The organism is Acidocella sp., from assembly GCF_036489515.1.
Lineage (GTDB): Bacteria > Pseudomonadota > Alphaproteobacteria > Acetobacterales > Acetobacteraceae > Acidocella.
Window position 1 is genome coordinate 1 of the sequence record NZ_DASXFO010000101.1, and the last position, 41,296, is coordinate 41,296.

Consider the following 41,296-nt stretch of genomic DNA (forward strand, 5'->3'; position numbering starts at 1 on the left):
CTGGCTGTCCGGAAGCGCGCCCGCGAAGCCGCTGCCGATCTGGCCGAGAGAGGCGAGACCGCCAGCCATTAGACTGCGGGCCGATAGATCGCCGCGATATGGCGGCTGAGCGGCAGGGGAATCTTGGCGATCAGCGCGCTCCACTGCCGTCGCTCTTTGCTATGAGAACTAAACCGCCGCGCCGAGTTTTCGTAGTTGTCATAAAACCACGAAGGATCGCCTTCCTGTTTCCGGTGATGCCCAGACGCCATCAATGCCGGAACGTCGCCCCACAAATGATAGCTTCCGAAATTCCAGCGCGAGCGGCCCACCCAAGGGATGGCGCCGCGCACATTTTCGATGATCATCGGAATGTGATGGCCGGCCGCCTCGCATGCCTCCCGCTGGATGCGAAAGCACGCATTGAACAGCCGATTGAGGCGCTCCAACTCCGCGCCGCTCGCGTCGGCGCGGATTGCGGCCGCTTTCGCCTTCGCGCGCTTCCACGGCATCGCCATGTAGGAATATTCTTGGCATGGCGGCGACGCGACGATCAGCGCCGCGTTCTTGAATTGCGAGCCGTGCAGCGTGAGAACATCTTGGACGACGAGCATGGCCGGATAGCGATGTTTGCCGTAGACATGGTTCTCGATGTCAAAACCCACGACATCGTAACCCTGGGCAAGCAGGCCATCGGTCCAACCACCTAGGCCGCAGCACAGATCAATCGCGAGAGGTCGCACCATCAATAAGCCGCGTAGGAGCCACCGCCCGAGTAGCCGTAGCCGCCGGCATCGGCGCCGGAATATCCGCCGGTCTGGCTATAGGGACTTTGGCTACTGAACAGGCTGTTGAGCGACGACGAGAGCGACGGATTGGAGAGGCCGGTCGCGAGGTTCGAGCCGAGGATTTGGTTCTGGTTGAACGCCTGGTTCTGGCCGGCAAGTGCATTAACCGAGGCCGATTGCCCGAGATTCAAATACGATTGCAAGTCCTGCAACGTCTGCTGCGGCAGGCCAAACACGCCGGTTCCGGCGTTGGTTAGCGAATTGAGGCCCGACAGGCCCGTGTTCGCCTGGCCGGTCGAGGTCGCGTAGGGCGCGCCAAAGCCGGTCGTGTCAGTGCTGAGGCCGCCGGTGCCGAGCGTCGAAGCGCCCGCGAAGTCGAGCCCGGCCGCCTGATTGATCCCGCTCGCGGTCTGGCTCGCCGTCTGCTGCCGGTTGAGTAGGTTGTTCTGCCAGTTGGTATTGAAACTGTCGAGCGCGTCGCTCGCGGCCGAGGCGCCGAAGGGCGTGTTGCCAAGGCCGGACTGCGCATTGATCGCGTTGGCCTGGTCGAGCGCGCCCTGACGCTGCTGATTGTAGAGCGCATTCTGCGGATCGAAGCCCTGGGCCAGCGCCTGATTTGCGTAGGGCAGCATGCTCTGGCCCTGGTTGTAGAGCGCGGTCGCCCCGCCAAGCTGCTGCCCGGCGACCTGCGGCGTCGCGCCCGCCGTGTTGGTGGCGCCCATCAGCGCCAGTTGGCCGTAGGGATTGTTGGTGAGGGTCTGCGCCTCGGCCTGATATTGCGGATAGAGCTGCTGCGGCAGCCCTTGGCCGAAATTGTACATCTCGCCGAGGATGTTCTGGTAGTTCTGCGCCTCGCCTGCCTGGTTAGGCGGCACGAAAGTCTGGCCGGTCTGCGGCGATGAGGCCGCGCCACCGCCGAAGATCGAGTTGGCCGCGCCTGCGACTGAGCCGATGGCGCCGACGCCGCCCAGGATTGCCGCGATACCCATCAGCCGACGAACCTTCCGTAACTGGTCTCGAACGGCTTATACCCCAACCACGCGAGCAAGTCACCGAGCGTCCCGCTGGCTGGCGGCGGATAGTCCGGCAACCTCACGCCAAACTCCTCCTCGGCCTCCATCAGCGCCGACGCTGCTTCGAGGCTATCCACCGCGCCCTCCGGCGCCCATAGCGGCAGACCCTGCTTGACCTGATAGATGATCCGCACGGCGCGCGGCGCCAGCATCTCGCGCAGCGCCTTCTCGGCCCACAGGATCAGCCGCAGGCCGGTCACGCCGCGCTCCTCCGGCATGACATAGATGGCGTCGTTCATGGCGTGCGGCGTCGAGCGATAGTGCGCATGGCCCTTCACGGTGACGAAGGAGTTGAAACCGACCAGCTTCTTGCCGCGCCAGGCCACGCAGCAGCGAAAGAGGCCCGAGTTCTCCATGTCCTGATACTGGTCCCAGTCGAGGTCGAGCGGCATCTTCTCGCGCTCGACCGCGACCTCCTGCCACTCCTGGCGGACCAGTTCCTCGATTCCGCTGTCCAGCAGCCGGCCGAGAGATTCCCAGGCTAGCCGGGCGCGGTCAGCCGTCCGCGTCGCCATTGGCCCGCCGCATCTCGAAGATCAGGTGGATGCGCGGCCACGCGCCCCAATTGGCGGCGCTGTGCGGCACCCGGTTGTTGAACCACCACAGGTCGCCGACATTCATATGCACCTGCTCGTTGGCACTGTACATCGTGCAGCCGGGGTTTGTGACGAGCGGAACATGAAACCGCAGGTGCCGGTCGTGGTACGGCCCGTCATCGCAATGCCACGCGACCACGCCTTCCTTCTCCAGGACGGTCAGCATGGCTCGCGACACCGGCGCGGCATTGTCCAGTGCCTTCGACAATAGCGGATCGGCCAGGATCATGCGCCTGGCGCGCTGCAACAGCTTCTGCATCGATCCCCACTTTTCCAGATGGGGCGTGTCATGCACCGGCAGATCGTCGAGCCAATTCTCCAGCGTCGGCTTGGCGTGGGAGCGTAGCGGGATCGAGCGCGATGGCAGGCGCTTGTCGCCGACCTCGCCGCGATATTGCAGGCCGGACCAGGTATGGGGTTGGAGCTTGTAGAGATGGGCCAATACCGCGAAAGTGTCGAGCGGCCCGACGAACTTGAAATTCATGGACGGTATGCCGTCTCTTGCCTATCCCACTCGGCCCGCCGCGTCCGCACCGCCGCCGTGACCCAGGGCATGTCCTCGCGCTCGACTACGATCAGCTTGAGGCAGTCGCCGCAGAGGGCATTACGCGCAGGCAGGCCGCAGCGCAGGCAGCGTTTCACAACTCCATGCCCTCGACGCGCTTGCGGTAGCCCTTCTTGGCCTGACCCGATTCGCTCATGGCGATGGCCTTGGCCTGCTTGGGGTTCTTGACCTTCGGCCCCTTCGTGCTGCCGCTCCGAAGTTTGCCGCGCTTGAACTCGCCCATCACTTCCTTGACGGCGGATTTCTTACCGGATTTGGACCGGGGCTTGCGCATAGGCATCAATGTTCCCCTCGCTCGAACTTGTCAGCACAATCGCGCATGGCGGCCGCCATAGCGGCGGGACCGGAACCCGGCGCCTCGCCCTTAAGCCCATGCTGACGATCTTCTTCCATCCATTTCATGGCGAAGATCGTTTTCCTCTCGTCGCGGAGGAAAATAAACGCGCACTCGTACATGCTCACGCTTCTCTCGGCCCAAGCGTCTTGGGATTACGCGCCACGCTGTCCCGCGTCGATTCGCTGTTGACGCTCGGCGACTTCGGCAAGCCCATCGACTTGTCCACCGCCTTCGGACTTTTCGTCGTCAGGCCCGCATGCAGATCGGCTTTCATCGCACTCTCCTATTCGTTGTCCGGGGACCAGATGCTATGCAGCCACTTATCGGGCGGCACAATCACAGCCGGCGGCACGACAGCCGGGCGTGTCAGCGGCGTGAGATAACGTGTCAGCGGCGTGAGATAAGGCAGCTTTTTCGCCAGCGCCTTCCGCTTCCTCTTGACCGCTTTCTTCTTCGCCATGCCACACCCTCAGTTGAACAATTTGGTGAAGATCGCGCCCAACTTACCACCCAAAGCGCCGCCTGCCAACGAGATGCCGGCGACGATGCCGAGACCGAGGTTCTTGGCCCTGGTCAGGTCGGCGACCTTGCCTTGAAGATCATTCAGCGCCTCTCGGTTCTCGCTGTGCTGCTGCGCGTTTTGTGAGCGCAGCGCATCGAAACTGCCCTCAAGATTGCCGAGCGCGCGGGCAATTTCGTGATCGGTCATTGGCAGTCAAATGCCGTCGCAGGAATAATCGGCGCTCCCACTGAGTGCAGTTGCTGTAATGGTCAAAACCGTCTTGGTATAGGAGTACGCTTCAGCGGCAAGCGAGCTCTGGAATGTGACCCGACAGTGATTAGACGTGGCGAATCCGGAATTGACGAACGTGATCGTACAACTTGACGGCGCCGCGCTTCCGAACGTCACGGTGCCCGCCATGTTGGTGGCGGCGGCGTCGATCGCTGGCGACGTGCCACACGCCGAAACGACTGGCGCCGTGCCGAGATAGCCAACATTCCCGGTCGCCCCGATCTCCATGCGCGCGTTCGCCACCGCGCCGCCGCCCGTTGCGAACAGGATATTGTTGCTGTTGAGCGTCTGAATGACAACGTCGGTGGCGTTACCACCATAGAATGCCCTGCCGGTGTCGATAGGGTTGGCGCTGTAAGTGGTTCCTCCGATGCCCCACGCGGCGGCGGTTCCCGCGTTGTTGAGCATTCGGTCATTGGTGAGCGCCGCAGCATTAGTGTTGGATATCTGAAAGCCGGCATTAGAGGTAGCCGCCGTCAGAACATCAATGATGTAGGCGCAAGACGTGTGCCCGATACAAATCGGGCCGCCGCTGAATACCGCCGCCGCTGTCGCGTTCGAGAAGGTTTGGGTCGCGGTGAAGGTCTGCGCGGTTCCGAGCAGCGCGCCCGTGCCGCCAGCCGAGAATACGACCGCGCCGCCAAGGGTTAGCGTGTTGGCATTATTGTTCGCAACGCCGGTACCACCCTCGGACGGCGTGCAGGGCGCGCTCGGACATGCGCCGCCTCCGCCCCCGCCGCCACCAGGGCCTCCACCCGGCGTCTGGGCCCAGACGGGTCCGATCAGCGCGAGGAGAAGAAGGGCGGCGCTAAGGCTGCGACGCATACTCGAACGTGTCACCGCTTGTCCCCGTGATCCAGACCGGCCCATTGGTCAAGCCTCCGCCCATATTGCCGCAGGTGATCCAGCCGCCGCCGACATTGAAGCTACCCGAGGTCGTTGCCGCCGCCAGCGGGAAGCCGACCGTGGCATTCGTAGCCGGAGCGGCGGGGCCGAAGAATATCGACATGGCATGCGTTCCTGTATCCTGGATGATGCAGTTGGATCGCGCCGTCGCGCTCCCCGCCGCCGGCAAGACCCGCTGCCATACCCCGGTCGATGCAATCGTGCCCTGCGACTCGCTTGCCGTCCGGCCAAAGGCGGGCTCCTGCGCCCCGGCGGCGCGCGCCAGGGAGCAAACGACCCCCAGCGCGGCGAGGAGCCGCAAGATAGTGGTCGAGCGCCGCACGGGCTAGAAGTCCGCGCTGACGGTGATGGTGTTGCCGACGCCGGTGTTGCCGCCGATCATCTGGTGCATGGTGCCGACCGCCGCCGTCTCCGAGACCGAGCATAAGAGGCTGAACGCGGTCTGGGTTGCCGAGGTCGAGGTCAGTGCCAGGGTCGCGCAGGCTTCCGCCGTGCCGTCCGCCACCTTGGTCATGCCGAAGGAGGTGGAGGTCGTCACCACTACGGTCGGCGTGGTGCGCATCACGGTCGAGAGTATCCAGGTGCATAGCGCCGAGGTGCCGGACACGTTCTCGGCACAGGTTGCCGGATACCGTAGCGTGGTCGCGCCATCGGCCCATTGCGTGTAGTAGCCGAGTGCCATGTCGAGTTCGTCGCGATAGGCGCGATACTCGAACGCCGAGGCCGTCGAGCCCTGCTCCAATTGCACGCCGGCGAACTCGAAGCCATCGGTCGCGCCCGCCGTGCCGCCCACGGTCGGCGTCCAGCACAGTGCCACCGCTGCTTCCGTCGCCGTCGCCGGCATCTGGTAGGTCGCGGTGAAGCGCTGATAGGCCGAGGTCAGGGTGAAGGCGGTCGTCTGCGTCGAGGCGATGCCGGTCCAGGCCGGCGTGATCGCGGGCGAGGCGGTGAAGGATTGGAGGCCCTGATCGGCGCCGGTGCCGGTGAACAAATAGGCGTTGAGCGTCGTCGTCTCGGCCAGCATGTTCGCGAGGCCGTAGGCATAGAACGACAGAGTGACGGCGCTCCCTTGGAGCGGCACCACACGGTTCTTGGCGATCTCCTGCATGACGCATTGCGGCTGCGCCAGCGCCCCGGAGGTGCGGTAAAACAGTTCCGCCGCGTTGAACGTCGGCTGCGCCGGCAGGTTGGTCGTGACGACCTGCAAGCTGCCGGCGCCGGAGGTCACGTTGACGTTGCAGCCCCAGCGGTCGGCGGAATAGGCGGTCGAGGGGATGGTGGTGGTGCCGCAGGTCTGCGCGGCGGTCCCGCGCTGTTGGACCTGCATCCCGCCATTATCCAGGATGTTGCGCGGGTTGCTGAAATTCGCCGTGGTCTGTGCCGTGACCAGCGCATTGATCGCGTTGATCAACTGGTTGAGCGTCGCGATGCCCGGAGGTTGGTCGGCGGTTGGGTTAGACCCCGCAGGCCCCGTGAATTGCGGGATGTTGGCCGCGACGGCCAGGGCAACCCAGCCGACGAGGCTCAGCGCCAACGAGGCAACGGCAAATTTCTTCCAGATACGCTTCATGTCATCCCCCTCGGGGTTCAGTCGTTGCGCGCAAGATACCATCGTGACGCGATTTCGGCCACGTCATTGATCGCCCCAAATATGCGCCTCCCAGCTCATCAGGACGCCGGCACCCGGATTGGCCGAGGTGCCGATGGTGAACTGCGTCGAGGTGATGCTGGCGGCGGTGACGAAGAAAGTGCCCATCGTGCCCCAGCCCGAACTCGGCGAGAGCATGATGTCCTGAATGCGCGGCGTGCCGGCGAGGCCATGGGTGATGACGGTGGTGGTTCCGGCGGAGGTCAGGGTCGCTTGGGCGGCCGATTGCGTCACAACGCCGTTATTATGCGTGATCCAATAGGTTTGCCCCGGCGTGCCGGGGAGTGAGCCAACCGAGAGGGCCGCGCTGGTATTTCCGGTGAGATCGTTGTCCGAGATACGGAAAAAATCGTTCGAGTTGGTGAGGACCAATCCGTCATTGGTGTTGGCCGTGAAGCCGGCGCCGGGCCCGAGCGTTGCGCCAGCGATGTAGAAATGCGTGACCGAGGCAGCGACCGTAATGCCGTTAAGATTTTGGGCATAGGTGCCGCCGATGACCTGCACGTCCTTGGCGGTCGTGGTGTTGACCAGCAGCCCGGCGTTGCCGTTATTGGCACCAACGCAATTGACAAAAACCGCTTCGCCAATGGCCCCGGAGCCGAACAGCACAAACCCGTTGCTGCTGCCGCCAGCATTGGTGACGGCCCAGACCTGATCGAACTTGGCGACGCCAATAGAGCCTGTGCTGGTCGGGTTAAGCGCGACGCCGTTGGTGGCGCCCGTGTCGAAATAGCTCTGCGCGACATTGATGGACTGGACGAGATTGCCGCTGGGGACCGCGACATTGAGGCCGGTCGCGGTATCCACGGTACTGACATGCCGTAGCGTAATATCGCCCGCGCCCTGCACCAGGATGCCGTTGGTCGGCTGCGAGCCGGTCGAGGGGCCGGTGATGAACACGCTGTCGAGAATGATGTCGGCGCCGTAGGCTGGCGCCGACTGCGTTGGATTGATGACAATCCCGCTGCCGCCGGCAATCGAGGTCGTGAGATTGGCCGCCGTAAGACGGAATGTCGTTGCTGCGGTGCCGGTGAGGCAGACACCGTTGAACCAACCCGACAGAAAGACATTGTAGATCGTCGTGTAATTGACGGCTTGGCTGTTGATGTAGCAGCCGGCGGAGCGTGTCGCCGTGGTGCCGAAATTGATGTCGTGGATGACGACGGCCTGCACCGTGACATCGAACACGTCGGCGGTGGTGGACGAGGTCTTGATGGTCGAGAAGATGCCGTCGCCGAAGGTCGGGACCTTGATCGTGACTGCGCTGCCGACAATACAGCCCGAAGCAGAGCCGGGGATATAGACCGAGGTATGCGCCGCTGCCGCCGCCGTCTCGGCGGCATTGATCGCCGCCGCATCATTGGTCGAGCCGTCGCACAGCGCCCCGTAAGTCGGGTTCATGATGTTGATCGGCGCCGGACCCCAATCGTTCGACTGCTGGACGTTCGCGGTCGAGCCGTAGAGGTCGCGCGTGCCCATGGACGATGGCGCATTGACCGGCGACGGCACCTGCTGGTTCTGCGCCGCCGCCGTCGCCGGCAGCAACAGCGCGAGGAAGGCCGCGAGAAGGCGAGCGCGGATCATGGCTGGCTTACCCATTGCGTGCCGTTATACATGAGCTTCACCCATCCGAAGGCGATGTTGATAATGACGTTGGCCGCCGCGCCGTTGATGTTCTTGCCGTTGCGGGCAATCGTGATGTTGTGCGTCGCCGCATTTCCGGTCATGTCCTGGATCGTGATCCGGTCCCAGGTGCCGGGCGCGGCCGGCAAGGTCGCCGTGATGGCCGTGCTGGTGGTCGTCACCTCGTAAATGTTGCCCGCCAGCGCGTTGAAATTCGCGGTCTCGACAATCGGCGAGGTGCCGGAGATCGCTGTTACCAAGCCCTTGCCGTTGACCGTAATCGAGAGATTGCCGCCGAAAGTCCCGACATTGGAATTGACCGTCGCCAGCGTCGCCGGCACGACGCCCGGTCCGGTCGCCGTCACGTCGCCGGTCAGGCCCGAGATTGCGCCGCCGTTCTGATTCGACAGGCTTACCCATTCGGTGCCGTTCCAGATCGAGAAGTCGAACGTGTCGAGCGCATACCACGCGCCGGGACCGCCCTGGGCGATGTTCGGCACCGGCGGCCGGTTGGCGAGGAGGCCGATCCCGTAGGCATTGCTGCGCGGCGTCATTCACGTCGTGCCTACCCATTGCGTGCCGTTATAGACCATCTTGATCAGGGCGAACGCGATGTTGATTTTGGGGTTCGCTCCAGAGCCGTTGTATTGCTTGCCGTTGAGCGCCACGGTGATGTTGTTGGTGACGGCATCGCCGTCCGTGTCCTGCACGGTAATCGTGTCCCAGGTGCCGGGCGCGGCCGGCAGGGTCGCCGTGATGGCGCCGATGGAGGTTTTGACCTGATAGATGCCGCCGCCGACCGCGTTGAAATTCGCGGTCTCGATGGTCGGCGTCTCCGCCGTGCCGGTGATGTTGGTCAGCGCGGTCTGTACGTTGGCGCCGGCCTGCACCAGCGTCACCAGCTCGGCGCCAGTGAGCGGCAGAGCCGCCGCCGGCATCTGGGAGATTTTGACATCGCTCATGTCGAATTCTCTAGGAGAATCGCGCCGCTGCCATCCTCCAAGGCGATATGTCCGGCACCGTTCTCCAACTCGATGTAGTTCTTGACGACGACGCCGGGACTGGCGGTGCCGATCAGATAGCCCAAAATCTGGTAGCGCAGATAGAGGTTGCCGACCTCGACATCCTGCGCCGAGGTGCCTTCCGCCGTGACCGTCATCTGCTTGAACACGACGGGCTGATCCCAGGCGATTTGCTGCTGGATCAAATTGCCGCCGGGCTGAGCCAAGATGCCGATCTCGTCGAGCAGATTGCCGTTCTCGTCGGCCGCCGTGACCGTGACGTTATAGGGGCTCTTAATCATCAAGGTCGTCTCGATGATCGCGTTTTCTGACATGACCTGGTTATCGGGCAGGAGCGAGGTCTCGTAGGTCCAGCTCAGCGTCGCGCCGTTCTCGATGTAGTTGGAATCGGACAGCGCCACGGCGGGCGAGGTCCACAACTCGTTCGGCGCCGCGTACGGCACCATGACGAAGCCGCGCGACGGTTCCGGCACGTCCGGCCCCTTCCACGCCGCGATGAGCCGCGCCGGAAAGGTATGCGGCCCCGACCACGCCTTGATCGGCCCGAAGTGGAACCACCATTCCTGTACCGGCGAGCCCGTCGCGGCGGCGTTCTGCACGCTGACTCGGTAGACGCTCTGATTATAGGCCGCCGCCATTCGAGTCTGCGCCACCGCGTTGAGGAACGGATTGCAGATGCCGTCGCCGTTCGCGCCGATGGGATCGCTCAACACGCCAAGGAAATTGATGATGCGAAGCCCGTCCGTCGCGATGAAGGCGAGACCCTGCGGCGTCGCCGCGATGGTGTTGGGCGCGAGGCAGCCGACCCCGACGCCGATATTGTTTCTGGCGAAGTTCCCGGTCGATGGGTCGCCCGTGATCTGGGCGATGTTGGTTTCCTGAAAGACGATGAGCGCTTGGACCATACCGCCCAGCGCGGTCGAGGATAGCGGCAATTGCGCCAGGGCGGTGATCTCCAAGCCGTTCGGAAAGGTGATCGCCTGAAAGAAACTGTCGTCGCTGACCTGGGTGGCGTTATCGGTATCGGAAAACACCAGGGCGCTGCCGACCGCGTAATAGGCGCGGCTGTTGAACTGGTTGACGGCCTGCGGGACGCCGGTCAGCGGGTTGGCGTTGGTGTTGCCGCTCGCCCATTGCGGGGTCGCCGCGGTTCCTCCGTTGATGGTGAGGGCGACACTGTTGGTACTGCCGGTCGTGTTGGCAGAGATCGTGATGGTCGAGCCGCCGGTGAAATCCACCGCCAGCACACCGTTCGCCGTTGCGTTGTTCGATAACGTGACCGTCGAGCCGGCAACATTGGTAACGAGCGTGCCCGCCGGAATCGCCGGTCCGGTCGCCGTCATGCCGATCAGAACGCCGGCGACGCTGGCAACGCCGGTGACGGATGGCGAGCCGCTGGTAAAGGTGCCGGTGGTTTCGAGATCGAATGTCCCCTCGGTTAGCGAAATTACGGTTGCACCGGCCGGAATGTTGGTCCCGGCAATCGTCATGCCGGGCGCGACGCCCGCCGCGACCGGATCGGTGGTCACGCTTTTGAGGACGTTGGTGCCGTCCGTATTGGCTACCAGATCGGTCGAGGTGAAGGCCGATTCATCAAGCCAGCCGAAATAGCCGTTGCTGCTGCCAAGAAAGCCAGGATGAGTAAAAACGATCCGCGCGCCGATGACCGCGATGGTGGGTGGCGTCCAATCGCCGGTGGTGGCTGGGGTCTGCGGCAAATTGTTGGCGGTGATGCCGGTGATGGGCAGGAAAACGTTGGCGTCCAGATCGTAGACGTAAGGCACATCGAGGCCGGCGAGCGTGCCGCTGGTTGCGCCCATGAAACCGTAGGCCAGATTGCCGACAACGAGAAGCGCGGTGCCGGTCGCCGCTCCGCCAATACCAGGGAAGCCGGTGATCTCCGCAGAGGCGGCGCGCGGCACCCAGGCGTTGCGCGTCGTTTGCGATGGGATGAGATTCGTCAAGGCCAGCATCGCGCCCGGAAAGGCGTTGGTCGCGTCCTCCGAGTCGGTCACGCCCTTGGGGCGGAATGTGAGCGGGCGAGCGTTCCGAAGTGGCACGTCAGACCTGGAGCGCCAATTGTGGAGAGGCGGGCGCGATTATCTCCTCGGCAAAACCCTGTTCCGCAAGATCGCGATTTGCCCCCTCTCGCCGCATATAGATCAGGACAGCCTCAAATTCAGTAATCGTCCCATTGCTTTTAAGGTGATTCGCTCGATTTGAGATGATGCGAACGTTTCCCCGAACATACCCAAGTTGAGGCCTCACGCGATCAAGCGACGGCGCGGTCATGTTGCGCCATCCCATTTGACCGCGTCCCCATTCCAGCCGGATGCCAAGCACGGGACAGAATTCCGGTACTGAAATATCCCCGGGAGTAAGGTCGAAGGGCAGCCCTTTGCTGGATGCGCGGTCGCGAGCGTGACGCCATAGGTAGCCAGCCGGGTCAGCACTTTTCCGAGCAAACTCGACAGCAGCGCGCCCCGACTTGCCGAGCCGGTCGCGCTTTTTCCGAGCCCACTCTCTGTTGGTTCGGCGATGCCATTCAGGGTGGGCGAGCCTGTAGTCATTGGCCTTCTGCCGATTGATAACCGGGTTCTTGCTGCTGGGCATCGCGCACTCCTGTCATTGGAATGCCCGCATTATACCATCCAACGAGAAGCATAGGAATACCAGCCAACCAACTACCTTTGTTGACGGCAAAATACTAAATTGCGAGCCGAAGCGGCGACGATCCAGCTTCACCGTCTTGGCGCGAGTCTCAGGATTGTCGATCTGCGGGAGTATGCGTCGCAGGATGCCCTGCGCGCCTTCCGGCCCCTCGCCCAGATACGCCTGCCAGCGCGCATCGTCGGCGATCTTCATCAGTTCGCCCGCAAGCCGCGTGTAGAGGTAGGTCGAGGACGGGAACCACGGCACCCCGGCGTTGGTCTCCGGCGCGGCCACGGCCTGGCTCGACGCGCGGTAGCGGACATAAACCGGGTAGTTGCCCGAGGGCGGCGGATAGACGTACATGCCTGGGTTGGTCTGGCCCAGAACCACCGTGTACCAATAGGGATAGGATTGCAGGCCGGCCTGCTGGACCGTCATGTCGAATTCCATGGGGTCCAGCGCAATCATCGGGTAGGGCACGCCCAAGAGCGTCCAGAACACGTCGCCGAATTCGGCGCGCAGGAAGTCGGTCGGCATGGTGTAGGGGCCGCTGCCAACCTGTACCGGCGAGGTCGCGGGCGGCGTCAGCGCGGTATTGAAATTGAAGGTGGTGAATTTTTCCTGGGCGTCGAAATCGTAGGTCTGCGCCAGTTCCTCAAGGATAGCATTGAACATCTGCCCGGCTTGGGCCGTGAAGCCGGGAACCTTGGCGATCTGGGTAGCAAGCGCGACGATTTGCTGGAAGGTGAGCTGGGCGCTCATCGCTCATGCCGCGTCGCCCAGAACGGCTTTCCTCTTGTCGATCTCGCCCCGAAGCCGCGCGATCTCCTCCTCATAGCGCTTAACCCCGACCTGATCGTGGCTTTTCAGAAACTCCTCGCGCTCCGCCTTAACCTTGGCCTTCTCGTCGGCCACCTTGGCGATCTGACGCTCGACGTTTTCGAGATCGCTCTTGATGTGGCCCTGCGGCCGGAACTGACCGCGCCGCCCGCTGGTGTCGTGTTCGCTCTCGGCCTTCGAGACGATCTCGGAATAGCGCTTGCGCAACTCCTCGATCTCGACATCGCGAGCCGCCTGCTCCTTCTGGTATTTGGCCTCGACCGCCGGCATGTCCTCTTGGAACCGCGCCAACGCCTGCTCGTTCTTCCGCAACTCCTCGCTGAGATCGACGATCTCGTACCGCGCCTTCTGGCGGTCGAAGATGCGGAACACGCGATCCACGATCTCGTGCGCCTCATTCTCCGCCGTCGCCTGCACCAGCATGGTCCGCACCGCCATCTGACGGTCGCCGCCGAAATTGCCGGTCAGCGTAATGTCAATGCCCGGCGTCTCGACCTCGGCCTTGAGCTTGCCCGCCCCATCCATCTCTATCCCACCGCCCCCTCTGCCAAATCGATGCTCGGAATAATAATTTCGATCTGCGGCACCGGAGGCTCGACAATATCGACTGGGTTACGTGGTTTACGGAGAATCTGAGCAATTAGATAGGCAGCCGCCTTTTCGAGGTCCCGGTCATAGTTGCCTGAGCGGGAGACAGCCGCGCGCCATCCGCAGCGTATGCCATCGACCAGCGCTCTTGCCCCAATCGTCAGAAGCAAGTTCTCCGGGTCGCTCTTATCGGCATGATTCAGGATACTGATCTTGAAGTCGGTAATCTCCATCGATCAGGCTCCGGTCGGCGCGTTGCGGACGGCGCCGGAGCGCGCGTTGACCTCGGTGAGGCGCTGGCTTTGGTAAAACTGGATCAGCGGCTCGCCCTTGAGCGAGTGCTCGTGCTGCCAGGTCCGATACATGATGTCGCGGATCGAATCGGCGACGCGGCGTTTCACGGTGACGATCTGGCCCTGCCAGAACCGCCGCCCATCGAGCGACATGCCGGGCAAGCCCTTGCCGTTGGTGGTACCGAAGGAAGCATAGGGCGCGAGATCGATCTGGATCGTCACCATCTCGCCGCCCGGATCGTCGTCGGGCCGCAGGTTTTCCTCCTCCTGCAACCGGCGCGTCTCCTGCTCCTCGACCATCTTGGCCGCGAGCTTCCTCCGCTCGTCGTCGATCTTCTTGCGCGCCTTGGCCTGGGCCGCGCGCACCTCGTCGTTGGTGAGGATCGGATGCAGACGCTCCTCGGCCGCCGCCTCGATCTTGGTCTCCGGCTTCGGCGCGTCGGGCTTTTTCTCGGTCATGTCGTCCTCAACTATGGGTGAAATCGGACACGGTGAGCGTGTCCGCGACATTGGTGCCGGTCGCGGCTTTGGTCAAGGTCAGGCTCAGCCCGTTCGCCGCGATGGTCTCAATGAAGGTCGCCGCCGGAATGTCCGCCGCGCTCGACGCGATCAGCATGCCGGGCCGCCAGCCCAATGACAGGACGTTGATCGACAGATTGTCTATCAAGCTCGAAGTGTGGGTGTTGCCGGTCGCCGTAAGGGTCGCGGGCAACGAGGAGAACGGCACCAGGATCGGGAACCCCTCGGCATTCACCGCCACCCAATCGCCAGGTTGCATTTGCAGGACGCCCCGGTTCGGCACATAGAGCAAGCCGTTCGAGGAGAAGGCGCCGGGCCAGATTTTAGATGCCCCGCCCAGCGTGCCGGCACCGAACGTCTGGGTGCCGTTCCCGCCCGCCGCCGCGAAATCGTCGAGGATCGAGTTGGCGATGGCCGCCACATCCGCCGCCGCCATCCCGCCGCGCTGAAATTGCAGCGCCGTCAGGGTGGTGGTGAGGAGAGTGCCGAGGGTCTTGGTCGCCAAGGGTCAACCCCCGCCGCTCGCGAAGCCCTGGATTTGGCCGATATTGGCGTTGAACGCGGCAGCCATATTGGTTGCGGCCGTGTTGCACGCCGTCACGATGTTCGCCGTCGAGGGAGCATTCCCGCCGGGCACCAGCACCGCGCCGCCCGAACCCCCAAAATCGGTGGTCACTGTCAGCGTCTGCGCATCGTTGACAGACATCGCGCCCGCGCCATCCGGCACCCAGACGACCGAGGCGCGGAACTTAAGTTTGTAGGCCATGGTCAGGTGCTCCTAGCCGAAGGTCGCCGAAAAAGCGCTGGTGCACTCGATACGGGCGGCGAACTGCGCGTTGAGGATGATTGTTCCATAATACGCCTTCCAACCAACGATGCGAAGTTGGTTGAGCGGGTCCGATTTATCGGCATCCTTCAAGTAGGTGAACTTGGCGTTGTCGAGCATGACCTGCCCGTAGGCGCCGCGCCCAAAGAGGAAGTTCGGATAGACCGTGATGCCGGTCGCAGGCGCCGCCGGTGGCGCCTGGGCAACGCCGAGGCCGGTGATGACCGCCGTGGTGCCGGGCTGCAACTGCACTGCCTGGCCTTGCAGCGGGCCGACCGTGGGGCCCGCGGCGCTGAGGCCAAGCTGGCCGGGCGAGGTGGTGGTGCCGACATAGACGTTGTAGGTGAACCCGGGATTGGCCGGCAGCACCACCGAGATCGAACCATTCGGGCCGACCACGTTCATCGAGTTCGAGACCTGATAAATCTGGCTCTCGTACTGGTTCTGCGTGTCGGACGCGGTGACGATGATGTAGTAAGCTCCGGTCGGGAGCGCGCCGGCCGTGCCGGGCGTCCCGTTGATCTGGGCGAATCCGGTGAAGGTCGGCACCATGTTGGAGGAGCACCACCGCGTCCCGCCCCACTCGCCGATCTCATAATTGTAGAGCCGGTTCAAATCGCTGTAGGTGCGCGCCAGCACGACGGTCGAATTCTGCGACCAGTCGGCGACGACGAGGGTGTGGCAGATGCCGGCATAGTGCGGCATGCCGCGCGGATTGGCGGAGGCGCGGGCGCCACCGGATTCGACGGACAGCTTCGTGTCCGTCATCTCGTCGCCCATGAAGCGCGGCGCGCCGATGGTCTGCAAGGCCCCGGAGGTGCGCAAGACGGTCGTGGTGTCGAGCACGTCGCCCGCCAATAGCGCGGCGCGGCTGCCACGGCTGTTGACGTAGTTGACCTGGGTGAGCCCCATCAGGGCATTCATGGTGTTGCGTTCGAGGGTTTCCGAGAGCTGCAATCCGACCAGCTCGATCGCCTTCTTGAACAGCGGGTGCTTCGTCGTCAGCTCGGCGACATCCGTGATCGTCACCTTGTCGCCCCATTGCTGGGCGACGGCACTGACCTGCTGGATGGTCATCGTTTCGCCGATCGGCGGCACGCCTTCCGACAAGGGCGCCTGCGGCAGCGGGATACGATTGTAGCGGGTGGCGGTATAGGTATTGCCCATGCCCTTCGGGAGGGTCAGGGGGTCGCCGAACTGATAGGCGACCAGTTGGCGGCGGGCGAGCGGCAAAGTCTCGTCCGCGATGTAGTTTTGCATGTCGGCGGAGAACTGACCCGCCGTGTTGGTGGCAAAGGCCACGTTCGGAGAGTGGTACTCGCCGTATTCGTCGTGCCGCGATGGTGCGCGGAAACCCTGGAAATCCATCGTCACCCTCCGTTCGCGACGGAGGGCGCTGGTGCGCTACTCCGTCAGATCATGCCGTCCGCGTCGTAAGAGTCGATGCGCTTCTGGAGGTCCGACCTCCCCGCACCGCGCCCTGCCGGCGCCACATCGCTACCCCGGCCACCACGGGCCGGCACCGTCTGCCGCTGGCGCTGCGCATCCGCGCGCCGTGTCTGCTTCCCCTTGGCCCGCGCAGCCCGTTCCAGCGCGCGCTCGCCAAGAATGTATTTCAGCACCACCTCGCGCTTCGGGTTGTTCCCCTGCGTTCGCCACAAGGCCAACGTGGCCTCGACGGTATCGCGCAGTTCTTCCGTAATCGCGCGGCGTTCGCACAGCCGATCAAACGCACCTTGATCGATGGCATCCGCCGTCTGGTACTGCATGCCGCCAAGCTGGCGGTTGAACTGTTCACGCTGCTCTTGCAGCAAAAAATCCGTCCGCTCGTCGGGCGACATGAGGGCGATGCGCTGGCGCCGCTCCTCCGCCTGCCGGGCTTGTTCCGCCGGGTCGGGCATCCGGGGCGCCGCGCGCCGCTGACGCTCCTCGTCGCGCTCGCGTTCCGCCCGCTGGGCCCGCGCCCGCAATTCCCGAATAGTGTCCGAGGCGCTCCGCTTCGCGGGGGCCGGAGGTGACTCGCCGTCGCCTTCCTCGCCTTCCACCGGCTCGGCACCATCCTCGGCACCTTCTCCCGGCTCGGGCGGATCGCCCTCATCGCCTGCATCGTCAGCGGAGTCGATCTCGTCTACATCGTCAACGGGATCGAGTTCGTCCGTTGCGACGCCCGGCTTCGGATCATCGGCCATATCGGTCCTCCAGCACCTTACGGGTGCGATTTCGGGGTTGTTGGCAACTACCGGCTGCCAGTCGTGGCATCACCATTGATAGAAAATTTCTATCGTGTCAAGCGTGTTGCCGCAATTGCCCTATTTCCCTTGCGAGGTGTCAGGGTTTGCCCATGCCCGCAAGCAATGAGATTCGTGGGACTTTCGGGGTAGGGATCGCGGCCTTCGAGCCGGTACGCTAGTCCGCCTTTGGTAATGACACCTCCCGCTCGAAACCTACATTTTCCTCGGCATCGCGGGCGCACCGGCCCGCACCATTTGATCTGGCGCGATACGGCCCGGCGGCTGCTTTCCCTGGCGCGGCGGCGCGACCTGGCCGCCCGGCTTCGGCGTCCCGGCCACACCCGGCCCGGCGCCGCCCGGGACGCCCGGATTTCCCTTCGGCATGTTGGCGATGGCCTTCATCTGCACGGCGCGCAAGTGCATCTGGATATGGGCGTCGCGCTGCGGTCCCTGCGGCAACTCCATATGCGTCTCGATATGCTTCTGATCGTCGTCGAGCGGATGCGTCAGCACGTCGAAGCCCTGGCTCAACAGATCGTTCTCGCGGCGCGGATCGGTCGCGAGCTGATGTTTCAGGTCGGTCAGGATGCGGCCGGCGAGGCGGGGTCCGAAGATGTTGAGCGCCGCGTGCATCAAAAGCGGCGCCATGTGGAGTTGCAGTCCTTCGAGCTTCTCCGGCGGAATGCCGTTCAGGACGTTCATGAAGCTGATCTGCTGCTGAATTTGCTGGGCGTTTCGCTGCGCCTCGATGCCGAACCAGCGCAATTGCCAGCGCCGGTTCATCTGGATCGGCGGCACCTGCTCCATAATAACGTTCATACCCATCTCGCCGAACGAGCGGATGAGAATATCGTCGTCGCGGAACTGATGATCGTACTCGGCGAAGCGTTGCACCAGCGGCGTCAGGATGCCGCCCTCGATCACCGTCACGGCATCGGACGTGTTGAGCAGGTCCACCTGCTGCTCCTGCGCCACCATGGCCTGGTTCTGCTTCGATTTCTGGCCCTGGCTCGGAATCATGGTCGAGGTCACGGCGAGCGACTGATTGATCATCTGCGTCGCCGCCGCGATCTTCTCCAGCGCCTGCTGTGTGGTATCGGGAAATTTCACAAACTCGGTGCTTCTGGGGTTGGCTTCCCATACCGCCGCCAGGTCCAGCACCATCGAGGCATAGCGCGGGTTCTGCTCCGGGTCGGTCATGACGATCGGCAGCATGGCGAAATGGCCCTGGTCCGCCGCCTCGTTGGCCGTGTCGTTGGCCCAAATCTGCATGTCCATGACGCCTGGCGAGATCAGCGACATGCCCTTGAACAGTCCGGCGACTTTCTCGACGGGCGCCGACAGGATAGGCTGACGGTCGCACCAGAACGGATTGAGCTTGCAGCCCAGCACCACATCGTCGCCGCCATAGTAGGCCCGGCACAGGCGCTGCTTGCCGTCCACCTTGAGCCGGGTCCAGACCTCGTAGCCGAGGCAATATTTGCCGCTCTCGCTGGTCTTGATCCCGGCTGTCTCGGCCTGTTTCTTCGCCGTGTTGGCGCTGCCGGGACCATCCTTCCTGGACATCGACTCCAGCACCGTCTCGCCGGCATCCTCGGTGAAATCGCCGTCGTCGATCATGCGGCGTATTTCCGCCTTGGACCAACGCCGTCGTACCGTGACCGAGCCACCGCGCGCCAGCGCGCGCTCCAGACTGTCCACCGTCACCGGCAGGACTAGGAAGTCGTTGTCGGAGATGACCTCGACGGTCGGCCCATCGTCCGGAATCGTCTCCTCGGTAATCTCCTCGACCTCGCCGAAATCGGGCTGTTCGAGGCCATCGACCTCGACCGGCTTTGTTTCACGTGAAACAACATGCCGCTCGGTCTTGCCCCAATCGACATAAATTGTGTACTGGCCCTCGACATCCCCGTTCGCCATCAGCGCCGGCATGATCTCGGTGCGCAGCTTGGTCTCGGTGACGTAGTGCTCCATCAGGGCAATGATGGCGTTGACGTTATCGGCGTCCTCGGCCACGACATCGACATAGCGCCCGATCGGCGGGAACATCTGGTTGATGAAGCGGGTGCGGCGCGCCTTGATGGCGTTACGCACGATGGGCAGGAACAGCTTGGAATTGCCGTTATAGAACTGCCGCGCGCCCAGCACGCAATTGTAGATGTCCCAAAAGTCGAGATTGTCGTCGGCGCGCTGCTGCTGATCGGTGAAGCCCTTATCCACCTCGGCGAACAGCGTGACCAGCTTTTCCCTGATTTTGGGACGGGTCGAGAGTTCGTCGTCGCGGGCGGTGATCTTAGGCATGGATGATGTAGTACGGCGCGCCGACCATCAAGGCGTTGAACATATCCCGCTCCAGCGTCGCGGCGATCTCGTTCGCGACCGGCCATTTCGATGGCGCCAGCATAGGTATCCAGTTCGTCCCGTTGCACGTTATCAGCGCCACCCTCTCCGAGAAGATCGGCATGATGTTGCCGACGCGCACTATGGCGGGGGCCGCGAGAAGCCCGACGACACGACCGATGAAACCACGACGCGAAAGCATCATCTCCTCCGGGGCAGCGAGGATCGGTAGGGCTGCCCATCTGCCACGGTAGCATAATGAAAGTTGGGGCGCTCGTCATCCGGCTCGCCGGTCTTGAGCAGGCCGGCGAAGGATTCGAGGCCCTCCATCAGCACCCGATAGACTCCTTCCTCGGCGAAATCCGCCAGTAGGCCGCCCTTCAAGATCGCTCGGGCGTAGCCTCCGGCGACGGCGTTGAGGGTCCAACGCGCTTCGCTGGACACCAATAAAGCCGGCATCCCCCGGTGTGTCCGGCGCAAATAACTCCGAATTTCGCCCCGTCCCGAACCAGGCTGCACTCCCCGTCGAACCTCCGAAACAAAGCGGCGAGCCGCCTGGGCAAGTCCGACGTTGTTGTATTGCTCGAAGTGTATGGGGCCCGCAACAAGGCTTGGATTTCTTCCTGCAACAAGTTGAGCCTCCTGGACGATGTCTTTCAAAATAGCGCCCGGGTCGCCTTCGCGCACCCAGTCGGCGAAGATGCGGAGCGAGCCGTCGAGGAGCTGGACCAGCACCGCCGTCGTCATCGCCTGCGTGGCGTTCAAGGCCAGCCAGCACGGCCGGCCGGGCGCGGGCGCCAGTTCCTCGGCGACGTTCTGCGTCGTGAAATCCTCGTAAATCGGCGCGCCGGGCCGCATGCGCAGGGCATAGGCCAAGGCGTTCATGGCGTCGATCCGGCCCGAGGGGAAGTTGGCGAACAGGGCGCGGGCTTCCTGGTTCTCGGTCGCGAAAACGATCTCCCGCGCCATGGCGAAGGGCTGGAGGGCGCGGATGAAGTCGATCTTGCCCTTGGGCGCCTTCTCGGCCCGCACCGGCAGCACGACGCCGCGCCGCACCTGCTCCTGCCGGATCGGCTGCATCAGCCACTCGTTGAGCCCGTCCGCCTCGACGCCCTGATAGACCGGGTGAAACACCTCATGCTCGGCGAACAGCGATTCGACGATCTCGTTCGGCATCAAAGGCCGCTGCCACATGTCCCAGACGGTGAGCTTGTTCGCGATCCAGGACCAGGTCGCCGAGCCGGTATGGGCGGCGTTCGGCCCGACCGTGCGCGCCGGGTCTTTCATCGAGTAGACCGCCTGCCAGGTGTGGATCGTAGGCTCGACCCGGACCATCTCCGGCTTGAAGGGTTTCGACTCGGGCGATTCCGAGTGACACATATAGTCGCTCTCGTACTCCGGCCCGCGCCCCACCGCGTACATCTGGCGCCGCTTCAACTCGATCGTTTCGAGGGGATAGCGGTCGGGCCAGGTGGCGCAGCGCTCGCCCTGCGCGCCCCGATATTCCCAAGGGTAGACCTTGACGACGAATTGCGAGTCGGGCCGTTTCAGCACGTTGGCGATGCACTCGGGATGCATGTCATTTGCCAAGACGCGCACCCGCAGGGTCGGCTCGTCGCCGGACGGCAGCAACTCGTTGAAAAACCATTTCTGGATTTTCTCGCGCGTCTCGGCGGAGCGCACGCTGTCCTGGTCCTCGATGTCGTCGGGCAGGATGAAGTCCGGCCGGAAATCCTCGTTCTTGGTGCCCCGGATCGCCTGGCCCCTTCCCATTGCCGTGATGGTGCAGCCGTTGGTCAGTTCGATCTGGTCGTCGCCCCACGGCCGCGAGCGCATGTCGCCGAAGAGTTCGATAAGGCGGGCGTTCTTCTCGAACTGGCGGCGAATCGAGTGAAGGCGTTCCTGGGCCTTGTCCAGCGAGGCACCGACGATGAGGCCGTGCTTGATCTCGCGGTAGATCGCTTTGATACAAACCCCTTCCTCGGCCAGCGTCGATTTGGCGGAGCCACGGAACGCGATCTCGCACAGATTGCGCATGCCGGGCGCTTCCGAGTGAAAATCGTCGATCATTTCGAGGTGGAAGGGCGCGGTCTTGTTGCGGTGTCGGTGGGCGAACAGAACCGCGTGAGCAAGGCGCCGGTCGCGATAGAGTCTGGCGATCGCCTCGTCGCGCAGGTCACTCGTCATCATCCTCAACGGACTCGCCGTCACCCTCGTAATCGTCCAGCTCAAAGCTATAGCAGAATGGCGTCTCGTCCATATCCTCGACCACGTCGGCGTAATCGGGCATCAGCGCCTTGGCGTTCCGGTGTGCTGCTTTTTGATGTGGCGGTGGAAATACTGGCCTTTCGAGGTCGCGGTCGTGGCGCCTAAATACTTCTCGTGCGGCACATTCTCGTAATCGTAGGACGAGCCATCGGCGAAGTGGATGGTCAGCACGCCGGTCTCGTCGTCATGCTCCCACTGGATGGTGTGGGAACTGCCGGGCGTGTCGTGGACGTGCTTGGTCATGTCGGCAGTGGGTTGCCGTACCCGTCCGTCCCCTCGACCGAGGGGAGCCATGGCTCGGCGTCGATGGCGGCCTGGTAGAGCTGTCGCTGGGTGTAGGCGATATGGCCCTGCTCCATCAGGAGGCAGGCGCAAGCGACGCGCACCAGGAAGTCCCGGCTGATCGGCCAGACCTCGTCACCAATCCGGCAACCCGCCACGTCGGCGATCTTGACGGCATAGGCCGCCGTATCGTTGCCGTCCGCCTCCGGCGCATAGTGATGGGCGAACTTGGCGGGCGAGTTGTAGCCCTCTTTCCACGCGTTCCAGATGTCGAGGAAGCCGGCGCGCAGGCCGTGCTCGATGGTGTCGAAGGTGCAGAACGGGCCGTCCTGGCCGGTCTGGCCCAGCCATTTGAACCGGGGGTTGACCTCAATATCGAACGGGTTGTTGTTGCGCTCGCCGCGCGTCGGTTCGCTCACCATGGCAACCATCATCCTTACTGCAAATCGCGGTCGAATCTCTCTGTTTAGTGGAGCAGACGACAGTGCGCATGTTGCAGCACTTTCTTTCGCTCTTGCAGGATGATCTTCCGGCTCCCGATAGCCCTCTCTGGCTTCGAGTGATTGACGGCGGTCTGTCCTAATTGCTCGGACCAGAGCGACCAGCCGCGCGTCGTCGCGTCTTTGGCGCGACGGATGCGGCTTTCTTTTTTGTGGTCTCATGCGGCCTCGGCGGCGTGCCGAGCATGCGCTTTACTGTGTGCTCTCACGTGCCGGTTCCCTGCCGAACGGCTGGTTGATACGGCTCGGCTGCTCCAGAAGACTTTAATCGCCTTTCACGCGACGACGCCTTAGCCATCGCGCGATAGACGCGGCAAAGCATTGCTCGTTCATTCCAGTCATCGCTAGAGCGCCAGCGGTAATAGACGCGCTCGCCCGCAGCCATCATGAGCGGCGAAATAGGCGGATTTCCTACAGGTATGGGGACACTCAAGGCGCGGTACCTCACCCTTCTTTCCGCAAATATATAATTGCCATCGCAAGCGACAGGAGAAGGAGCCACCGCATCAGGTGGTCGCCTGCTGGTCCTTGGGCCCGTACTTGGTCCACAAATCCTGCATCTGCTGTTGCAGTTGCGGATCGGGCGGCGGAGTTACGACACCGCCCGCCGTGGTGGCGACGGAACCCTCATGGGCCTGGTTCAGGACGTTGATTACCTGCTCGATCCCGCCGACCACGGCGGAGGCGGCCGAGATGATGGTCGGCAGGTTGGTCAGGATGAGAAGGAGGATCGCCGGCATGTCAGTTGCTCGCCGGGGCGGCGGGCGCCACGGAGGGGGGCGTGCTCGCGGATGCGCCGTCCTTCAAGAGGCCGCTAGCCGCCGGTGCCGTCGCCGGGTTGGCCGCGGTCTTGATCTGCGCCTCGATCCCGGCCAGCACCGCCAGCACGGTCGGCGCATCGGCTACCGCCGCATTGCAGGCCTTCTGCACGATGGCGAGGTCGGACTGCGCCGTGTTCGAGGCGCCGCCCTTCAAGATGCCGCTGGCCGCCGCCGAGACGGCGGGCACCGCCGCGCACGCCGCCGCGACATCGGCCGCCAGTTGTGGCCCCGCCGCCGTCACGGTCGAGGCCACGCTTTGCAGAACCGAGCAGCCGACAACGAGAAGGACGGGAGCGGCCACGGCGACGGCCACGGCGACGGCCACGGCGCCAGCCAGAACGAGTTCGCGAATCTTCATGCCGACCCCTTTGGGTTAATCGTTGCCGAACTTGCGCGGGACGAAATACACGAGGCAGGTGACGACGATGGTTTGCGCCGCCGCGCATATCTCCGGCGGCAGCGGCGTTCTGACCACCTGATCGATAATGTAGATCAGCACGATCGCCACCGCGCCACCGAGACCGGCGAAGATCGCCTTGTTGGCCCCCTCGTTCGCGCCGACCGGCGGATTGGGATTGGGCGAAGTCATGCGAGGAAACCCCCTTGGTCCGCCGCGAACCGCGCGACCGTGTTCACGCTTGATCGAGCGGAATGAGATCGGAGCCCGTTGACGGCTCCGCCTTCGGGGGAGAAAGGTTGTATTGAGTGTTTCCCATACCGACGCCGAACTCCTGTCCCGGAGGCAAGCGGACGGTTCCGACCGCGGCATTTTCGAGATGTATCGGCTCGGCATCGGCGCCATGCCCAACATCCCAGACATGCTCCAGGATCGCGTGCGCCGCCGCTACCACCTTGTGTTCCGGCTCGGTATGTCCGAACGGCAGATCGCTCTCATACCCGCGCAAGGCCGTAATCACCTTCGTCCGACCCACCGCCATGAATTCCGCCCGGTCCATTACCTGTCTCCTCACAAGGAAGCCCAAGCCTTACAGCAATTTCCATCGAGGCACAAGAGCGGATTCGGCGGCGATGCAAGGGATAGGCGGGCGCGCCGGACCTTTTCATTTCCGGCAAGGATGAGACCGGACCAGTCCTTCCCGCTTATGGACGCCCAGTAGGTTTTGTAGAATAGCTGCGGTTCGGAAGCCAGAAGAAAGTACCGAGGGCGTGTGGCCAGCTTCCAGCGAGGCACAAGAGACGATTTAATGCCGAACGCGCCGAAAAAACGCCGAAAGGCATCGGCGGAAAGCGCCCGACCTATCGGCGGACTGGCTGGCTGGATTACCAGCTTGATTCATCAAGTAGTCGGGAGAGAGTGCACTTCTCAGAAGTAAAAAGATATATCGGCGAGGTTTTGTCTGTGGCGGACCCCAATGCGCCGCCATCGGTTTAGTCCGAAGCCGCTCCTCGAACGCGGCGAGTTCGGGCGGGTATGCGCTTTTGTTTTCCAAACGGCTCCGCAGTTCTGATGAGGTGGGGAAATAGGCCACTAGAATAGTTTGGCACGGAGGTTTATGCAACGAGCCTGCATCTGACGAGGCCGCACCAGACGAAGGCGATCCTAGCCCGCAGTTTGATTTTGCGACGGCACGCCTAAAACGCCGATGGGACATCCCTAGGCTGAGGATGCCCCATCTTAAACTCGGTATGGGGCCTGCAAATCACCCCACATAGCGCTCCCGCCAGGAGCCCAAAACCCTTACGTGCGGTGCTACGGCATACAGGATATCACCGTGTCCCCGAGTCTGGCGATTATCCCCATAACTCACTGGCGGTAAAAAGTCAATTAACCCCTCGGTTTCCGGCGCCGCCCAGTGCCCTAAAGTTTGTCATCCACTCTCAAGGTCTGACCATGAATTTGTAAAGTGGCCCCAGTTCGGAAGCAAGGGGTAAATTCTCCAGCCCCACCCGTCCCTCCCCAGATTTTCCCCGAACAGCACCCCATCACTCTACCTGCCCGCTAGACTACCTCTCGCGTGCGGCTGATAGACTCTATCTATCAACGCTTAATCCGTACCGTGCTCGCCCGACGCGTCAGCGTCGGAGCAAAGCGAGCGCGGTGCTCTTCGGCACCGCTTGGCACCGAGCAGATTGATAGAAACCATCTATCAATCAACCACTTACGCTTAGTCTACTTGTTTGGTGGGTTAACTAGATTCCGGTTACGAAATTAACTGGAAAGTGGTTAATTCTCTACCCGCCTCTACGCGCACGCACGAGGCTTTGCCGGTTGTCACCTACCAAACATCTCCCCTTCTGTAGGTCTCGCAGCCGTCCCTGACGGGCCGTTGCTCGAGCGGTGCCGCTGGTCGCGGCCTTCTCTCCCCCTCCTAAGGTCCCCCCGGGCATGGCTTCGCCGGGGCGGTTCCTGGACTGTAACACCAGCGGCATTTCGGGTTGGCGTCGTGCGAGCAGCCGGGGCAAGCCCCATTAGGCCCTGGTCGCAGCTACCGATCCGGGCCGGTCGTTTCTTTGCCTGCGCTCGGAGTGCGGTCTTGTCTTCCGCCTGGCCGGCTAACTCGGGGCTGTTTGACGTAAGGCTTGGCGACACCGTGACAACCGGCGCCGCGTAACACGGCTACTGCCTCGGCCGCATGGATGCGGGAAGCAAAACCGGCATACCATCCACCGCGCCGCGTCGCGCGGAACTGGAATCGCGCCACCACTTCCTCGGATGGCCGATCGCGAAGAAAAATGATCCAAGGCTTCGGACTGTCGCGCCATGTCACCACATGGATACGCCGGCGAGGTTGGCGTGCGATCTGCTCGTGGCTCCTGTTGGCAGCCGCTTGCCGGCTGGCGCGCTCCCAGTTCAGCCTCGTCATCGGCCTTGCACCACCATGAAAGGTTTGCTATCTGACATCCACGATCTGCCGCGCGCTACGGTTGATCCAGCGGTCGGGCCGGTTGAGAGTTTGCCCTCTCCCGGCCCGATCCATTTCAGGCTAACTCCCGCAGGCCTCGCCGCGCAAGCCCCATAATGCGGCATAAGTACTGTCTCATATCTTGCCATCCTGTCACAATAATAATGCTTGACACCTCTCCGGCATTGGCTCTATCTTGCCATCGTAAGCCGCGCCTCGGGAGATCAGGGGCTGAGAGTAAGATGACCGACCTAATCGCCGAGTATCAGGCCCTCCGCCACACAGAGGAGAGCCTGTACGATCCCGATAATTTCCCCGGCTCCAAAGCGTGGCTGCGCCACGCCGACGCGCGGCGCGCATGCCGGGAATTTGAGGCAGCGCACCCAGAGGTAATCGCGGCGGTAAAGACCGCGCGGCAAGACCCGGCGTACATGGCCGACCCCTCAAGTCTCTATAATCGCATCCTGCGCGGGGAGGACTAACATCATGACCAACCACCCCAACCGCAGCCGCAAAGCCAAAATGACCGCGCCGCAAACCTACCGTGTTGCCGGCGACTGGATGGAGCGCGGCCAAATCCGCGGTCTGGTGCCGCGCCATATCGACATCGCCATCATTGATGGCCGCGCCTACGACGATGAGGGCTTGGCAATGTTGGGACGCGAGGATGCGCGCCTTGCCATCCTGTCTGATGACGAGATGGAGGGATGGGGCCCTGGCGTTACTTTCTCGCCCGATCCCGGCGAGTTGGACCGCGTGCCTGGTCTGCGCGCCGCGCTTACCAACCTTGGGAGATGACCATGCCAAAGTTCCGAGTGAACCTATACCCGGTCTATCTGACGCAGATCGAGGTTGAGGCGCCGACGCCGCGCGACGCGGAGAACTGGGCGCGCGAGCGGTTCGAGGAGCATGCCTACGGCAACCTCATCTTCGCCGACTCGTTCGAGGAGCCGATCGTTGACCTGCTGGATAACGCAGGCGATTGGCTCCCGGACTATCGTGTCCACCACGACCTCGGCGGCTGGTATATCGTTGAGCCGGGCGAAGAGGAGCCGGAAGACGGCGACAGCCTGGGCTTCGACGGCCGTGAGCATTACGCGACCGAGGCCGACGCCTGGGCAGCTATCACCCAGAGTGCTTCCCTCGCCAGCGTGGAGGCCTAACTATGTTCAAGCTGGAATTCGAGACTGACAATCCGGCGTTCGAGGCACAAGGTGCTTATGAAATCGGGACGGTTTTGACCAATGTAAGGGCAGCAATCGTGCGTAGAATCTATGGGGCCGACGGCAATCTTATTGCTGGGAGTGGCACGATCCGCGACAGTAACGGCCGCACAATCGGCGCGCGGGAGTATCGGCCATGAGCTACCGAGTCGTTTACGGCGAGACAATGCCAGCATGGGAACGAATCTTTCCGACGATGCGTGAGGCCCGATCCTTTGCCAAAAAACATAAGAGTTTCGGCGACATCATTTTTAGCGTCAGGAAAGTTGATCCCTATGAAATCTGGCCGCACTCAATAATGGGCGCAATTGAGGCGGAAGAATCGTGAGTTACGTCGCCCACCTCTCGCCCTACACGCTGGCGCTGTCCGATAGCGGCATCTGGATCGTCGCGGCGACGCATGGCGGCCGCTGGGCGCCCTTGATGCAAACGCGCGACCGTGGTGCCGCGCTGGCCGAGTACAAGCGCCTGCGGGACGCGTGGTGCGCCGAGCAGCCCGAGCCGCAACCGTATACCGCAAGGGGGATGACATGATCGCCCGCTTCTTTCTGCCGTTCCTCGCACTGTTCGGCCTGTTTGCCGTGTTCTGGGCATTCTTGGTGGTGACGCCATGGCCACCGCGCCCGATCCCAAGCTCGCCGAGGCGGCGCAAGGCGTTACGGCGGTATTCCCGAATCAGGTTGGCGCGGACGCCGCGAAGGTGATCCGCGCCCTCGCCCCATCCCAACTATCCGCCAAGACTGGCGACTAAAACGGCGTCTCGAACTCCGGCTCGGGCCAGTTCCGCGCTGGCGCAGCTTCCGCCTCCTCGAACACGCCACCACGCCACTTAAGCTCAACCTTGCCGCCCGAGGCGGCGTAGTTGTTCTTGCGCACCCGCAGCACCCGTTCGTTCGGCTTGTCGTCCGCGTTCTTGGCCGGCATGGTCAGGTACATCATAGACCGCACCTCGTTCCGCCAAGCGCGGTTGCCCGCGATGCCGGAGCCCGAGGCGACGCCCTCGTTCGAGGGGTGAAGGGTGAAGATCACCGCGCCCTGTATCTGGATCGCCAGCCGGCGCAGCATCATGCAATAGGCCGACACTTGCTGGTCGTTGATCTCGTTGCCGCCGAAGGTCTTGCGCGCCGTGTCGAGCACCACGATCTGCGCGCCGAAATCCTTCACCTCGGCGACCAGGTTGTGCCATAGCGCCGTGGGCTGCATCCGCCCATCGAAGCGGTTGCCAAAGGAGCAAAGATAGCTGCCCTGATCGACTCGGCTGGTCAGCATCATGTCGTCGCCCAAATCCGCCATCTCGCAGCCATAGTGCCGGTTGATGTCGGCCTGCCGGATTTGCAGCTCGCCGATCGCATCCTCGCAGAACATGCCGAACACGCGGACCTGGCGGGTGGGGAAGCCGAGCCACGGCTTGCCGCGCGCGATGGCGGTCATGAGCTGCTGCACCAGCAGGGACTTACCGTGCCCGCCGTCGCCCGAGAGCATGGTGACAGTGCCGGTGGCGATGAGCTCGTCCACCATCCACTGTCGGCGCGGAACGGGCTGGCCATGCCACAGCGCCGGGGTGAAGGCCCGCAGCTCGCTGGCGGTGTCCGGCGTGACGGAGCGGAGCGCGGCGCGCCCGGCACCAGGTGGGATGATGGTCATGGCCGTGTGTCCATGCCCAGCGTGACGTATCCCGCGTTCCTCTTCATGGCCTCCCAGAAGCGTAGCCGGCAGTCCGGGCAGCGGTAGCGCGCGCCTCCCTTGGGAGTGTTAACGACGAAGTTGCTTGGCTCGCCAATTACGAAGGTGATTAAACACTTACGACACTTCCAACGATCAGGCGGCGGCTCCTCCGACATCTTCGCTTCCTCCCTCGATCACGATTTTCGGAATCCGCATCGGGCGCTCCAAGAGCCGCCGCAGTTCCATCGCGTGCTCCATGTCCGCCGCCGCGATGATGTGAATGTTGAGCAAGAGCTGTTGCCGCTCGGCCGGGTTATGACTCAAGGGGCAGATGCCGACGCCACCCGAGCGCAGCCACGATAGCGGCGTGTCATGCACGCGCACCGGCTCGGGGTCGAGAAACTGCGGCGGATAGGCGCCAAGCCATGTCGCGTTGCCGATTCGGAAGTACCAGTCGGGCGATTCGGGGCGCCAGGCGAGAATGTCCAGCGGATAACCCTCAAATGGCGCGCGTTCCCATTCCGGCGTTTCGGCCTCAAAGATGAATAGACATGGCGTAACGAACAGCCTGGAATGCCCTTCCGTCGCCCACAGGGCCTCGCCAGACGACAAGTCGGCCATGACCACCCCGATCATGCCCCGCTCGATCATCGCTTCCGGGACGCTGTAATGGGCCAGGATCGCGCGGTCGGATGGGGACAGCGCCTTGCGCGCTTCCGCCATCTCGCCGGCTAGATCGAAGTGATGGCTCACAGGGAGGCGTCGGGCCAGATGTTCGCCTTGATCTTGGCCTCGCGTGCGGAGTCTTTGCGGACTACCGTTCCCGCCTCGGTCGGTCGCCCTTGCGCGGCAAGCCGATCCTCGACCCGCGCGCGTCGCAACTCGTCCGTTATTCGGAGCCGGAAGCGTTGCTGCTCGTCCTCCGGTAACTCATGGAATTGCTTGATGATTGAGCGGGCACGCGGTCCATCGTCGCCGTAGGGCGCAATGGGCTGTTGCTCTAATTGAGCGTAAGGGATTTTGCCGCTGGGGTTTGCCAAGACCATGCCGCCCGTCCTCCACGAGTCTCCCGAGAAAAGACGAGGGCGGCGCCAACAGGGAGGATTGTCGGAGCTAGGCCGCTAAACCTTGCCGCCCTCATCATCACAATGTCACGATCAAGCGCGGCAAACAAGCGCTACTGTGTGGGGATGGTAGTTTCCATCGGCTCGACCGTCACCATGCACCCCTCGACGTCGCCCCAATAGAGATGAATCTCATCGGCAAAGCTGTCGTCCACGATCACGCCCATGTGAACCAGGGCATCGGACACGGCCTTGTAAAAATTGTCGAGATCGCCCCGCGAGCGCTGCACCACCAGCTCGGCGCGGTACGGACCCGCGATTGGGGTCCGTACCTGCCCGACGCGCTGTACCATGATCATCTTGTACGCCTCGGCCCGCCAAGCCTTATAGGCCGGCGTCGGGATGCGCAGGCGGCCCTTGGTCAAAAACAGGTTATTGACGCTCGGCGGGCGCGGCAGGCGGAATGTGCTCACTCCGCCTCGGCGGTTTCCTGCTCGACTTCGAAACCATCGTCGGCGGGCGGCATGTCGTACCAATCGAGGCACTGGCGGATCGTCACCTCGCCGCCCGTGACCTCCTCGATGCGTTTCAGGGTTTTGATGTTTGGCAGCCTAGGCTTGTCGCCGTCATGCTGCTGCCGGACCAGCGGGTCGAGCATCAGGTAGAGCGTGCGGTAGTCGAATTTGTGCAGCCGCGCAAAGGAGTAGACCCGCAGGCGCTTGCCGCTCGGCAGGGCCTGGCGTTCGATCCAAGCCAGTAGAGGATGTTTGGGACGCATGCCGAACCATACCGATTAATTTTCCATCCTACAACAATAATTGTTGACAGGGAGGGGGAGGCTATGGTAATTTCCATCATATCACAGGAGCGGCCATGCTGGATCAATGGTGGAGGGCGCAAATGGTGGGTGAGATCGTGCTGGTGACGCCCGGCGGCAAGACCTTCACGGCATTCGGCGAGCCGTTCAGCGCGGGCGAGGTGGTCGGCGGTTTCATCGTCGATCATGTCGAGGGCCGCACATGCTGGCTGCGCCTGCCGCAAACCAAGTTCGAGGAGGACGCCCATGCAGCTTGGCTTAACCGCAGCCGCTCTTGAGGAGCGACGCAAGGGGATCGGGGGCAGCGATGTGCCCAAGATCGTCGCGGGGGAATGGCATGCGCTGTGGTTGGACAAGACCAAGCGCAGCGAGCCGGAGGACCTGTCCCGCGTCCTACCGGTCCAGCTTGGCAGCGCGACCGAGGCGTTCAACCTCTATTGGTTCGAGCTGATGGGCCACGGCAGCGTGTCGTGCCAGGGCGTACCTCGCATCCACGAGCAGCACAAGTTCCTGCGCTGCACGCTGGACGGCCTAGCGGATTTCCCCGGTGCCAAGGCACGCGTGATTCAGTGCAAGCACGTCAGCGGTCGGCAGCCCTTCGAGGAGGTGATTGCGCGGTATGCGCCGCAGGTCTGCCACGAAATGATCGTGTGCGGCCTCTCGCGCGGCGTCCTCTCGGTGCTGATTGGAACCGACCGGTTCGAGGTCGCGGAACTGGAGCTGGACCCGTTCTACGCCTCGGATTATGTCGAGCGCTGCGCCGAGTTCTGGGGCTACGTCGAGCGCGACGAGCCGCCGCCGCAGGGCGCGCCGCTGCCTGTCCCGCCGCCGGTGGAGAAGTTCCGCACGGTCTCGATGGAGGGCAACAACGCCTTCGCCGATGCGGCGGCGCGGTGGCTCGCCAACAAGGGGCCTGCCGCTGCGTTCGACCTCGCGGTGAGGGACATTAAGGCACTGGTCGAGCCGGACGTGGGGATGGCGACAGGGTATGGGCTGGCGGTGAAGCGCGACAAACGCGGCCTGAGCATCAAGGGGCTGGGATGACGACCGGCATTATGTTGGGGGCGCTAATCGGCGTCTTTTCCGTCATAGCTCTGGATATTGGCGCCATCGTCAGATGTCTGCGTCGCATTGCGGAAGCGTTGGAGAGAAAGAATGGCTGAGGTCAAAACCAAAACGGGCGAGACGATTGACATGACCACGGGCGAGATTCTGCCGGGGCATGCGCTGGCGACGTTCAATCCGACCGCCGAGCAGGTCAAGCTGATCAAGGAAACGATCTGCCGTGGCGCCTCGCAGCAGGAACTGGAACTATTCCTCTACCAGTGCAAGCGCACCGGCCTCGACCCGCTGGCCCGCCAAGCTTACGCGGTGAAACGGTGGGACTCGGCGCTGGGTCGCGAGGCTATGACGATCCAGACCGGCATCGACGGCTTCCGTCTCATTGCCGAGCGGTCGGGCAAGTATGCAGGGCAGGTTGGCCCGGACTGGTGTGGCGATGATGGCATGTGGGGCGATGTGTGGTTGGCGAAGGAGCCGCCGGCCGCCGCGCGCGTTGGCGTGCTGCGGGTTGATTTCCGTGAGCCGCTCTATGCCGTTGCCCGGTTCTCGACCTACGCGCAGAAGAAGAAGGACGGCGGCCTGACCTCGTTTTGGTCCAAGATGCCGGACCTGATGATCTCGAAGGTGGCGGAGGCGCTGGCGCTGCGGCGGGCATTCCCGCAGGAACTGTCTGGCCTCTACACCAGCGACGAGATGGACCAAGCCAGTAATGGTGCGGAGGACGCGTCGGCGGCCGCGCGCAATGTGGCGCCCCTCCCTTCGGCAGCGCCCACAGCTCCAGTATCGCCTCCGGCTGGCGCCGCGCCGACTTCTACTTCCGCTGGCGATAAGCACCCACGCTATGCCGAGGCGGCGAAGGCATACGAGACGATCAAAGGCATGCTCGCCATGGCGCCGACGCTGGCCGCGCTCAGCAATACCATCGCGGACCATGGTGAGGAGTTGGCGCTGATCAAGGACGTGAAGGCGGACAGATATGACAAGCTGATGGAGATGGCGACGAAGCGCGAGGCCATGCTGCAAGAGGAAGCGCCCGAGTTCGAGCGGGAGATCGTGCCGTGACTTGGGAGCGTGTCATGCTCATCGGCTGCGTCATCTGCATCATCGCGGCGATGATCAGAATTGCGACCTATCGCAAGGAAATCGACGACCTGAAGTGGCAGAACAATTTCCTGCGGAACGACCGTGGCCGCGATCGATGATTTCCTGGCCGAATACGGAGCGGCGCTCCACGAGCAAGCCAAGCTCGTCGTCGAGGCCGAGCATCAGGAGCATATGCGCAAGGTCGTGCTGGCCGAGGTCGCGGTCGAGATCGGCGGTGCCGTTGCGTCGGCTGAGAACCGCGCTAGGGCCAGCGAGCGCTACCAGCAGCAGCTTGAGGTGATGCGCGCCGCACGCGCCGCTGCCGAGACAGCGCGGGCTAAGGTTACGCACCTTGCGGCGCGGCTTGAAGTGTGGCGCACGAAGTCAGCCGATCAGCGCGAGAAGCTGAAACATCAAGGAGGATACTGATGCGCGAAATTCACGGCATTGCTGACGCAAAGAGAGTGATGATGGTTGGTCAGACAGACGATACCGCTGTGACAGTCAGCGACGGAGCCAACGTCATTTTTCTGTCCATTCCGGCGGAGAAGACGGTCGGCTTAACACCGGAACAGGCCAGATTTATTGCGAAGCAATTGATCGAGGCGGCGTGTCGGAAAGACCCGAAAAATGTCAGATGAGAAGCCGATCACTGGCTATGCCCGCGTGACGACGGCGCGCGGGCTCGTGGTGGACGTGCAGCTTATCTCCCCCTTCCTCATGTGGTGGAAGGAGATGCGCGCGGACGGTGGCATTATCCTGGTGCAAGGCGCGGTGCCGTTTCACGCCATCGACACGATCCAGTTTTCGCAGACGCCGTTTCCGCCGATTCAGCAATCTATCGGCGGCATGGCCCCACAGGGTAGCGCATGATGACCGAGGAAGAAGCGAAAACCAAATGGTGCCCGGATGTGCGCTTGCGCAGCGCCGGCGAATTTCCCGCATACAATCGCGTCCAGGATTTGGGCGCACCCTTTCCGCATGCTCTATTCCCGAATGCCGCATCCTGCATCGGCTCGGCCTGCATGGCATGGCGTGCAACCGACAATGCCAAGCAAAAATCGCTGCCAGATGGTGCATCGCCGCCGGTTTTCGTGGCTGCTGGCTATTGCGGCCGCGCAGGTAAGCCATGATTCTCACTGACCTCATCGGCAAGGACCTGCCGCCCGATCCGTGCGGCACTCAAGGCACGCTCACGGTTTGGTCAGAGCGGGCCAATATGCTCTTTGCCCTCGGCTGCGAGGCGCAAGCATTCACCCTCCTCGCCAGCTTCGCGTCGCCCCTCATGTCGCTGATCGAGACCAAGGAGGGCGGCGCGGCGCTCTCGATCCATGGCGGCAAACATGCCGGTAAGAGCGTGGCGCTGGCGGCCGCGGCGAGCGTGTGGGGTGGTGGACCTATCCAACCGCCACCGTTGTCTCTGGGTCCTGTCATCCTCAACCGCCTTGCTAACCGCGATCCGGTCGGCATCAAGGCTCTGATCGAGGCGTCGGTGACAGCGCCCGACCGACCCATCCTGATTTCCGCCAGCGGCGCGCGGCTTCCGCTCGATCCAGGCGAGTTGTTCGGCATCGATGTCGAGGTCAAGGTGCCCAAGGCGCTGATCGCGCCCAAGGATGGCGACCGCATCGAAGGGCACCTGCTGGCGAACCGGGGCCATGCGGGCAACACCTACCTGCGCTACATAACGCGGCCAGAGAATGCAGCCTGGATCAAACGCCGCCTCGCCGGCGCCATAGCGGGTATCCGGGACGATCTGACGGCCGCTCATGCGAAAGACGACACGATAACCATGGGCGAGCTTTTCCAGATTGAGCGCTGGCGCTACGGTATCCGCCTGATCGCGGCCTGCTGGGTGGCGGGCATCGTGGCCGTGGAGCTTGGGCTGATCGAGGCTGACCCGGAGCGCATCGCACGCTGGGCTATCAAGGAGGGGCTGGAATGAGACCGACAAACACCATAAGACACCACGCCATTCTCAAGATGTACCAGGACGGGGTTGGCGTTAAAGAAATAGGGCGCGTCGCGAATGCCTCAAATGACATGTCCAAAACGTATTCGGTCTTGGTGCCATAGACCAATGACACATGCTCACCTAGAGCACGCGCGACACCATCAAACGCCGCGCGCAAGGAAGCATTACCGACATAAAATCCCCGGAAATCGTTGGTGGTAAAGACATGCGTGTTCGCGCCCACAACCTTGTAGACAAGCGATACCTTGGAAGGAGGATTCTGTCGGACTTTTTCCTTCGCCATGTCCTTCTCCACTGACTTTCGAACTCCTATTGGTTTGGAACGTTCCATAGCCAATCCCCCCGAATTTCCCGTTGGGGGTCGCCCAACAGTTTATTAGTTTAGCGCCTTGAATAAGGCAAAAGAAGGCGCGTAAATACGGCATACCGCGTCGGCAGGTATGGGCTAAGTCTACGCGCCCCCTCCCATCGCCGCGAGAATCTCCCCCATCCGATCCTTCCCGCCGCCCTTGAGCATGGCCGGGTTCACTCGACCGTAGAGCGACAAGAACTGCTGCGCGGTCTGCTGCTGCAACACGATGAGGCGCAGATAGTCCTTGGTCGTGAGCGGATCGAACTTGAGGGCGAGGAACTCCAGCGTGCGCTCGGCCGCCAATTGCGCGCCTCGCCGGAACTGCTCCGGCGAGAGGTCTAGTAGGTCAAGTCCGTCGCGTAACCGTGTCTCTGAATCTCCGGCAACTGGCGGCTCAGGCGCTGACCGATATCGATCCGCCAACTCGGGTTCGCCGGCATCTCGATCCGGTCCAATGCTGCGTAGGCCGCGCGTCGGGCGCCCCTGACGGAATCGCCCAAACCCGTTGCCACCAGGACGTAATCCCCCGCCGTTACCAGGCACGGCGCCGTCACCACCTTGCCCCCCGCGTTCTGCGGCGCTTCCCCCATCATCACCTCCAGCGGCGCCACCCGCTCCAGCAAGGAGGGCGTCAAGCCGTAGATCGGTATCCCCGTCACGTCCTTCTGGAGGGCGTGGCTGTACGGGTAGGGCGGCAGGGTCGCCACCGCTCCGCAGGCGATCTTGTTCAGCAGCAAGTCTTGCGGCCTCGCGTCGCGCCCTTCTGAGAGGCATGCCAGCCATTCGACCATATCTCCTTGGTGCAGCACCCGCTGGATCGAGAGGGTTGGATACCCGAACCGCATAGTGAATTCCAGGGGCCACGGCTGGCCCTTGTCGTCGATGATGCAGTTGACATCGACATAGCCGCAATAGCCGGTCTTTTCCAGCGCGGCCGCAAGCGGCTTCAATACCTTATCGGCCAGCTTGGACTTCTTGACGTAGCGCAGCACGGTGCCCTGCTCGCCGGTCGCTACGCCGAGATCGCCCGCAAACATCTTCTTGAACTCGAAGTTTTCCGCCCAGCCGGCGCTGAACCCGCCAGGGCCGAACCAACCGCCGACCGCCATCTCGCAGCCCGCAACCTTCTCCTGCAAGATGAACGAGCCCTTGTGTCGCTGGTTTTTCTTCCACCGCTCCAGCATGAGCACGAGATCGGCCGGCGACTTCGCGACATAGGACAGCGACTTGTCCGGCTCGTCGCCGCACGGTTTCGAGACGAAGGCCCGATCCTCGCGCTTCACATAGGCGATGGCCGAATCGTAGTCGTTGAACTCGCGGTAGGCCGGGATGGCGATGTCGTGCTTCTGAAAGACCTTCATGCCGAGGGTGCGATTCAACTCCCAATCCGCCGAGTCGCGGGTGGCGCCGACGATGCGGGACTTGGGGTTATCGCGCCGCCACGCATCCGTCTCGCGCAGGAAGTTGGTATTGCTGGTCAGGACGATAAGATCGGCCCAGCGCGTCCAGTCCCGCCAATCTGCCACGCGCTTAACCATCCCCTCGCCGATGCGCTTGTTGCGCTCGGTCGGTCGGACGTACCACCGCACCTCCTGGCCCGATTGCTGCGCGCGCCAGACGAAATCGACCTCGGGGCGGTCGTCGTCAATGACCAAGACCCTCACTGGCGCGCATCCATTTTGTGTTTCAGTTTGACCTTGCGCGAGATCACTTTGCGATCATAGCCGGCGGCGCGCTCCGGCTCGCGGATCGCGTAGGGTGCCTGCCGGATGCCGAAAAACTGCTCTGGCCCGCTGACCTTGCTGTTCTGCATGCCGGTCTGCGGCTTGACCGAGATGGGCGAGAATTGGTCCATCAGGTAGCGGCCATAGTCCTTGATGCCCTGCACCGGCTGGCCCTGGCGCGTATCCGTGATCGCGGCGCCGTTCCATTGCTGATTGTTCATCATGTTGTAGACCGTTGACCACAGAGGGTGAATCTTGTTGATCGCGGTCTGCTCCGGCTGCTTCGCCCACTCGACCGCATCCTTCAAATACCCCGGCATCGAGACGCGCTCGGGTCCGCCCTGTGCATCCTTGCCGCCGGTCTGCGGAAAGAAATAATCTTTGAACTCCTGCGGGCCTTTGCCCGTCTTGATATACTGATAGAGTGCCCCCATCATCGCCGTCATGATTGGCATCGCCACCACGTAGGCCGCGCGGTCGGTCAACTGCTTGCTGCCGCCAGGACTTTCCGCCCGGCCCTTGATAGGGGTCTTAGCAAGATCGGCGGCGCCCCCACCAAGTTCGCGCAGCGTGCCGAGATTCCAGCCGAGGGATCGCACCGCGACATGCCCAATGTCCTTCATGGTGCGGTTCCAGAACATATTGTCGTAAGCCAATTGGCCGAGGCGGTTATCGACCGAATCCCAGATGCGGCCCGCGACCTGGCGCAATTGCTTTTGGCTCATCGCCGGATTGACGCGCAGCTCGTCGCTCATCAGATCGTAGAACACTCCGAGCTTCATCTTCGGAACGAAATCCTCCATCAGCGGCGCCATGATCGTGTCCATGACGCGCGGTACCAACTCGGCAGCGGCGCGCACTTGGCCCGGCGCGATCTGCATGCCGCCGACCTTGATGGGCGCGGCGTTGCGGAACATCTCGCTCAAATCTTGCCCGAGGGTCTGGCGACCGCTCGATTTCATCAGCGAGCCACGAAACGCCTGCCAGAACGATCCTGCCGGCGAGCCGCGATAGAAGCTGTCCATTTTCGCCCGTCCGCCGCCCGCAACCAACGCGTTGACGATCTTCTCCATCTCGGGGCCATAGGTGCCGCGCCCGAGATACTGGTTCAGCACCTTGCGACCTGTCAGGTAATTCTCGACCGGCGCCGAGGATTGGCGCCCGAGGAGATTACCCAGGCCGCGCACGATTTCCCCCGGCTCGCCGCGACTGATCTGCTTGACGCCCTTGGCGACGCGTGAGGTGGCGGCATCCGCCATGACAAACAGGGCGTGGAAGCCGGAAAGGCCAAGCTGGGCCGAGTTCATCATATTGCCAGCCGAGCGAATCGTGTCGTAAATCGGTTGGCCGGAAAGACCGGACGATAGGGCGCGGTTGACAATGGTGGCCGCCGGCTCAGGCGCGTAGTAGTGGGCGTTACCGCCCCGCGCGATCTTGTCGTCGAGCGGTATCCAGCCCGGCGGCGGCCGTTCGTTGTGCGGCACCTGCACGGCCAGTCCCTCGTCCTTCATTTCGTCGAACACATCGCGGGCGGTGATGAAGCGGTCCATCTGGTGAAGCTGCATCAGCGACATCTCGATAGGGTTGTCCGTCACCGGCTTGAGGCCGTGCGCGATGCCCTCGGCGACCGTCGAGAAGGTGCGCTCCTTGGTGAATTTTTTGCCGCCCTCCAGCGACCGTCCACCATAGTATTTGGCAAACTCATTGGCGGCGGCGCGCGGGTCTTGCCAGAGATGCGGCAGGTAGTCCTGCACATAGGCCGGGGCGATCCCCATCTCGTCCATCTTGTGCCAGCGGTCATCAAACAGCTTGCGAATTTCGCCAGCCAGCGAGCCGAGCTTGGTGCCCTCGAACGGTCCCATCTTGCCGGTCTCGATGGCGTCCATGTAGGCCAGCCGGGCCGGCTGGGATAGCTTACCAACCTCGGCGCCGAAGCCGCGCAGGTTCTCCGCAGCCTGCTGAAAGTTCTGCTCGCGCTTCGCCAGCCCCTCGCGCATCATGCCAGCGGTGGCTTCTCCCGCCTCGCCGCGCTTGCCGGGTGAGAAGATATGCCGGAAATCGTCCGCGACACCTGACGGCGGGATCGTGGTATCGGCTTGGCGTCGGACTTCCTCAATCTGCTCAGGCTTCATTTCGGCTGCCATGGCGCGCGACGGCACGTCCTGCGGGGCGGCGACCTTGGAGGGCGCAGAGACGACAGGCTTGGCAGGCGGCGCCTCCGGGGCCGCAGGAGGGGCGCCAGAGGGCGTCTCGGGCTTGGGGAGTACTGGCGTAGCCTCTGGCGCGGAAGGGCCTCCTGGCGGCTTCCTGGGGCCTCCCAGGGCATCCATGGCTTTGCCGGGCGCCTGTGTGCCCATGGCTAAGTTGAGGGCCTTGTCCAGCGAGGCGCGATATTCCGGGCTTTTCGGATCGAGATGGCGCGCGGCCCAGGTCCGCACCCCGGCCATGGTATTCAGTTCCTTGGGATCGGCGCCGAACTCCTTGGCCGTCTGCTCGCGGTCCTCTTTGCCGAGGCCCTTGTACCAGTCCCACATCTCGCTTGCCGTGCGAGAGACGAGGCCGGGCTTTTGCGGTGCTGTTGATGCGAATTTCTGCCATGGCCCGACAGATGGCATAGTCGTTGGCGTGACGGTATTAGGAGAAAACTTCTCCCACGGCTTCGGCGCCGTGTCCTGCTGCTGGTAATTTGTCCACGGTCCATCGGGCATTCATCACTGGACCTTTTCCCAGGAAGCTTGATTACCCGGATCACCGCCCTTGAAGCGATAGCCGTCCACCACGTCGCCCGGCTTGGGCTGACCGGAGGTAACGCCCGGCTGCTCCGGCAGCGCGTCCCGCGCCGCTCCACCGCCCTCGTCCCCATAGCCGGTGTCCGGCTTGAACGACTGCGCTGCCTGCGCGGCCGGCGGCAGGAACGGGTTCTTGGTGCGCGTCGCCGTCATGCGCGACACGATGGCGTCGCGCTGCACGCGCAATTTGCCGATTTCAGGATCGTCAGGCGCGTTCTGTTGCAAGCTGTTGAGCTGCGAGACGATGGCGGATAGCTGTCGAGCATCCAGATTGTACTGACCGAGCGCCTCCTTCTGAGTCTGACTCTTGGCCTGGCGGTCGGCCTGCGACCACAGCCGCTTGTCCTCGCGCAGGTTCTTGCCCGCCTCCCCGGCATCGAAGCGGCGGGTGCGTCCCGCCTCGACATTGGAGGCGGTATCGGCCCGCTTATCGGCGATGGTGATGTTGGTGGCGTTCCGGCTCCCGGCGACCGAGAGAGCGATGTCGCCCTTGAGCTTGGCAATATCCTCGGCCGATTTGATCCGCGCGTCACCCAGCGCCTGCTGGACGCCCAGCCGATCCGACTGCGCGGCCATTTTCATCTCGCCCAGCGTCTGCTGCATCAAGAGCCGGTCCTGCGGCGCCATCAAGGGCTGAGCCTGCGCCAGGGCGGCAAACAGCGTGCGATTGTCGATCCCCGGATTGCGCTGCCGGATGCGGTCGGCAAGCTGGTCGATGGTCATGAACCCGCCTTGGGGTGCGCCGCCCGGGGCCATGCCGCCGCCGTTCACCCCAGGAGCAGACATGGCTTGTCCGGGCGGCGCACCTGGTTGCCCCATGGGCGCGCTGCCACGAGGAGGCGGCGCTGGAGGCATTCCTTGTTGCGGCGGAGGAGGGGCTGGCTGGCTTGCCTGACCCGGCGGAGGCGGCAGCGGGCCTTGCTGCGGCATGCCCTGCGGCGGTCCAGGTTGCCCGCCAAAGGCCGAGCCGGCAGCACCCTGCGCCTGCAACTGCTGCTCGATTTGCGCGAGTTCCTGCTTGGCCCTCTGGACCTGCAACCATTTCAACTGGCTGTCCGGAAGCGCGCCCGCGAAGCCGCTGCCGATCTGGCCGAGAGAGGCGAGACCGCCAGCCATTAGACTGCGGGCCGATAGATCGCCGCGATATGGCGGCTGAGCGGCAGGGGAATCTTGGCGATCAGCGCGCTC

60 protein-coding genes are annotated in these 41,296 nt (G+C 63.2%); 16 read left to right on the top strand and 44 right to left on the bottom strand.

Going from position 1 to position 41,296, the window contains the following annotated elements; genetic code table 11:
* Positions 1-68 precede the first annotated feature (68 nt).
* The 34 genes from VGG47_RS15260 to VGG47_RS15425 form a co-directional block, all read right to left on the bottom strand.
* Positions 69-725 carry a DNA cytosine methyltransferase gene (locus tag VGG47_RS15260; protein WP_331540103.1) on the bottom strand — a complete coding sequence of 219 codons (657 nt, stop codon included), beginning with the start codon at positions 723-725 and terminating at the stop codon, positions 69-71.
* Positions 725-1,756, bottom strand: a complete 1,032-nt coding sequence (locus VGG47_RS15265) for a hypothetical protein (protein WP_331540105.1) — start codon at positions 1,754-1,756, stop codon at positions 725-727. Before VGG47_RS15265 ends, VGG47_RS15260 begins: the two co-directional genes overlap by 1 nt.
* Positions 1,756-2,355: a hypothetical protein gene (locus tag VGG47_RS15270; protein ID WP_331540107.1), complete on the bottom strand. Its 600-nt coding sequence runs from the start codon at positions 2,353-2,355 to the stop codon at positions 1,756-1,758. Before VGG47_RS15270 ends, VGG47_RS15265 begins: the two co-directional genes overlap by 1 nt.
* On the bottom strand, positions 2,336-2,920 hold the full coding sequence (locus VGG47_RS15275) for an aspartyl/asparaginyl beta-hydroxylase domain-containing protein (protein ID WP_331540109.1): 585 nt from the start codon (positions 2,918-2,920) through the stop codon (positions 2,336-2,338). Before VGG47_RS15275 ends, VGG47_RS15270 begins: the two co-directional genes overlap by 20 nt.
* Positions 2,921-3,074: 154 nt before the next feature.
* On the bottom strand, positions 3,075-3,281 hold the full coding sequence (locus VGG47_RS15280) for a DUF6496 domain-containing protein (RefSeq protein ID WP_331540111.1): 207 nt from the start codon (positions 3,279-3,281) through the stop codon (positions 3,075-3,077).
* The gene (locus VGG47_RS15285; RefSeq protein ID WP_331540113.1) at positions 3,281-3,457 is read right to left on the bottom strand and encodes a hypothetical protein; all 177 of its coding nucleotides are present in this window, start codon (positions 3,455-3,457) and stop codon (positions 3,281-3,283) included. The genes VGG47_RS15280 and VGG47_RS15285 overlap by 1 nt, the downstream gene beginning before the upstream one ends.
* Before the next feature lie 2 nt (positions 3,458-3,459).
* A complete protein-coding gene (locus VGG47_RS15290) occupies positions 3,460-3,612 on the bottom strand; it encodes a hypothetical protein (protein ID WP_331540115.1) in 153 nt (50 codons plus the stop codon).
* A gap of 9 nt (positions 3,613-3,621) precedes the next feature.
* Entirely contained in the window at positions 3,622-3,798 is a 177-nt protein-coding gene (locus VGG47_RS15295) for a hypothetical protein (protein ID WP_331540117.1), read from the bottom strand.
* Between the two features lie 9 nt (positions 3,799-3,807).
* Complete coding sequence (locus tag VGG47_RS15300) at positions 3,808-4,047, bottom strand: hypothetical protein (RefSeq protein WP_331540119.1); 240 nt, start codon at positions 4,045-4,047, stop codon at positions 3,808-3,810.
* A 6-nt stretch (positions 4,048-4,053) separates the two neighbouring features.
* Positions 4,054-4,956 carry a hypothetical protein gene (locus tag VGG47_RS15305; protein ID WP_331540121.1) on the bottom strand — a complete coding sequence of 301 codons (903 nt, stop codon included), beginning with the start codon at positions 4,954-4,956 and terminating at the stop codon, positions 4,054-4,056.
* Complete coding sequence (locus tag VGG47_RS15310; RefSeq protein ID WP_331540123.1) at positions 4,940-5,359, bottom strand: hypothetical protein; 420 nt, start codon at positions 5,357-5,359, stop codon at positions 4,940-4,942. Before VGG47_RS15310 ends, VGG47_RS15305 begins: the two co-directional genes overlap by 17 nt.
* 3 nt (positions 5,360-5,362) lie before the next feature.
* Complete coding sequence (locus VGG47_RS15315; protein ID WP_331540125.1) at positions 5,363-6,607, bottom strand: hypothetical protein; 1,245 nt, start codon at positions 6,605-6,607, stop codon at positions 5,363-5,365.
* Positions 6,608-6,670: 63 nt separating this feature from the next.
* Positions 6,671-8,269: a hypothetical protein gene (locus VGG47_RS15320; RefSeq protein WP_331540127.1), complete on the bottom strand. Its 1,599-nt coding sequence runs from the start codon at positions 8,267-8,269 to the stop codon at positions 6,671-6,673.
* Entirely contained in the window at positions 8,266-8,862 is a 597-nt protein-coding gene (locus VGG47_RS15325) for a hypothetical protein (RefSeq protein WP_331540129.1), read from the bottom strand. The genes VGG47_RS15320 and VGG47_RS15325 overlap by 4 nt, the downstream gene beginning before the upstream one ends.
* The gene (locus tag VGG47_RS15330; RefSeq protein WP_331540131.1) at positions 8,863-9,270 is read right to left on the bottom strand and encodes a VCBS domain-containing protein; all 408 of its coding nucleotides are present in this window, start codon (positions 9,268-9,270) and stop codon (positions 8,863-8,865) included.
* Entirely contained in the window at positions 9,267-11,345 is a 2,079-nt protein-coding gene (locus VGG47_RS15335; RefSeq protein WP_331540133.1) for a hypothetical protein, read from the bottom strand. Before VGG47_RS15335 ends, VGG47_RS15330 begins: the two co-directional genes overlap by 4 nt.
* A 46-nt stretch (positions 11,346-11,391) precedes the next feature.
* Complete coding sequence (locus VGG47_RS15340) at positions 11,392-11,943, bottom strand: hypothetical protein (protein ID WP_331540135.1); 552 nt, start codon at positions 11,941-11,943, stop codon at positions 11,392-11,394.
* Positions 11,944-11,955: 12 nt separating this feature from the next.
* Complete coding sequence (locus VGG47_RS15345) at positions 11,956-12,657, bottom strand: hypothetical protein (RefSeq protein ID WP_331540137.1); 702 nt, start codon at positions 12,655-12,657, stop codon at positions 11,956-11,958.
* 90 nt (positions 12,658-12,747) lie between these two features.
* Positions 12,748-13,347 carry a hypothetical protein gene (locus VGG47_RS15350; protein ID WP_331540139.1) on the bottom strand — a complete coding sequence of 200 codons (600 nt, stop codon included), beginning with the start codon at positions 13,345-13,347 and terminating at the stop codon, positions 12,748-12,750.
* Between the two features lie 2 nt (positions 13,348-13,349).
* Positions 13,350-13,643, bottom strand: a complete 294-nt coding sequence (locus VGG47_RS15355) for a hypothetical protein (RefSeq protein ID WP_331540141.1) — start codon at positions 13,641-13,643, stop codon at positions 13,350-13,352.
* Positions 13,644-13,646: 3 nt separating this feature from the next.
* A complete protein-coding gene (locus VGG47_RS15360) occupies positions 13,647-14,162 on the bottom strand; it encodes a hypothetical protein (RefSeq protein ID WP_331540143.1) in 516 nt (171 codons plus the stop codon).
* A 7-nt stretch (positions 14,163-14,169) separates the two neighbouring features.
* Positions 14,170-14,727 carry a hypothetical protein gene (locus VGG47_RS15365; protein ID WP_331540145.1) on the bottom strand — a complete coding sequence of 186 codons (558 nt, stop codon included), beginning with the start codon at positions 14,725-14,727 and terminating at the stop codon, positions 14,170-14,172.
* Between the two features lie 3 nt (positions 14,728-14,730).
* Positions 14,731-14,988, bottom strand: coding sequence for a hypothetical protein (locus VGG47_RS15370; RefSeq protein WP_331540147.1), 258 nt, complete (start codon positions 14,986-14,988; stop codon positions 14,731-14,733).
* Positions 14,989-15,000: 12 nt separating this feature from the next.
* On the bottom strand, positions 15,001-16,416 hold the full coding sequence (locus VGG47_RS15375; RefSeq protein WP_331540149.1) for a N4-gp56 family major capsid protein: 1,416 nt from the start codon (positions 16,414-16,416) through the stop codon (positions 15,001-15,003).
* A 44-nt stretch (positions 16,417-16,460) separates the two neighbouring features.
* A complete protein-coding gene (locus VGG47_RS15380; RefSeq protein WP_331540151.1) occupies positions 16,461-17,237 on the bottom strand; it encodes a hypothetical protein in 777 nt (258 codons plus the stop codon).
* A 255-nt stretch (positions 17,238-17,492) separates the two neighbouring features.
* Positions 17,493-19,580, bottom strand: coding sequence for a hypothetical protein (locus VGG47_RS15385; RefSeq protein ID WP_331540153.1), 2,088 nt, complete (start codon positions 19,578-19,580; stop codon positions 17,493-17,495).
* Complete coding sequence (locus VGG47_RS15390) at positions 19,573-19,824, bottom strand: hypothetical protein (RefSeq protein ID WP_331540155.1); 252 nt, start codon at positions 19,822-19,824, stop codon at positions 19,573-19,575. Before VGG47_RS15390 ends, VGG47_RS15385 begins: the two co-directional genes overlap by 8 nt.
* Positions 19,821-21,809 (bottom strand): hypothetical protein, encoded by a 1,989-nt coding sequence (locus tag VGG47_RS15395; RefSeq protein WP_331540156.1) that lies wholly within the window; start codon positions 21,807-21,809, stop codon positions 19,821-19,823. The genes VGG47_RS15390 and VGG47_RS15395 overlap by 4 nt, the downstream gene beginning before the upstream one ends.
* Before the next feature lie 99 nt (positions 21,810-21,908).
* Positions 21,909-22,130 (bottom strand): KTSC domain-containing protein, encoded by a 222-nt coding sequence (locus VGG47_RS15400; protein ID WP_331540158.1) that lies wholly within the window; start codon positions 22,128-22,130, stop codon positions 21,909-21,911.
* Positions 22,127-22,591, bottom strand: coding sequence for a hypothetical protein (locus VGG47_RS15405; protein WP_331540160.1), 465 nt, complete (start codon positions 22,589-22,591; stop codon positions 22,127-22,129). Before VGG47_RS15405 ends, VGG47_RS15400 begins: the two co-directional genes overlap by 4 nt.
* Positions 22,592-23,175: 584 nt before the next feature.
* The gene (locus tag VGG47_RS15410; RefSeq protein WP_331540162.1) at positions 23,176-23,409 is read right to left on the bottom strand and encodes a hypothetical protein; all 234 of its coding nucleotides are present in this window, start codon (positions 23,407-23,409) and stop codon (positions 23,176-23,178) included.
* A gap of 1 nt (position 23,410) precedes the next feature.
* Complete coding sequence (locus VGG47_RS15415) at positions 23,411-23,848, bottom strand: hypothetical protein (protein WP_331540164.1); 438 nt, start codon at positions 23,846-23,848, stop codon at positions 23,411-23,413.
* Positions 23,849-23,863: 15 nt separating this feature from the next.
* On the bottom strand, positions 23,864-24,079 hold the full coding sequence (locus VGG47_RS15420) for a hypothetical protein (RefSeq protein ID WP_331540166.1): 216 nt from the start codon (positions 24,077-24,079) through the stop codon (positions 23,864-23,866).
* A 43-nt stretch (positions 24,080-24,122) separates the two neighbouring features.
* Positions 24,123-24,446: a hypothetical protein gene (locus VGG47_RS15425; RefSeq protein WP_331540168.1), complete on the bottom strand. Its 324-nt coding sequence runs from the start codon at positions 24,444-24,446 to the stop codon at positions 24,123-24,125.
* A gap of 2,150 nt (positions 24,447-26,596) precedes the next feature.
* Between VGG47_RS15425 and VGG47_RS15430 the strand changes: the two genes are divergently transcribed.
* The 7 genes from VGG47_RS15430 to VGG47_RS15460 all read left to right on the top strand — a co-directional run bounded on the left by VGG47_RS15430 (position 26,597) and on the right by VGG47_RS15460 (position 28,328).
* Positions 26,597-26,836 carry a hypothetical protein gene (locus tag VGG47_RS15430; protein ID WP_331540170.1) on the top strand — a complete coding sequence of 80 codons (240 nt, stop codon included), beginning with the start codon at positions 26,597-26,599 and terminating at the stop codon, positions 26,834-26,836.
* A 4-nt stretch (positions 26,837-26,840) separates the two neighbouring features.
* Positions 26,841-27,152, top strand: coding sequence for a hypothetical protein (locus VGG47_RS15435; RefSeq protein WP_331540172.1), 312 nt, complete (start codon positions 26,841-26,843; stop codon positions 27,150-27,152).
* 2 nt (positions 27,153-27,154) lie between these two features.
* Complete coding sequence (locus tag VGG47_RS15440; protein WP_331540174.1) at positions 27,155-27,517, top strand: hypothetical protein; 363 nt, start codon at positions 27,155-27,157, stop codon at positions 27,515-27,517.
* Between the two features lie 2 nt (positions 27,518-27,519).
* On the top strand, positions 27,520-27,717 hold the full coding sequence (locus VGG47_RS15445; protein ID WP_331540176.1) for a hypothetical protein: 198 nt from the start codon (positions 27,520-27,522) through the stop codon (positions 27,715-27,717).
* On the top strand, positions 27,714-27,905 hold the full coding sequence (locus VGG47_RS15450; protein WP_331540178.1) for a hypothetical protein: 192 nt from the start codon (positions 27,714-27,716) through the stop codon (positions 27,903-27,905). The genes VGG47_RS15445 and VGG47_RS15450 overlap by 4 nt, the downstream gene beginning before the upstream one ends.
* The gene (locus tag VGG47_RS15455; RefSeq protein ID WP_331540180.1) at positions 27,902-28,111 is read left to right on the top strand and encodes a hypothetical protein; all 210 of its coding nucleotides are present in this window, start codon (positions 27,902-27,904) and stop codon (positions 28,109-28,111) included. The genes VGG47_RS15450 and VGG47_RS15455 overlap by 4 nt, the downstream gene beginning before the upstream one ends.
* Positions 28,112-28,187: 76 nt before the next feature.
* Positions 28,188-28,328 (top strand): hypothetical protein, encoded by a 141-nt coding sequence (locus tag VGG47_RS15460; protein ID WP_331540182.1) that lies wholly within the window; start codon positions 28,188-28,190, stop codon positions 28,326-28,328.
* On the opposite strand, the gene VGG47_RS15465 is transcribed toward VGG47_RS15460, so the two are convergent.
* The 5 genes from VGG47_RS15465 to VGG47_RS15485 all read right to left on the bottom strand — a co-directional run bounded on the left by VGG47_RS15465 (position 28,325) and on the right by VGG47_RS15485 (position 31,084).
* The gene (locus VGG47_RS15465; protein ID WP_331540184.1) at positions 28,325-29,221 is read right to left on the bottom strand and encodes an AAA family ATPase; all 897 of its coding nucleotides are present in this window, start codon (positions 29,219-29,221) and stop codon (positions 28,325-28,327) included. The genes VGG47_RS15460 and VGG47_RS15465 overlap by 4 nt on opposite strands.
* 174 nt (positions 29,222-29,395) lie before the next feature.
* Positions 29,396-29,995 (bottom strand): hypothetical protein, encoded by a 600-nt coding sequence (locus tag VGG47_RS15470; protein ID WP_331540186.1) that lies wholly within the window; start codon positions 29,993-29,995, stop codon positions 29,396-29,398.
* Positions 29,992-30,288: a hypothetical protein gene (locus VGG47_RS15475; RefSeq protein ID WP_331540188.1), complete on the bottom strand. Its 297-nt coding sequence runs from the start codon at positions 30,286-30,288 to the stop codon at positions 29,992-29,994. The genes VGG47_RS15470 and VGG47_RS15475 overlap by 4 nt, the downstream gene beginning before the upstream one ends.
* 131 nt (positions 30,289-30,419) lie before the next feature.
* A complete protein-coding gene (locus tag VGG47_RS15480; protein WP_331540190.1) occupies positions 30,420-30,779 on the bottom strand; it encodes a RusA family crossover junction endodeoxyribonuclease in 360 nt (119 codons plus the stop codon).
* Positions 30,776-31,084 (bottom strand): hypothetical protein, encoded by a 309-nt coding sequence (locus VGG47_RS15485; RefSeq protein WP_331540192.1) that lies wholly within the window; start codon positions 31,082-31,084, stop codon positions 30,776-30,778. The genes VGG47_RS15480 and VGG47_RS15485 overlap by 4 nt, the downstream gene beginning before the upstream one ends.
* 95 nt (positions 31,085-31,179) lie before the next feature.
* Between VGG47_RS15485 and VGG47_RS15490 the strand changes: the two genes are divergently transcribed.
* From VGG47_RS15490 to VGG47_RS15530, 9 genes are all read left to right on the top strand, one after another.
* On the top strand, positions 31,180-31,401 hold the full coding sequence (locus tag VGG47_RS15490; RefSeq protein ID WP_331540194.1) for a hypothetical protein: 222 nt from the start codon (positions 31,180-31,182) through the stop codon (positions 31,399-31,401).
* Positions 31,370-32,167, top strand: coding sequence for a YqaJ viral recombinase family protein (locus VGG47_RS15495; protein ID WP_331540196.1), 798 nt, complete (start codon positions 31,370-31,372; stop codon positions 32,165-32,167). The genes VGG47_RS15490 and VGG47_RS15495 overlap by 32 nt, the downstream gene beginning before the upstream one ends.
* A gap of 111 nt (positions 32,168-32,278) precedes the next feature.
* Positions 32,279-33,247 (top strand): phage recombination protein Bet, encoded by a 969-nt coding sequence (bet, locus tag VGG47_RS15500; protein ID WP_331540198.1) that lies wholly within the window; start codon positions 32,279-32,281, stop codon positions 33,245-33,247.
* Positions 33,244-33,387, top strand: coding sequence for a hypothetical protein (locus tag VGG47_RS15505; RefSeq protein WP_331540200.1), 144 nt, complete (start codon positions 33,244-33,246; stop codon positions 33,385-33,387). The genes bet and VGG47_RS15505 overlap by 4 nt, the downstream gene beginning before the upstream one ends.
* A complete protein-coding gene (locus VGG47_RS15510) occupies positions 33,371-33,697 on the top strand; it encodes a hypothetical protein (protein WP_331540202.1) in 327 nt (108 codons plus the stop codon). Before VGG47_RS15505 ends, VGG47_RS15510 begins: the two co-directional genes overlap by 17 nt.
* Positions 33,697-33,909, top strand: coding sequence for a hypothetical protein (locus VGG47_RS15515; RefSeq protein ID WP_331540204.1), 213 nt, complete (start codon positions 33,697-33,699; stop codon positions 33,907-33,909). The genes VGG47_RS15510 and VGG47_RS15515 overlap by 1 nt, the downstream gene beginning before the upstream one ends.
* A complete protein-coding gene (locus VGG47_RS15520) occupies positions 33,899-34,141 on the top strand; it encodes a hypothetical protein (protein WP_331540206.1) in 243 nt (80 codons plus the stop codon). Before VGG47_RS15515 ends, VGG47_RS15520 begins: the two co-directional genes overlap by 11 nt.
* Positions 34,138-34,401, top strand: a complete 264-nt coding sequence (locus VGG47_RS15525) for a hypothetical protein (protein WP_331540208.1) — start codon at positions 34,138-34,140, stop codon at positions 34,399-34,401. The genes VGG47_RS15520 and VGG47_RS15525 overlap by 4 nt, the downstream gene beginning before the upstream one ends.
* Positions 34,398-35,213 carry a DUF927 domain-containing protein gene (locus VGG47_RS15530; protein WP_331540210.1) on the top strand — a complete coding sequence of 272 codons (816 nt, stop codon included), beginning with the start codon at positions 34,398-34,400 and terminating at the stop codon, positions 35,211-35,213. The genes VGG47_RS15525 and VGG47_RS15530 overlap by 4 nt, the downstream gene beginning before the upstream one ends.
* Here the strand turns inward: VGG47_RS15530 and VGG47_RS15535 are convergent.
* The 5 genes from VGG47_RS15535 to VGG47_RS15555 form a co-directional block, all read right to left on the bottom strand.
* Positions 35,194-35,574: a hypothetical protein gene (locus tag VGG47_RS15535; RefSeq protein ID WP_331540212.1), complete on the bottom strand. Its 381-nt coding sequence runs from the start codon at positions 35,572-35,574 to the stop codon at positions 35,194-35,196. The genes VGG47_RS15530 and VGG47_RS15535 overlap by 20 nt on opposite strands.
* A gap of 120 nt (positions 35,575-35,694) precedes the next feature.
* On the bottom strand, positions 35,695-35,898 hold the full coding sequence (locus VGG47_RS15540; protein ID WP_331540214.1) for a hypothetical protein: 204 nt from the start codon (positions 35,896-35,898) through the stop codon (positions 35,695-35,697).
* Positions 35,899-35,933: 35 nt separating this feature from the next.
* Positions 35,934-37,250, bottom strand: a complete 1,317-nt coding sequence (locus VGG47_RS15545) for a hypothetical protein (protein ID WP_331540216.1) — start codon at positions 37,248-37,250, stop codon at positions 35,934-35,936.
* A gap of 5 nt (positions 37,251-37,255) precedes the next feature.
* Positions 37,256-40,027 (bottom strand): hypothetical protein, encoded by a 2,772-nt coding sequence (locus VGG47_RS15550; protein ID WP_331540218.1) that lies wholly within the window; start codon positions 40,025-40,027, stop codon positions 37,256-37,258.
* Positions 40,028-40,030: 3 nt separating this feature from the next.
* On the bottom strand, positions 40,031-41,296 hold a 1,266-nt coding region (locus VGG47_RS15555), incomplete at its 5' end, for a hypothetical protein (RefSeq protein ID WP_331540220.1).

What these genes read in the sequence shown, in the direction of transcription:
- VGG47_RS15260 (WP_331540103.1), bottom strand. Translation starts at nt 725, where the DNA reads ATGGTGCGACCTCTCGCGATTGATCTGTGCTGCGGCCTAGGTGGTTGG.
- VGG47_RS15265 (WP_331540105.1), bottom strand. Translation starts at nt 1,756, where the DNA reads ATGGGTATCGCGGCAATCCTGGGCGGCGTCGGCGCCATCGGCTCAGTC.
- VGG47_RS15270 (WP_331540107.1), bottom strand. Translation starts at nt 2,355, where the DNA reads ATGGCGACGCGGACGGCTGACCGCGCCCGGCTAGCCTGGGAATCTCTC.
- VGG47_RS15275 (WP_331540109.1), bottom strand. Translation starts at nt 2,920, where the DNA reads ATGAATTTCAAGTTCGTCGGGCCGCTCGACACTTTCGCGGTATTGGCC.
- VGG47_RS15280 (WP_331540111.1), bottom strand. Translation starts at nt 3,281, where the DNA reads ATGCCTATGCGCAAGCCCCGGTCCAAATCCGGTAAGAAATCCGCCGTC.
- VGG47_RS15285 (WP_331540113.1), bottom strand. Translation starts at nt 3,457, where the DNA reads ATGTACGAGTGCGCGTTTATTTTCCTCCGCGACGAGAGGAAAACGATC.
- VGG47_RS15290 (WP_331540115.1), bottom strand. Translation starts at nt 3,612, where the DNA reads ATGAAAGCCGATCTGCATGCGGGCCTGACGACGAAAAGTCCGAAGGCG.
- VGG47_RS15295 (WP_331540117.1), bottom strand. Translation starts at nt 3,798, where the DNA reads ATGGCGAAGAAGAAAGCGGTCAAGAGGAAGCGGAAGGCGCTGGCGAAA.
- VGG47_RS15300 (WP_331540119.1), bottom strand. Translation starts at nt 4,047, where the DNA reads ATGACCGATCACGAAATTGCCCGCGCGCTCGGCAATCTTGAGGGCAGT.
- VGG47_RS15305 (WP_331540121.1), bottom strand. Translation starts at nt 4,956, where the DNA reads ATGCGTCGCAGCCTTAGCGCCGCCCTTCTTCTCCTCGCGCTGATCGGA.
- VGG47_RS15315 (WP_331540125.1), bottom strand. Translation starts at nt 6,607, where the DNA reads ATGAAGCGTATCTGGAAGAAATTTGCCGTTGCCTCGTTGGCGCTGAGC.
- VGG47_RS15320 (WP_331540127.1), bottom strand. Translation starts at nt 8,269, where the DNA reads ATGATCCGCGCTCGCCTTCTCGCGGCCTTCCTCGCGCTGTTGCTGCCG.
- VGG47_RS15325 (WP_331540129.1), bottom strand. Translation starts at nt 8,862, where the DNA reads ATGACGCCGCGCAGCAATGCCTACGGGATCGGCCTCCTCGCCAACCGG.
- VGG47_RS15330 (WP_331540131.1), bottom strand. Translation starts at nt 9,270, where the DNA reads ATGAGCGATGTCAAAATCTCCCAGATGCCGGCGGCGGCTCTGCCGCTC.
- VGG47_RS15340 (WP_331540135.1), bottom strand. Translation starts at nt 11,943, where the DNA reads ATGCCCAGCAGCAAGAACCCGGTTATCAATCGGCAGAAGGCCAATGAC.
- VGG47_RS15345 (WP_331540137.1), bottom strand. Translation starts at nt 12,657, where the DNA reads ATGTTCAATGCTATCCTTGAGGAACTGGCGCAGACCTACGATTTCGAC.
- VGG47_RS15350 (WP_331540139.1), bottom strand. Translation starts at nt 13,347, where the DNA reads ATGGATGGGGCGGGCAAGCTCAAGGCCGAGGTCGAGACGCCGGGCATT.
- VGG47_RS15355 (WP_331540141.1), bottom strand. Translation starts at nt 13,643, where the DNA reads ATGGAGATTACCGACTTCAAGATCAGTATCCTGAATCATGCCGATAAG.
- VGG47_RS15360 (WP_331540143.1), bottom strand. Translation starts at nt 14,162, where the DNA reads ATGACCGAGAAAAAGCCCGACGCGCCGAAGCCGGAGACCAAGATCGAG.
- VGG47_RS15370 (WP_331540147.1), bottom strand. Translation starts at nt 14,988, where the DNA reads ATGGCCTACAAACTTAAGTTCCGCGCCTCGGTCGTCTGGGTGCCGGAT.
- VGG47_RS15375 (WP_331540149.1), bottom strand. Translation starts at nt 16,416, where the DNA reads ATGGATTTCCAGGGTTTCCGCGCACCATCGCGGCACGACGAATACGGC.
- VGG47_RS15380 (WP_331540151.1), bottom strand. Translation starts at nt 17,237, where the DNA reads ATGGCCGATGATCCGAAGCCGGGCGTCGCAACGGACGAACTCGATCCC.
- VGG47_RS15385 (WP_331540153.1), bottom strand. Translation starts at nt 19,580, where the DNA reads ATGCCTAAGATCACCGCCCGCGACGACGAACTCTCGACCCGTCCCAAA.
- VGG47_RS15390 (WP_331540155.1), bottom strand. Translation starts at nt 19,824, where the DNA reads ATGATGCTTTCGCGTCGTGGTTTCATCGGTCGTGTCGTCGGGCTTCTC.
- VGG47_RS15395 (WP_331540156.1), bottom strand. Translation starts at nt 21,809, where the DNA reads ATGATGACGAGTGACCTGCGCGACGAGGCGATCGCCAGACTCTATCGC.
- VGG47_RS15400 (WP_331540158.1), bottom strand. Translation starts at nt 22,130, where the DNA reads ATGACCAAGCACGTCCACGACACGCCCGGCAGTTCCCACACCATCCAG.
- VGG47_RS15405 (WP_331540160.1), bottom strand. Translation starts at nt 22,591, where the DNA reads ATGGTGAGCGAACCGACGCGCGGCGAGCGCAACAACAACCCGTTCGAT.
- VGG47_RS15410 (WP_331540162.1), bottom strand. Translation starts at nt 23,409, where the DNA reads ATGCCGGCGATCCTCCTTCTCATCCTGACCAACCTGCCGACCATCATC.
- VGG47_RS15415 (WP_331540164.1), bottom strand. Translation starts at nt 23,848, where the DNA reads ATGAAGATTCGCGAACTCGTTCTGGCTGGCGCCGTGGCCGTCGCCGTG.
- VGG47_RS15420 (WP_331540166.1), bottom strand. Translation starts at nt 24,079, where the DNA reads ATGACTTCGCCCAATCCCAATCCGCCGGTCGGCGCGAACGAGGGGGCC.
- VGG47_RS15425 (WP_331540168.1), bottom strand. Translation starts at nt 24,446, where the DNA reads ATGGACCGGGCGGAATTCATGGCGGTGGGTCGGACGAAGGTGATTACG.
- VGG47_RS15430 (WP_331540170.1), top strand. Translation starts at nt 26,597, where the DNA reads ATGACCGACCTAATCGCCGAGTATCAGGCCCTCCGCCACACAGAGGAG.
- VGG47_RS15435 (WP_331540172.1), top strand. Translation starts at nt 26,841, where the DNA reads ATGACCAACCACCCCAACCGCAGCCGCAAAGCCAAAATGACCGCGCCG.
- VGG47_RS15440 (WP_331540174.1), top strand. Translation starts at nt 27,155, where the DNA reads ATGCCAAAGTTCCGAGTGAACCTATACCCGGTCTATCTGACGCAGATC.
- VGG47_RS15445 (WP_331540176.1), top strand. Translation starts at nt 27,520, where the DNA reads ATGTTCAAGCTGGAATTCGAGACTGACAATCCGGCGTTCGAGGCACAA.
- VGG47_RS15450 (WP_331540178.1), top strand. Translation starts at nt 27,714, where the DNA reads ATGAGCTACCGAGTCGTTTACGGCGAGACAATGCCAGCATGGGAACGA.
- VGG47_RS15460 (WP_331540182.1), top strand. Translation starts at nt 28,188, where the DNA reads ATGGCCACCGCGCCCGATCCCAAGCTCGCCGAGGCGGCGCAAGGCGTT.
- VGG47_RS15465 (WP_331540184.1), bottom strand. Translation starts at nt 29,221, where the DNA reads ATGACCATCATCCCACCTGGTGCCGGGCGCGCCGCGCTCCGCTCCGTC.
- VGG47_RS15475 (WP_331540188.1), bottom strand. Translation starts at nt 30,288, where the DNA reads ATGGTCTTGGCAAACCCCAGCGGCAAAATCCCTTACGCTCAATTAGAG.
- VGG47_RS15485 (WP_331540192.1), bottom strand. Translation starts at nt 31,084, where the DNA reads ATGCGTCCCAAACATCCTCTACTGGCTTGGATCGAACGCCAGGCCCTG.
- VGG47_RS15490 (WP_331540194.1), top strand. Translation starts at nt 31,180, where the DNA reads ATGCTGGATCAATGGTGGAGGGCGCAAATGGTGGGTGAGATCGTGCTG.
- VGG47_RS15495 (WP_331540196.1), top strand. Translation starts at nt 31,370, where the DNA reads ATGCAGCTTGGCTTAACCGCAGCCGCTCTTGAGGAGCGACGCAAGGGG.
- bet (WP_331540198.1), top strand. Translation starts at nt 32,279, where the DNA reads ATGGCTGAGGTCAAAACCAAAACGGGCGAGACGATTGACATGACCACG.
- VGG47_RS15515 (WP_331540204.1), top strand. Translation starts at nt 33,697, where the DNA reads ATGCGCGAAATTCACGGCATTGCTGACGCAAAGAGAGTGATGATGGTT.
- VGG47_RS15520 (WP_331540206.1), top strand. Translation starts at nt 33,899, where the DNA reads ATGTCAGATGAGAAGCCGATCACTGGCTATGCCCGCGTGACGACGGCG.
- VGG47_RS15525 (WP_331540208.1), top strand. Translation starts at nt 34,138, where the DNA reads ATGATGACCGAGGAAGAAGCGAAAACCAAATGGTGCCCGGATGTGCGC.
- VGG47_RS15530 (WP_331540210.1), top strand. Translation starts at nt 34,398, where the DNA reads ATGATTCTCACTGACCTCATCGGCAAGGACCTGCCGCCCGATCCGTGC.
- VGG47_RS15535 (WP_331540212.1), bottom strand. Translation starts at nt 35,574, where the DNA reads ATGGAACGTTCCAAACCAATAGGAGTTCGAAAGTCAGTGGAGAAGGAC.
- VGG47_RS15550 (WP_331540218.1), bottom strand. Translation starts at nt 40,027, where the DNA reads ATGCCCGATGGACCGTGGACAAATTACCAGCAGCAGGACACGGCGCCG.